General features: G+C 70.4%; 35 protein-coding genes (1 of these 35 running past the window's edge). 8 read left to right on the top strand and 27 right to left on the bottom strand.

Annotated elements, in window-relative coordinates; translation table 11 throughout:
• Positions 1-961: hypothetical protein (locus D7Y21_RS41650; protein WP_158627211.1), on the top strand; the 961-nt coding region annotated here is incomplete at its 5' end.
• 27 nt (positions 962-988) lie between these two features.
• Complete coding sequence (locus D7Y21_RS01390; protein ID WP_121710745.1) at positions 989-1,351, top strand: YciI family protein; 363 nt, start codon at positions 989-991, stop codon at positions 1,349-1,351.
• Positions 1,352-1,376: 25 nt separating this feature from the next.
• Here D7Y21_RS01390 and D7Y21_RS01385 read toward each other — a convergent pair whose 3' ends face one another.
• From D7Y21_RS01385 to D7Y21_RS01325, 13 genes are all read right to left on the bottom strand, one after another.
• Positions 1,377-3,086: a DUF4091 domain-containing protein gene (locus D7Y21_RS01385; protein WP_120567179.1), complete on the bottom strand. Its 1,710-nt coding sequence runs from the start codon at positions 3,084-3,086 to the stop codon at positions 1,377-1,379.
• A 450-nt stretch (positions 3,087-3,536) separates the two neighbouring features.
• Positions 3,537-4,496: a lysylphosphatidylglycerol synthase transmembrane domain-containing protein gene (locus D7Y21_RS01380; RefSeq protein WP_233611904.1), complete on the bottom strand. Its 960-nt coding sequence runs from the start codon at positions 4,494-4,496 to the stop codon at positions 3,537-3,539.
• A gap of 156 nt (positions 4,497-4,652) precedes the next feature.
• A complete protein-coding gene (locus D7Y21_RS01375) occupies positions 4,653-5,369 on the bottom strand; it encodes a phosphoribosyltransferase (protein ID WP_121710741.1) in 717 nt (238 codons plus the stop codon).
• Positions 5,370-5,432: 63 nt separating this feature from the next.
• Positions 5,433-5,609 (bottom strand): FmdB family zinc ribbon protein, encoded by a 177-nt coding sequence (locus D7Y21_RS01370; protein ID WP_120567182.1) that lies wholly within the window; start codon positions 5,607-5,609, stop codon positions 5,433-5,435.
• A 68-nt stretch (positions 5,610-5,677) separates the two neighbouring features.
• Positions 5,678-6,403, bottom strand: a complete 726-nt coding sequence (locus tag D7Y21_RS01365) for a TVP38/TMEM64 family protein (protein ID WP_233591963.1) — start codon at positions 6,401-6,403, stop codon at positions 5,678-5,680.
• Between the two features lie 14 nt (positions 6,404-6,417).
• Positions 6,418-7,578: an ABC transporter permease gene (locus D7Y21_RS01360; protein WP_121710739.1), complete on the bottom strand. Its 1,161-nt coding sequence runs from the start codon at positions 7,576-7,578 to the stop codon at positions 6,418-6,420.
• Positions 7,579-7,581: 3 nt separating this feature from the next.
• Positions 7,582-8,748: an FtsX-like permease family protein gene (locus D7Y21_RS01355; protein WP_120567184.1), complete on the bottom strand. Its 1,167-nt coding sequence runs from the start codon at positions 8,746-8,748 to the stop codon at positions 7,582-7,584.
• Entirely contained in the window at positions 8,745-9,443 is a 699-nt protein-coding gene (locus tag D7Y21_RS01350) for an ABC transporter ATP-binding protein (RefSeq protein ID WP_121710737.1), read from the bottom strand. Before D7Y21_RS01350 ends, D7Y21_RS01355 begins: the two co-directional genes overlap by 4 nt.
• The gene (locus tag D7Y21_RS01345) at positions 9,440-10,678 is read right to left on the bottom strand and encodes an efflux RND transporter periplasmic adaptor subunit (protein ID WP_121710735.1); all 1,239 of its coding nucleotides are present in this window, start codon (positions 10,676-10,678) and stop codon (positions 9,440-9,442) included. The genes D7Y21_RS01350 and D7Y21_RS01345 overlap by 4 nt, the downstream gene beginning before the upstream one ends.
• 98 nt (positions 10,679-10,776) lie before the next feature.
• On the bottom strand, positions 10,777-13,440 hold the full coding sequence (gene fdhF / locus D7Y21_RS01340) for a formate dehydrogenase subunit alpha (protein WP_121710733.1): 2,664 nt from the start codon (positions 13,438-13,440) through the stop codon (positions 10,777-10,779).
• Positions 13,428-14,897, bottom strand: coding sequence for an NADH-quinone oxidoreductase subunit F (locus tag D7Y21_RS01335; protein WP_121710731.1), 1,470 nt, complete (start codon positions 14,895-14,897; stop codon positions 13,428-13,430). The genes fdhF and D7Y21_RS01335 overlap by 13 nt, the downstream gene beginning before the upstream one ends.
• Before the next feature lie 405 nt (positions 14,898-15,302).
• Positions 15,303-15,773, bottom strand: a complete 471-nt coding sequence (locus D7Y21_RS01330; RefSeq protein WP_120567248.1) for an NUDIX hydrolase — start codon at positions 15,771-15,773, stop codon at positions 15,303-15,305.
• The gene (locus D7Y21_RS01325; protein WP_233611902.1) at positions 15,770-16,876 is read right to left on the bottom strand and encodes a DUF2380 domain-containing protein; all 1,107 of its coding nucleotides are present in this window, start codon (positions 16,874-16,876) and stop codon (positions 15,770-15,772) included. The genes D7Y21_RS01330 and D7Y21_RS01325 overlap by 4 nt, the downstream gene beginning before the upstream one ends.
• Before the next feature lie 661 nt (positions 16,877-17,537).
• On the opposite strand from D7Y21_RS01325, the gene D7Y21_RS01320 reads away from it, so the two are divergent.
• From D7Y21_RS01320 to D7Y21_RS01310, 3 genes are all read left to right on the top strand, one after another.
• Complete coding sequence (locus tag D7Y21_RS01320; protein ID WP_121710729.1) at positions 17,538-20,039, top strand: ATP-binding protein; 2,502 nt, start codon at positions 17,538-17,540, stop codon at positions 20,037-20,039.
• Positions 20,040-20,108: 69 nt separating this feature from the next.
• Positions 20,109-22,751, top strand: coding sequence for an ATP-binding protein (locus D7Y21_RS01315; RefSeq protein ID WP_121710727.1), 2,643 nt, complete (start codon positions 20,109-20,111; stop codon positions 22,749-22,751).
• Positions 22,748-25,528, top strand: coding sequence for a hypothetical protein (locus tag D7Y21_RS01310; protein ID WP_158627209.1), 2,781 nt, complete (start codon positions 22,748-22,750; stop codon positions 25,526-25,528). Before D7Y21_RS01315 ends, D7Y21_RS01310 begins: the two co-directional genes overlap by 4 nt.
• Before the next feature lie 3 nt (positions 25,529-25,531).
• Here the strand turns inward: D7Y21_RS01310 and D7Y21_RS01305 are convergent, their stop codons facing one another.
• Positions 25,532-26,680 carry a hypothetical protein gene (locus D7Y21_RS01305; protein WP_147469158.1) on the bottom strand — a complete coding sequence of 383 codons (1,149 nt, stop codon included), beginning with the start codon at positions 26,678-26,680 and terminating at the stop codon, positions 25,532-25,534.
• A gap of 154 nt (positions 26,681-26,834) precedes the next feature.
• Between D7Y21_RS01305 and D7Y21_RS01300 the strand changes: the two genes are divergently transcribed.
• The gene (locus D7Y21_RS01300; protein WP_121710722.1) at positions 26,835-28,868 is read left to right on the top strand and encodes a membrane dipeptidase; all 2,034 of its coding nucleotides are present in this window, start codon (positions 26,835-26,837) and stop codon (positions 28,866-28,868) included.
• A gap of 64 nt (positions 28,869-28,932) precedes the next feature.
• On the opposite strand, the gene D7Y21_RS01295 is transcribed toward D7Y21_RS01300, so the two are convergent.
• From D7Y21_RS01295 to mxcK, 10 genes are all read right to left on the bottom strand, one after another.
• Positions 28,933-30,204: a hypothetical protein gene (locus D7Y21_RS01295; protein ID WP_120567194.1), complete on the bottom strand. Its 1,272-nt coding sequence runs from the start codon at positions 30,202-30,204 to the stop codon at positions 28,933-28,935.
• Between the two features lie 55 nt (positions 30,205-30,259).
• Entirely contained in the window at positions 30,260-32,815 is a 2,556-nt protein-coding gene (gene mxcH / locus D7Y21_RS01290; protein WP_233611901.1) for a TonB-dependent siderophore myxochelin receptor MxcH, read from the bottom strand.
• Between the two features lie 79 nt (positions 32,816-32,894).
• A complete protein-coding gene (locus tag D7Y21_RS01285) occupies positions 32,895-34,175 on the bottom strand; it encodes a 3-deoxy-7-phosphoheptulonate synthase class II (protein ID WP_121710719.1) in 1,281 nt (426 codons plus the stop codon).
• Entirely contained in the window at positions 34,172-38,557 is a 4,386-nt protein-coding gene (mxcG, locus tag D7Y21_RS01280) for a myxochelin non-ribosomal peptide synthetase MxcG (RefSeq protein WP_121710717.1), read from the bottom strand. Before mxcG ends, D7Y21_RS01285 begins: the two co-directional genes overlap by 4 nt.
• A gap of 43 nt (positions 38,558-38,600) precedes the next feature.
• On the bottom strand, positions 38,601-39,506 hold the full coding sequence (locus tag D7Y21_RS01275) for an isochorismatase family protein (protein WP_121710715.1): 906 nt from the start codon (positions 39,504-39,506) through the stop codon (positions 38,601-38,603).
• A gap of 14 nt (positions 39,507-39,520) precedes the next feature.
• Positions 39,521-41,155 carry a (2,3-dihydroxybenzoyl)adenylate synthase gene (locus tag D7Y21_RS01270; protein ID WP_121710714.1) on the bottom strand — a complete coding sequence of 545 codons (1,635 nt, stop codon included), beginning with the start codon at positions 41,153-41,155 and terminating at the stop codon, positions 39,521-39,523.
• Positions 41,152-42,441: an isochorismate synthase DhbC gene (gene dhbC / locus D7Y21_RS01265; RefSeq protein ID WP_121710712.1), complete on the bottom strand. Its 1,290-nt coding sequence runs from the start codon at positions 42,439-42,441 to the stop codon at positions 41,152-41,154. Before dhbC ends, D7Y21_RS01270 begins: the two co-directional genes overlap by 4 nt.
• A gap of 62 nt (positions 42,442-42,503) precedes the next feature.
• The gene (locus D7Y21_RS01260; protein ID WP_121710710.1) at positions 42,504-43,277 is read right to left on the bottom strand and encodes a 2,3-dihydro-2,3-dihydroxybenzoate dehydrogenase; all 774 of its coding nucleotides are present in this window, start codon (positions 43,275-43,277) and stop codon (positions 42,504-42,506) included.
• A 155-nt stretch (positions 43,278-43,432) separates the two neighbouring features.
• Entirely contained in the window at positions 43,433-44,719 is a 1,287-nt protein-coding gene (gene mxcL / locus D7Y21_RS01255) for a myxochelin B biosynthesis transaminase MxcL (protein ID WP_121710708.1), read from the bottom strand.
• Between the two features lie 31 nt (positions 44,720-44,750).
• Positions 44,751-45,974, bottom strand: a complete 1,224-nt coding sequence (gene mxcK, locus D7Y21_RS01250) for a myxochelin export MFS transporter MxcK (RefSeq protein ID WP_121710707.1) — start codon at positions 45,972-45,974, stop codon at positions 44,751-44,753.
• A gap of 286 nt (positions 45,975-46,260) precedes the next feature.
• Here mxcK and D7Y21_RS01245 point away from each other — a divergent pair, with 286 nt between their 5' ends.
• On the top strand, positions 46,261-47,958 hold the full coding sequence (locus D7Y21_RS01245) for a dihydroxyacetone kinase family protein (RefSeq protein WP_121710752.1): 1,698 nt from the start codon (positions 46,261-46,263) through the stop codon (positions 47,956-47,958).
• A gap of 6 nt (positions 47,959-47,964) precedes the next feature.
• On the opposite strand, the gene D7Y21_RS01240 is transcribed toward D7Y21_RS01245, so the two are convergent.
• Entirely contained in the window at positions 47,965-48,435 is a 471-nt protein-coding gene (locus D7Y21_RS01240) for an NUDIX hydrolase (RefSeq protein WP_121710705.1), read from the bottom strand.
• The gene (locus tag D7Y21_RS01235) at positions 48,432-49,388 is read right to left on the bottom strand and encodes a DUF2380 domain-containing protein (RefSeq protein WP_233611899.1); all 957 of its coding nucleotides are present in this window, start codon (positions 49,386-49,388) and stop codon (positions 48,432-48,434) included. The genes D7Y21_RS01240 and D7Y21_RS01235 overlap by 4 nt, the downstream gene beginning before the upstream one ends.
• Before the next feature lie 749 nt (positions 49,389-50,137).
• Here D7Y21_RS01235 and D7Y21_RS01230 point away from each other — a divergent pair.
• A complete protein-coding gene (locus D7Y21_RS01230; protein ID WP_199735340.1) occupies positions 50,138-51,001 on the top strand; it encodes a hypothetical protein in 864 nt (287 codons plus the stop codon).
• A gap of 322 nt (positions 51,002-51,323) precedes the next feature.
• Here D7Y21_RS01230 and D7Y21_RS01220 read toward each other — a convergent pair whose 3' ends face one another.
• Positions 51,324-51,554 carry the final stretch of a PH domain-containing protein gene (locus tag D7Y21_RS01220; RefSeq protein ID WP_158627208.1) on the bottom strand. It continues 1,272 nt past the right edge of the window, so 231 of the gene's 1,503 nt are visible here — the last part of the coding sequence; the start codon falls outside the window, past its right edge; it ends in the stop codon at positions 51,324-51,326.

Genomic DNA, 51,554 nt, shown 5'->3' with positions numbered 1-51,554 from the left:
CGCGATGACGGACCGGCTGTATGTCTTCGACCGGCAGTGGAATCAGGTGGCGGAATTGTCACATCCGCTCTTCGGCGAGGTCCACGACATCCTGGTGGAGCCGGATGGCGTGTGGGTGACGGCGACGGCGTCGGACGCGTTGATCAAGCTCGGGTGGGACGGCCGGCTGCTGCGCTCGTGGAGCTGGCGGAAGGACGCGGGGCTGGCAGAGGCGTTGGGGCTCGCGGCCTGGGCGGGGGAGGCGGCGGAGGTGGACTACCGGGATCCGCGGCAGCTTCCGCCGCTCTACGACTTCGTCCACATCAACGGCGTGGCGCGCGCGCCGGAAGGATTGTTGCTGTCCTTCGGCTTCGTGGCGTCGGGGGCGACGCGCAGGTTCCAGAGCCTGCTGGGCCTTCCCGGACGGGTCCTCAAGGGCATGGGCATGGACACCCCGTTGGCGAAGCCCTCGCGCATGTTCGCGATGCGCTTCCTGGGCGCCCGCTATTCGTCAGCCACCTGGCTGGGCGTGCTGCTTCCGGATGACGGACCGGCGCGCATCGTGGCGCGTCAGGAAGGGGTGAAGATTCCCAACCACAACCTGACCTGGAACGAAGACGCGCTCGTCTTCAACGACACGCACTCTTCCCAGCTCGTGAGCCAGAAGCTGGATGGAAGCGGGCGGCGTCAGGCGACGATTCCCGGCACTCCGAGGGCCTTCGCGCGTGGACTGGCGCCGCTGGGAGGTCAGCGCTTCATCGTGGGCAGTCAATGTCCCACCGCGCTCTACGAGGTGGACCTCCACTCGGGGCGCAGCGAATTGCTCTGCAAGCTGGGTGACAACGTCCACGAATGCGTCTACGCCGTGCATGCGGTGCCGGACACGTTCGGGGAGCCTCCCGAGCAGCTCTGGTCCTCCGCCGCTCCACCGGTGGACGTCGCGGTGGACGCGGGTCCTCGCGCCGTGGCGGTGGGGAACTGACTGACGGCGCCCCGGAAGGAGCAGGTCATGTCGTACATGCTGGTGGTGATGCAGACCGGAGGCGGGAAGCCCCAGACGGCGGAGGAGAAGCGCGTCGCGGCGGACCGGATGGAGCGGATGCGGAGCTTCGGGGCGTCGCTCCAGGCGCGCGGCATCCTCCAGGCGGCGGACTCCCTGCGCTCGGACGCGGAGGGCATCCGGGTGGAGCGGCGTGACGGGAAGCTCAGCTTCAGCGATGGCCCGTTCACCGAGTCCAAGGAGATCATCGGCGGCTTCTTCCTCCTCGACGTGAAGACGCGCGAGGAGGCGCTGGAGCTGGCCACGCAGTGCCCCGCGGCGGAGTGGTCCACCGTCGAGGTCCGCCAGAGCGGTCCCTGCTACGACCCGTGAGCGGCGCGGCTGTGCACGCCGTCGCCTACGGCGGCGTAGCGCGGTTGCGGCACAGCTGCAGGTAGCGCCGGATGAGCTGGAGCCGCGCCCGGTCGAAGGCCTCACCGTCGTCGGGGACCGCCCAGGCGTGCGGGATGAGCTTCCGGGCCACGGCGCGCGCGTAGCCCGGGTCGCCCGCGTCACTCACCAGCTTCAGCCATTCGTAGTCCTGCATGCCCTGCCGGATGAGCTTCATGCGCAGCGAGGGCAGGGGGATTTCGGTGGTGCCGCCGATGACGGAGGGCAGCCCCGGATAGAAGAGCGTGCCGTCACCGTTGCCATTGAAGCGGAATTGCGTCGTCCACGCGGTGAAGAGCAGGCCCACCGTCTGGTAGTACAGCTCGCCGCTGGCACCGTTGATGAAGTCCAGCCACTGCATGCCGCGCGCCTTGGCCGCCGAGCGGTCCACCATGTACGAGGGCCAGCCCTGGCCGGGGATGTTCTCCGGCGGGGGCGGCTCTCCCGCGACACAGCCGTGGCTCGCGCAGCTCTGGTACAGCCACAGCTCACGGTTGGGTTGGGTGAGGAAGTCGTCGTATTTCGGGCGCTGGTCGCCCTCGTAGGGTGGCTGGGTTCCGTCGATGAAGTTCACCAGCACGGTGATGATGTCGATTTCCTCCAGCAGCCCGTGGGCCTCCAGCTCGGTGACGGTGCTGGTCAGCAGCGTGCGCAGGTTCGGGGCCGACATGCGGGTGAGCTCCGCCCGAGCCGCCACCGCCTCCCAGGTGGAGCCGTAGGGCGGCTCATCCCCCACGTAGTCGAACGAGCGCGACAGCCAGCCGCGCGCGTCCGCTTCCGTCTGGAACTCCGTCAGCGACGCACCATTGGCCGGCCCCAGGTACTGCAAGGCCGTCATGCGCGCCCCGGGCAGGCGGTTGGGGGCGGAGCCGTCGAGGAACGGCCCCCAGCGCTCGCTGAACGTGTCGTAGTCCGGCAGGTCCCACGTGGGCAGGTTCACCTCCCGGGGAAAGCCGCTCGCCAGCGTGATGCGGTGCTCCAGCGCCATCCGGTGGAAGAGCTTCAAGAGGCGCACCTGGGTGTCCACGGGGCACACCGGATCGCCCGTGAAGGCACGGCACACGTGGGGAGGCCAGAGCAGGAAGGCGCTGCGCAAAGAGGAGGTGCTCGGCAGGAGGGCATCCACCACCTGGAGGCGCACCTCCACCCGCGAAGTGAAGCCGTCACCCTTCACCGACACTGCGCCGCGGTAGGTGCCAGGACGCGCGTGGGGCGGCACGTGCACGTCCACCCAGACGGCGCGGGATTCGCCCGCGGGCACGTCGAAGGGAAAGGCCAGACGCTTCTCGCCCACCACCTCGTCCACGTCCGGCACCAGGCCATCCGGCCACCGCCCGGGCGTCGTCCCCGGAGGCGTGGGGGTCGTGATGTCCAGGAGCGCCTCCCGGTAGAGCAGCAAGTCTCCGCCGTGGATGCGCGACCGGCCCCCGCGCAGCTCCGGCAGGACGGCGCTCACGCCCCGCAGGCCCGACCGGCCTCCGTGAAGCACCACCTGGAAGGACACGAACTCGTTGCGCGCGGCGGTCAGCGACACGGAACGCTGGACGCGGGGAGGCGTCTCCGGGCGCACCTTCACCATCGCGCTTTCGCCCCAGATGGCCGGACGCGATGGATGCGCCCATGCGACCTGGCTCCCCAGCAACAGCAGACAGGCCAGTCCCAGCTTGATGGTTTGCATGGCATCAAAGGCTGGACGTTGAGAGGGATTGAGGCAATCCCGCCCTCGGGTACCAGGGCCCGGGGGCTGCCCGACACCCGGACTGCTCCCAGAGCTTCATGGCGCCCACCGGGACCCGCCTCCAGGGAGTCGAGAGCCGGCTGGACTCGCTTCCTCCATTCCTGACGTTGCAATCGATTTACACCTCAGACAGAGCCGAAGATGGATGCAACCACTCCGCCGGCAACGACGGCGAAGTTGACGGCCGCTGTCAGTGTTTCACTTGAACAGTCCACCGCCAGCGCAAGCAGTAATAGAGACATGGGTTCCTCCCTCACCGTGAAGGGTTTCGAGGCATGAGAATCTTGGCAAGCTTCGGACATCTAAACGGCGAGCAGTCCGCCTGGTCCGTGAGGCAAGGCAGCCTTCTGGAATTCGGCCTCGACCTCTGCGGACCCGGGCCGCCGGATGTCATTCGCGAAGCTCGCCCCGGGAGAGCCAGAGGCCCGGCAGCAGGGGGAGGTAGAAGCTGAAGCCGCGGAACAGCACTGTCGCGGAGAGCGCCGCTGCCAGGGGCACGCCCATGAGCGTCAGCGCCCCGGTGGAGGCCGCCTCGAAGGTGCCCAGGCCTCCGGGGATGACGCCCAGGGTCCGCGCCAGCGCGGACAGCATGAAGGCGGTGAAGACGCTGGTGGGCGCCGCGTCCACGCCAATGGCGCGCAGCAGGGCCCAGAGCGTCGCCGCGTCGAGCAGGTGGATGATGAAGTTGAAGCCTGTCGCCTCGGTCAGCACGCGGGCGCTGTGCGCCAGCTCCGGCGGCGCCTCTGAGAGGGCGTGCAGCAGCGTCCTCGCTCCCGGAATCCGCGCGAAGCCGCGGGGCGGCCGGTGACCGCCGTCCCCCCGGGACAGGCGCAGGAGGAAGACGATGAGCGCGCCGCTGAGCGCGATGAGCACCGCCGTGGCCCCCCACACCAGCGTCCGCGCTTCGCCAATCCAGTCCGCCATGCCCAGCGCGACGATCAGCGCGAGGATGAGGGCGGTGTAGTTGGTCATCGTCTCCACCACCACGCAGGCCATCACCGGCCCCCGCGCCACCCCGCGCCGCTCCAGGCCGTGGACGATGAGCGCCGCGCCGCTGATGCCGGCGGAGGGGAGGGCCTGGTCGACGAAGAGCTTCGCGAAGCTCATCGCGTAGAGGGCGCCCAGGGACACCCGGAAGCGCGTGCGCCGCAAGACCGCGCGCCACACCGCAGACTGCGAAAGGTATGTCGCCGCCTGGAGCAGCACGGCGACGAACAGCCACGCGGGGGCGGACTGCTTCAAGAGGCGCGCGAACTCGCGCTCATCGGAGGCGCGCGCCACCACCAGGATGAGCGCTGCCAGCAGGGCCAGCCCGAAGCCCCAGCCGCGCCAGCCCTGCCGGGCCGCCACTTCCGGCAACCCTCCGCCCGGCCTCATTTCGAAGGGACCGAGCCAGCCGCGCCTGGCATGGTGGGGAGCCTCCGCCAGGGTGCGAAGCGGTGTGGCGGCCTCGTCGTGGGCCCGGTCCCCGCGCCGTCCCACCCTCGCGACGGGCCTCCCCCTCGGTCATTCCGGGCCCAGGCCACGGGACGGCTCTGGATGGGCGGAGCCGGTGGGTGGCGAGGGCTGACTCCGCTCGAAGGTGCTCCGCGCCAGCGCCAGCAGCTCCACCACTTCTTCGTCCGGCACCTGGCGGAAGTCGAGGTACCACTGGCCGATCGCGAACATCGACAGGGCGGAGCACACGCACACCACGTCATCCACCTGCGGCGTCAGCTCGTTGAGCGTCAGGGTGTCCGCCACGGGGACCGCGAGGATCAGGCGCCCGGGCTTTCGCGCGCGCAGCGCCTGGAGGGCCGCCCGGACGGTGGCTCCGGTCGCGATGCCGTCATCAACGAGGATGATGCGCCTTCCCTCCACCCACGATGGCGCCGCGCCCTGGCGGAAGCACGTCACGCGTGTGTCCACCTCGGCGGTCTTCTGGTGGATGGCCCCGCGGAGGTCGTCCTCCGTGAGGTCCATCTCGTCCATCAGCTTCCGGTTGAGGAAGACGACTCCTCCCTCCGCCACCGCCCCCAGGCCCAGCTCCGGGTATTCCGGTGCGCATATCTTGCGAACCACGCAGACGTCCAAGGGGGCGCCCAGCGCCGCCGCCACCTCGTAGGCGACGGGGACGCCGCCCCGGGGCAGCCCCATGACGAGGGTGTGCTCGCCCGTGTACCCGCGCTCGAGCAGCCTGCGCGCGAGCCGCCGGCCCGCATCCACACGGTCCTGGAAGTACATGGTCTGCCCCCTTGAGCTGGAGGAAGCACGGCCGGGAGGTCTGTCACCCGGCCCGTGCGGGCCTCAGTAGGTGAGCCACTTCTTGGCGGTCACGACATGGACGGAAGAGATGCGCTTCTCCACCTCCTTCGACTCGTGGCCACGCGGACACTTCGGCATCCGCTCGTCGTGTTCCTTGATGGTCATGATCTCGGTGAAGGGCTCCTGACATTTGCGGCAGAAGTACTCGTAGACGGGCATGGCTTGCTCTCCCAACGGTGCGCGTGGCCTCCAAAACAAGATGGGGTCCGCTGTCGGCCGGTGGCAGGTCACGAGGCGTCATCCCCCCTCCGGGCCGCTGGCGACCGCGCGCCAAGGCGCTTGCGCAGCAGATGGAAGGCCCACAGGCCGGCGAGGATGCCGGCCGCGCCCAGTCCCAGCAGCACGGGGGTGCGCCGCTCCAGGAAGCTGGCGCCCAGGTAGATGGTGCCCACCGCGTAGGGGAGTTCCGCCAGGGCGAGCACGGCCAGATAGCGGCGCAGCCCATAGCGCGCGAGGCCGAGCACGTAGCCCGGGATTTCGGATGGGACGGCGAGCTGGAAGAGGAGCACCACGCCAAAGGGCGTGCGCCGCGAGATGCGCTCCTCGTAACGGTCGAGCAGGCTGGCGGAGGTGAGCCGGCGGATGACGGGCCTGCCCCATGCTCGGGCAATGCCGTAGGCGCACGCGCCGCCCAGCATCCAGCCCACCCAGAGCAGCAGCGCGCTGACCGCCTTTCCCCAGGCCTGGAGCGCCACCGGCAGCAGCAGCGCGCTGGAGAAGAAGGCCAGCATCGCGGACAGGGCGGAGAGGAGGACGAAGAGCACCGCGCCCCAGAAGGGATGCGTGGAGATGACGGGCGCGACCGCGTCGACAGCCCGGCGCAGGAGGGACTGGAACGCGTCCGAGGACGCGAGCAGCGCGAGGCCGGCGAGCAGCAGTACCAGCAGGAGCGCCCGGCCCCACATGGCAGGGAGCCCGTGGTGCGCGTCGTGCGGCTGGGGGGAGGCGTTCATGGGCTCCAGGTCCTTCAGAAGGCGCGCAGTGCGTCCAGGATGGACAGTCGCGCGGCGCGCAGCGCGGGAAGCAGCCCGCCCAGGAGCCCCATCCCCGTGCCGAACAGCAGCGCGCCCAGCAGGATGGCGGGGGTGGGGGAGAAGCCGAAGCTCACCGCCGCGAACGTCTGGAAGTTGAGCGTGCGGATGTGGATCCACCGCGTGGCCAGCGCCCCCAGCGCGCCCAGCACGCCTCCGGCCGCGCCCAGCATGGCGGACTCCACCACCACGCTGGCCAGCACACTGCGCCGCCGGAAACCCACCGCGCGCAGCATCCCCAGTTCCGCGACGCGCGTCGCCACCTGGGCGTACATGGTGATCATCGCCCCCAGCACCGCGCCCACGCTGAAGACGAAGGACACGAAGAGGCCCAGCACGCGGATGAAGGTGGCCAGCCCGCTGGCCTGGTCCGCCCAGTACGTCGGCTCCGGCCGGGCCTCCAGCGTGAAGCGCGGGTTGGCCTCCACGCGCTTCACGAAGGCATCCACCTCCGCGGGCGAGCGCAGCCGCACCACCGCGGAGCTGTAGTCCTCGCGCCCGAAGGCCGTGCCCAGGCGCATGGCGTCCGCCCACACCTCGGACTCGAAGGCCCCGCCCCGGGCGGCGAAGACGCCCACCACCGGCCAGCGCTGCCGGGCGAACCTCAGCTCCCCTCCCAGCGTGGCCTCCGGCGAGGTTCCGACGAGCGAGCGGCCCAGCACCACCTCGTTGGTGCCCGGCCGGGGTCTGCGCCCGGAGACGAGCTGGACCTCCGGCCGCGCCGCGAAGCTCTCCGCGCTGATGCCTCGCGCCGACGTGTTCATCGCCTGCGTGCGGCCGCTGGGCAGCGTCAGCAGCACCACCCGCTCCCCGGCCACCAGCGGCTGGCCGTCCGGTCCGGAAGCCACCTGGGGATCCGTGGTGAGGATGCGCACCGCGTCCCGCTCCACGCCGCTGACCAACTCGCTGGTGGCCCCCTTGCGCAGCACGACGACGTTGGACGCGTCCCCGCCAGAGGCCAGCGCGGACTCGATGCCGTTGGCCAGCATCAGCACCGCGGAGAAGACAAAGACGACGAGCCCCAGCCCCACCACCGTGAGGCCGGTGGACAGCCGGCGCGCCCACAGGCTGCGGGTGTTGTAGAAGAGCGGCACCATCGCTCAGGCCACCCTCCGCAGGCCTTCCGCCACCGGCAGCCGCACCGCGCGCAGGGCCGGCAAGACGCCCGCCAGCAGGGACACCGCCACCGCCGCGAGCGCGGAGACCCAGAGCGTATGCCAGCGCGTGAGGTGGTCCGGCATCGGGCCGAACCGCGAGGCGATGAGCTTCGCGAAGACGTTCACCAGCACCGGCGCGGCCGTCACGCCCAGCGCCGCTGAGCACAGGCCGATGACGGAGGACTCGGCCAGCACCAGCGCCACCACGGTGCGCGGGCGGAAGCCCAGGGCGCGCAGGGTGGCGATGTCCCGGGTGCGCTCGCGCACGCCCATGGCCAGCGTGTTGCCGATGACGAGCAGGATGATGAGCAGGATGACGGTGGACACCACCCGCACCGCGGTGACGATGGCCGAGGACATGGCCACGAAGCCCAGCTGGAAGGCCTTCTCGCTCTCCGTCTTCGTCGGGTAGGGGCTGTTGTCGAACAGGTGGTCGATGGCCGCCGCCACCTCGGCCGAGCGCGCCGGGTCGTCCACTCGCACCGCGTAGATGCCGACCTTGTCCTTCATGGTCTCGGTCAGCCGGTCGCTCTCGTTGAGGCAGCGGTAGCCGAACACCAGCGCGGTGGTGTCCACCCCGGGGCGCGCGCCGCGGTAGATGCCGTGCACGTTGAACGTCCAGTCGCCGGGGTAGAGCTGCCCCTTGAGCGTCACCCGGTCCCCCGCCTTCCACCCGAAGCGCCGGGCCAGCTGCTCCCCCACGAGCGCGCCACACGGGTCCCCGCGGAAGGCGGCGAGCTGCGAGGGCGGGACGACGAACTCGGGGAAGACGTCCAGGAAGGTGTGGGAGTCGATGGCGAAGTTGGCGAAGAAGTCCTTCTGCGTGTCGCCCAGCGTGCCGCCGAACCACTCCTGGTGCGTGACGGAGGTGACGCCCGGCAGCGCGGCGATGCGCGCGTAATAGGACAGCGGCAGCGGCTGGGTGAAGGACACCTTGTTGCGGACGATGAGCCGGTCCACCTGCGCGGCCCGCGCGTTGTAATAGAACATGTCGACGACGGTGCTCAGGAAGATGAAGGCCGTCACGCCCACCGCGCCCGCGAGCACGGTGAGCGTCATCCGCAGCGGGTTTCGCATCAGGTCGCGGCCCGCCAGTCCCACGTAGTTCACTGGAGCACCCCCTTGTCCAGGTGGTGCACGCGGCCCGCGCGCTCGGCGGCATGCGGGTCGTGCGTCACCATGACGAGCGTCTTGTGCAGGTCCCGGTGGAGCACGCCGAAGAGATCCAACACGGCCTCCGCCGACTTGCGGTCCAGGTCCCCCGTGGGCTCGTCCGCGATGATGAGGTCCGGGTCGGAGACGATGGCGCGGGCAATGGCCACACGCTGCTGCTCGCCGCCGGACATCTGAGGCGGGCGGTGGCCCATGCGGTGGCCCAGCCCCACCAGCTCCAGCGCGGCGGCCACGTGCCGGCGCCGCTCCCCGCGCGTCAGCGGCGTGAGCAGCAGGGGCAGCTCCACGTTCTCCGCCGCCGTGAGGACCGGGATGAGGTTGTAGAGCTGGAACACGAAGCCCACGTGGGCGGCGCGCCAGTCGCTCAGCTCCCGGTCGTTCATCCGCGCCAGGTCGCGGCCGGCCACCTCGACGAGGCCGCTGGTGGGCCGGTCCAACCCGGAGACGAGGTTGAGCAGCGTGGACTTGCCGGAGCCGGACGGGCCCATGAAGGCCTCGAAGGCGCCGGTGCCGATGGTCAGGTCCACCGCGGCCAGCACGGGCACCTCCACCGTGCCGCGCCGGTACGTCTTGGACACGCCCCTCAGGCGCACCATGGGGTCCGGAGCCGCGGGCCGCGCGTCCTGGATCATCCGCCTTTCGCCTCCACCTTCACGCGCCGGCCGTCGTGAAGGCGCTTCGGGTCCGGGGCCACCACCACCTGCGTGCCCGCGCCCGGCCCCTGCGTCAGGGACACCTCGTCCCCCACGCGCTCGCCCACGCGCACCGGCTGGCGCGTGAGCCGTCCGTCCTTCACCACCCATACGGCGGCGCCCTTCGCGTCGCGCACCACCGCGCTCGCGGGCACTCGCTGAGGCTGTCCATGCTCGGCCAGCTCCCCGGGAGGCAGTGGCTGGCGGAGGAAGGACACCTTGGCGCCCATGTCCGGCAGCGCGCCCTGGGGGACGGACTGGAAGCGCACCAGCACCGTGGCGGTGGCCTTGGAGCGGTCGATGGCGGGGCGCACCGTGGCCGCCTGGCCGGGGAAGGCGCGCCCCGGCAGGGCGTCCAGGAAGATGAGGGTGGGCTGGCCAATGCGGATGCGCGAGAGCTGCTCCTCACTGACCTCGGCCTCGACCTCCAGGGCGTGGAGGTCCACCAGCTCCACGATGCCGCCCAGGTTGGTGCCGGTGAGGGCAGCCGGAGCGAGCACCGCGCCCTCGTTCGCGAGCTTCTTCGACACGGTGCCGTCGAACGGCGCGCGCACCACGGTGTGCGAGAGCTGGAGGCGGGCCGCCTCGCTCGCACGGCGGGCGACGGCGAGCTGCGCCCGGGCCAGGTTGAGGGACTCCTGCGTGGCGAGGCCCGCGGTCTCCACGTCGAGGAGCTGGGCCCGGGGGATGACGCCCTGCCTGGCGAGGTTGCGCGTGCGCTGCGTGGTGCGCTGCGCGTTGAGGGCCTGGGCCTCGGAGGCGGCGAGCTGGGCCTCGGAGGCCCGCACCGCGGCCTCTGCCCGGTCCAGCACCACGCGGGCATCCCGGTCATCCAGCCGGGCAAGCACCTGGCCCCGCCGCACGGCCTCGCCTTCCTCCACGGCGACCTCCACGAGCTGGCCCGCGACGAGCGGCGCGATGACCGAGCGGCGCCGCGAGTCGACGTAGCCGGAGGCGGACAGCTCCGTCTGCTGCTCGCCGGGGAGCGGCTCGCGCACCTCGGCCACGCGCACGATGGGCGCGCGGCGTGCCACCGCGGCCGCCACCAGAACGAGCACCGCCACCAGGAGCCCCACGGGGATGAGCCAGCGCAGCCTGCGCCGGCGCTTCATGGGGGCGGCGGAGCGGTCGATGCGCAGGGCGCTCAACGCGGTCTGGGATTGTGCGTCGGCCATGGCACCTCCCGGCCAGGACCCCGGGCCCTCGAGGATGAGGGTAGGGAGGCGGAGGGCGGGGTGCCACGAGCAGGGCGCCGCTCGCCGCCGCGCCCCGGCTACTCCACGTGCTCCACCCGGACGGCCGTGACCTTGTAGTCGGGCGTATGGGTATACGGGTCCTGATGCGGGCCGATGACGGCGTTGATGAGGGTCTCCGCGGTGTGGAAGGTGGTGAAGAGCTCGCCGGGCCGCAGCCCTTCCGCGCGGTGCATGGGCAGCACCGCCTCGCCATGCCGGCTGCGAACGCGCACGCGCGCGCCCTCCTGGAGCCCCAGCTGCTCCGCGTCCGCCGGGGCCATGTCCAGCCAGTCGCCGGGTTGGAGCCGTGCGTTCGGCGTGCGGGACGTCATGGTCCCCGCGTTGAACGCATACAGCCGCCGGCCCGTCATCAACACGAAGGGGAAGTCCTCCGAGCGCGCCTCCGGCGACGGGGTGTAGCCAATGCGGCGCAGCGCCGCCCGCGGGCCCAGGGCAAAGCCGTGGGTGTGCAGCACCCGGGTGCCCGGGTGCGCCTCGTCGGGGCAGGGCCACTGGAGGCCGCCGTGCTCCAGGCGCGCGTACGACAGGCCGGCACCCACGGGCCACACGCGCCGCACCTCGTCCCAGATTCCTTCCGGAGAGGTGAAGGCGAAGCCTTCGGGGTGTCCCAGCGCACGAGCCGCGCGGCAGAGGATCTCCCAGTCCGGCAGGGACTCCCCCGCTGGGGGCAGCGACGCGCGCACCCGCTGCACGCGCCGCTCGCCGTTCATGAACGTGCCGTCCTTCTCGAACGAGGTGCACGCGGGCAGGAAGACGTGGCCGAAGGCCCGCGCGGTCTCGTTGAGGAATATGTCCTGCACCACCAGCAGCTCCAGCCGCTCCAGCGCCTCGCGCGTGGTGTTCGCCCCCGGGTTGGTGAGCAGCACGTCGTAGCCGAAGGCCCACAGCGCCTTGAGCCGCCCGCCGCGCGCCGCCTCCATCATCCGCATCAGGTCCAGCCCCGGCGTGGAGGGCAGGGGTGAGCCCCAGGCGGCCTCGAAGCGGGCGCGGTGCTCCTCCAGGGGGACGTAGCCGGTGAGCTGCCCCGGCTCGCAGCCCATGTGCGCCGCGCCCTGCACGTTGTTCTGCCCGCGCAGGGGGTTGACGCCCATGCCCGGCCCGCCCAGGTTGCCCGTCAGGAGCGCCAGATTCACCAGCGCCATGACGGTCTCGGTGCCCTGCACGTGCTCCGTCATGCCCAGCCCGTGCACCATCATGGACGGGCCGTGCGTGGCGTAGAGGCGCGCGGCCTTCCGGAGGTCCTCCGCGTCCACCTCGCACAGCCGCGCGGCGCGCTCGGGTGTCCAGTCGCGAATGAAGGACTGGAAGTCCTCCACGGCGTCCACGCGCTCGCGCAGGAAGTCCGGGGCGCACAGGTCCTCGGTCACGATGACCTGGGCCAGCGCGTTGAGCAGCGGCACGTCCGTGCCGGGCCGGGGCCGCAGGTGCACGTCCGCGTAGCGCGCCAGCTCCGTGCGCCGCGAGTCGATGACGATGAGCTTCGCGCCCCGGAGCACCGCCTGTTTGATGCGGGCGCCGACGACGGGGTGGCACTCGGTGGCGTTGCTGCCCGCCACCAGCAGGGTGCGCGCGTGCTCCACGTCCTCGAAGGAGTTGGTGGAGGCGCCCGTGCCCAGCATCCGCTTCAGCCCGGCGGCGCTGGGCGCGTGGCACACGCGGGCGCAGCAGTCCACGTTGTTCGTCCCCAGCACCACGCGGGCCAGCTTCTGCGCCAGGTAGTTCTCTTCGTTGGTGGCCCGCGCGGAGCCCAGCATGCCCACCGAGTCCGGGCCGTGCGCGTCCCGCAGGCGGCGCAGGCGCTCCGCGATGAAGCCCAGCGCCTCGTCCCAGGAGGCCCGCCGCCAGCCGCCCGCCTCGCGCAGCAGCGGCGCGGTGACGCGGTCCGGCGCCGTCACGAAGTCGAAGGCGTAGCGCCCCTTGGAGCACAGGTGGCCCCGGTTGGACGGGCCCTCGCGTGAGGGCCGCACGGTGACGATGCGGCCCTCACGCGTGCCCACGTCCATCTCGCAGCCCACGCCGCAGTAGGAGCAGGTGGTCCGCGTCCACGCTTCCGGCCAGCCCCGGTCCAGCAGCGTGCGGTCCTCCAGCGCGCCGGTGGGGCAGCTGTCCACGCATGCCCCGCAGGAGACGCACGAGCTCTGCTTCAGGTCCGGCCCGTCCGGGAGGATGCGCGTCGCGGCGCCCCGGTCCCACACCCGCCAGACGAACTGTCCTTGCACGTCGTCGCAGATGCGCACGCAGCGGTAGCACTGGATGCACTGGGACATGTCCACGTGGATGTACGGGTGCGAGTCGTCCAGCGACTCCGGCCGGTGCGTGCCGCGCGCCTCGTCCGCAAGACCGTACTCGCGCAGCGCGCGGTGGAAGGGCTTGTCCGGATGGCGCGTCACCGCTTCGGCCGGGTACTGGGAGGCCAGCAGTCGCAGCAGCACCCTGCGCCGCGCCTCCACCTGGGGACTGCGCGTGCGCACCACCATGCCCTCCGCCAGTGGAGTGGTGCAGGCGGCCACCGGACGCTCGCAACCCTCCACCTCCACGATGCACGTGCGGCACGCGCCCACCGGCGTCAGGCGTGTGTCGTCGCACAGCGCGGGGATGGAGATGCCCAGGGACTCCAGCGCCTCCAGCACGGTGCCGGGCGCGCACTCGCGAGGCTGCCCGTCGATGATCACGCGAAGCATGCCTCCACCTCCTCCCGGTAGTGGCGCAGCACGCTCCGGGCGAACTCCCCCAGCCCGGTGCCGTGTCCACACAGGCTGGTGAGGCGCAGCGCCTCGGCGACCTCCTCCCAGTCCGCCGCGCCGGCACGGGGGACTGTGCCGGCGTCCAGCACGCGCGCGAAGAGCCGCTCGACATGCCGTGCCCCCAGGCGGCAGGGCGTGCACCTTCCGCACGACTCGTACGCGCCGAAGGAGAAGACGTGGTGCACCAGCGCGGCGATGGGCGTGCGCGCGTCGAAGGCCACCACGCCGCCGTGCCCCACGGAAGCACCCACGGCCTGGAGCTCCTCGAAGCCGAGCGGGGTGTCCAGCAGGTGCGGAGGGAGGATGCCCGCCAGCGGCCCTCCAATGAGGACGCCCTTCAGCGGACCGGTGCGCAGCCCGCCTCCCAGCTCCTCCACCACGGTGCGCACCGGAGTGCCCAGCTCCACTTCGTAGAGCCCCGGGCGGTGGAAGAGCGAGTTGAGCGACAGCACCTTCGTGCCTCGGCTGCCCGGGATTCCCAGCGCCGCGTATGCCTCGCCGCCATGGCGTGAGATCCACGGGAGGTTGGCGAGCGTCTCCACGTTCTGCACCAGCGTGGGCTGGCCGAACAGGCCCGCCTGGGCGGGGTAGGGGGGCCGCGCGCGCACGAAGGGCCGGCGTCCCTCCAGGGCGTTGAGCAGCGCGGTCTCCTCACCACACAGGTAGCTGCCGCGGCCCACCTCGATGGAGACCTCGCAGGAGAACGCGCTGCCCAGGATGTGTGGACCCAGCACGCCCTCACGGTGGGCCTCGTGCAGGGCCACGTGCAGCACGCACGCCGCGAGCGGATACTCCTTGCGCACGTAGATGACGCCCCGGCGTGCGCCCACCGCGTACGCCGCCAGCAACAGGCCCTCCAGCACGGCGTGGGGGTCGTCTTCCATCAGGAAGCGGTCGATATAAGCCCCGGCGTCACCCTCGTCCGCGTTGGCCACGACGACCTTCTCCGCGCTGGGAGCGGCGGCCACCGCGCGCAGCTTGCGTCCGGTGGGGAAGCCCGCGCCTCCCCGGCCGCGCAGCCCGGACCGTTCCACCTGCGCGATGAGGGCCTCGGGGGGCGAGGACAGCGCCTGCTCCAGGGCCGCGTAGGCGCCCTGGCGGGTGGCCTCTGTCAGGGCGCGGGCTCCGCCGCTGGCGACGCGCCCCAGCGTGATGGCCTGGGGAGCCCTGACGTGCACTTCAGGGCGAGCATCCTCACCCGTGACGGAGGGCGCCCGGTAGCACTGGCCCAGGCAGTAGACGCGGGTGTCACCCGAAGTGGCCTGACGCCAGCGCGCGGCATCCAGGTGGCGCGCGACGAAGCAGGCGGTGCCCTGACAGGCATGCGTCCCCAGGGGGCCAGGCCCGAGGTGATAGAAGGATTCGATTTCGGGTGTGTGCTGCCCTGGCTTCATGCGCCGCCTCCTCCCGCAACGTGCGCACGCCACGTGCTTCGGACTTCGCGCCCGCGCTGCTTCCTCGGCGTGACATCCCTCCTCACTCCAGGGTGATTCGCACGGCGGTGTCCCCCGTCCATCCTCCGGGGCCATGGCAACGACACCGGACAGCGCCCCGGACGCGGGCCCGCACTACCAGCCCACCCCCCTTCCGGAGGCCCGGGCCTTCGAGTGGGCGCAGTTGCTGACCTCCACCCGTCAGGGCCTGGGGGAGCTCTTCTCCTGGCTGGAGGCCGCTTGCGAGAACAGCGCGCGGGCCGCGGGTCGCGACAACGAGCACCTCTCCACCAGCCTCCTCATCTCCGGTGACCGTGGCTCCGGGAAGACGACCTCGCTGGTTGGCTGGCGGGGCCGCCGCGGAGATCAGGCTTCCTCGTCCGGCAAGAGCGTGCGGAGAAGCTCGTCGTCGGGACCGAGCGGGCGCCAGCCAGCGGGCGGCGGATGGGCGAAAAGTTCCGCGTTGGCCTGCCTGACACGTGCCTGATGCGTGACAGGCGTGAAGCCAAACCAGGACCCGAGCACCAAGGCGACGTCCATCCGGGTTTCGTCGTCCAGCACGGGAGGCCAGCCTTGGGGAAGCCCCTCGGACAGCTCTCGGACGAACTGACTGCGCACCAACCGCGTGACCTGATGGGCCCGTTCTGCCTCCTCGACCAGCCCTCTGAACACCTGCACCCCTGCGATGTCTCCCTGGCCCAGCACCTCGGCCAACTCAACCAATGAAGCAGTGGGGCGAGACTCCGCGAACGCGGTCAATGAGCTGTAACCCAATTCGCGGACCCGCTCATACAGCCGCGCTGGCCAATTGCCACGCCAGGAAGGCCCGTCGGTCATCGCCCGCTCCAAGAGGTGAAATTCGCGGGGATGCTATAGCGCTTCATCTCTTTGGCGACGAGCTTCAGTATCGCGTCTCTCGTCAACGTCCGGCCGGCCGTAGTCTCGGCTTCGCGCAGAGAGCGCATGAGCATCTGATTCCATTCATCGGGCCACGTGCGCCCCAGCTTCCAGTTCCCCCCACCGTGAATCGCCTCGTGGTGGGCCTGCTCCAACTGGACGCAGAACTGGTCGATGTCCATGTCGCCCTTGAAGCCGCGCTGTTCAAACCACTCGCGGTGCTCTTGCGGCAGCACGTGGTGCTTCGGGCCGTCCGACATGCCCGCCCCCGCTCTGCCGGTTTCGTGCATGCCGCGCACCTCGGGGCTGTCCCCCAGCGCTTCGCGCACGCCCTTGGGCAGGTCCTGATGCGCCTGGGCCATCATGACCTGTCCGCCTTGAATCAGGACGGCCGCACTGACGGCGGGAATGGAGATGACGCCCGCCTGCACGAGCCTCCGCATCATCTCCACCCCCTCGGCGGAGACGACCATCCGCGAGCCCACCACGACTCCGCCCGAACTCATCACGAACCCCACGCCAAGCGCCGAGGGTGGCACGCGTGGCAGGGAAAGCTTCAGGGTGGAGATCATCGTGACCATTTCAACCGCCTGCATCGCCGCGATGACCTGCCCGCCAAGCTTCATGGTCGCGCGGGTTTCCCGCTGGAGCGTGTCGAACTCACGCGTCAGCTTTCCCATCAACTCGGGCATCGCGGTCGTCGCCGCCTCCACCCGGTCGGGGTCCAGTGAGGCGAGGTCCGTGAGCGCGGGCTCCATCAGTCCCTGAATGCGATGCAGGTCCGTGAAGAGCTTCTCGGCGCTGCACATGGGGCAGTTTCGGAGCACGGCGTCCGCGAGGTACAGGAAGTCCACCCAGGTGGCCAAGAGGAGGGTCCCGAACTGAGCCGCCTGGAGCTTCGGTCCCGTCATGCGCAGCAGGCCCAACTCCATGTCCGCGTCGCCAACTTGCGAGGCTGCCTTTGTCACCGCGGTGGCGCTCCCCAGCGCGCCATGAAGCCACGTCACCTGCCGTGATCCCTGGTCGAGGTAGCGCGTGAACACGCCGGTGAGGCTCCAGCCCCAGGGGTCTGGATGACGGGCCGCCAGCTTGGAGAACGCGGCTTGGACGCTGCGCAGGGAGCTCTTCACCTCGTCCGTAGCGTCGAGGACTGCCTGCCGCGTCAGTGCAACGCTCCGGGCCCCGCCCCCAACAGCGCCCTCGCTGGTGCCATTTCCCACGGCTGTCACGTCATCGCGTGGCTGCTGGCGACGCAGGAGCCGATGCTGGGGCCCGGAGACGCTGCGCGGGTGGGAGGTCCAGCCGCGCGGGGGCTCATCGCCTGGCGCCTCCCCCCACCGGGGTGAGGACGCTTCTCGCGGGGCGTAGCTCAAGCTTTGGCCATCCCCATGCGCTTGCTGCACGGAGGCGCATCCCGTGAGCAGCAGCACCATGGCTAGCAAGACGGCGTCAGCGCGCATCATCCACCCATGGCTGCCCATTGCTCGCACCTCCTGACGCACCCCGGTGCGGCGTGCAGAAACCAGCCATGACGGCCAAGCATGACAATGCAGTATGTCGTGTATTTCATGAATCGACGATGAGGCAACCCAGACCCTTCCTCTTCTAGGGGATGGCCTGTCTCCCGCCTCGCGGGATGTGATGCAGTTCCTCGAAGGCATGCCCGCCGCGCATGCCCATCTCTCAACCCGTGGGGGGAGCGTCATGAAGGTCCTGATTGGAGACACCGTCGTCCTCAAGCAGCAGGCGGGCAATCCCATTGGGATCGTGACCCGGCGCAACGGCAACACGCTCACGGTCCGGTTGCCCTGGCAGGACAACGCGCTGGAACGCGTGTCACGGTCCGACGTGGAGCCGCTGGCCGTGGGGATGGTGGATGCTCGCAAGCGGCAGGCGAAGTTCAGCAACTCGCTGAGTCTGGCGGGCCAGTCGTCGCTCGCGGAGCTGGTCAAGGCGTTTGGCTACGCCACGGACGTCAAGATGCAGCGTTCGTCGCTGGGCAACGTCGTGCGCCAACTGGAGAGGGCGGGCCTGGAAGTCAAACCGACGACCGGCAGCTGGGATCGCTACGCGCCGTTCGTCCTGGGGCTGAAGAACGCCCTGCTGGATCCATCCACGATCGACGACGAGGTGGATGAGGAGGAAGCGCCAGATCCGGGCCTGCCTTTTTCCTTCGCGCTGCCCCAGCCCTTCTGGCCCAGCGCCCTGGGCCTGTCCCAGGAACGGGAGGTCGCCTTCCTGCGCGCTCTGACTGCTCCAGAGCCCATCCTCGCGCTGCTCTACCTGCCCGACAGCCGCAACGCCGCGGACTGGTTGCAGGCCACCTGGGAGGGCGTGATGGGCTGGGCGTATCGCTCGGCTCAGCGCTTCATCCGCACGCCGAGCGGTGGCGAGCCTCCCGCACCAGAGGTCGTCCGCGGTCCCCCCACGCTGCTGCACGGCCATCTCAGGCCGACCGTCCTGGCCTCGGAGGGGCCCCGGCTGCAGGACGGTCCGCGCACGCTCAACCTCGTCGCGCTCCGGCGCGATGCGGACGCTCCCGTGGAGCATCAGCGGCTGCTCTCCACCTGGCCGGGGCCCGTCTTCGAGTTCGATGCCACGGCGATCTCCAGCGAGGGAACGCCCGTGTCGCGGCTCCTGCTGATGGTCGGCGGCAAACCCGAGAAGGCCACGGATGACGGCGTGGCGGAGCTGTCGCCGTTGAAGCTGGTGCTGTGGAGCCGCGAGGCCTGTGCTCACGGCGCCGCGCAGGCGATGAACTCCTGGGGCGAAACGCTCAAGCGCGCTCCGTTCTCCCGGTTCAAGGGCAGCAACGAAAGCGCCACGGCGCTGTCACTGAAGGCGCGCCTGGCGCAGTGGGTGGGGCTGCGCGATCCCGATGCGGAGCTCGAATTCGAACACCGCCGCGAGGAGGTCCCGGACGACGACGGCACCACGCAGGAGGTAACCCGGACCGACCTTCATGTGGAGGGCCTGGGGAGCTTCGAGGTCGAGACCCTGATGGGGAGCGGGCCGATGGAGACCTTCTATCACCGGAAGATCTTCTCGCGGCGCAAGGCGGGAGAGTCCTTCTCGCTCGTCGTGCCTGGCGAGTCCCTGCTCTGGGCGGGCCCCTTCCTGGCGGACATCGCCCACCACCTGGGGGAGGAAGGCGCGGTCCTGATCCCCGCGGCGGGGACGGCCTTCGCGCGGCTCGAAGCGCGGCCGCTGACGGAGAACGCCTCGGAGGTGAAGGATCCACAAGAGGCCCGGCGTGAGTCCACCATCGAGCCGGTGGAACGGGACGTGGACCGGCTGCCAGGGCTTGCGGACGTGGCGGGCTACACCGCCGTCAAGCAGCGCATCCAGCGCGACATCATCTGGCCGGAGCGCCGGGGCGCGCTGCTGCGCAATGTCTCGCGGGCCTCGGGCATCCTCTTCTTCGGGCCTCCGGGATGCGGCAAGTCGCTCTTGGCCCGCGCCATCGCGGGAGAGCTCGAACAGGAGGTGCGCCTGCTCTCTCCGTCGGACCTGCGGGGGCCCTACGTTGGCTGGGGAGCCCTGATGATCCGCGAACAGTTCGACTGGGTCGTGGAACAGGAGAAGCGGATGCTCGTGCTCGACGAACTGGACGCGGTGGCGCGTTCGCGGCGCAACGGGCAGATGCACAGCGACGAGAAGGCGGATGTGAACGAGCTCCTCGTCCAGCTGGATCGCGCGGGCCGGCTGCGCCGGATCATCGTGGGCACGACCAACTTCCTGGGCGCGCTCGACGAAGCGGTCATCCGCAGCGGCCGCTTCGGGCGCTACGTCCCCGTTCCGCCTCCGGACCTCGCGGAGGCGGTCGAGATCGTCTCCTACTACCTGAAGCGGCTGGGACGCGGCGGACAGAAGGTCTTCGTCCCCAGCGATGCCGAGCTGAACGACCTCCTGGCTCCGCTGTTCCTGGCGAACCGGAGGAACCAGCGCTTCTTCTCGGGCTCGGACCTGGAGGCCGCGGTCACGGAGACCTACCTGCGGTGCGCGCAACGCGACACTCCGTTGGACACCCTGGATGCGGATGCGGCTCCCGTGCACCTGACCCGGGACGAGCTGGGCTCCGCGCTGGAGGGCGGTCCCCGGTCTGTTTCGGCACACTCCATCCGCCGCTTCCTCCGGGAGACCCAGCGCCATTGCGGCGCCGGTCTCGCGGAGGTCCTGGCGCAACGCTTCGACCCGACGGAGTAGGGCGCGCGACATCCCGCCTGACTCCAGGGTGATTCGCACGGCGGTGTCCCCCGTCCATCCTCCGAGGCCATGGCAACGACACCGGACAGCGCCTCGGACGCGGGCCCGCAGTACCTGCCCACCCCCCTTCCGGAGGCCCGGGCCTTCGAGTGGGCGCAGTTGCTGACCTCCACCCGTCAGGGCCTGGGGGAGCTCTTCTCCTGGCTGGAGGCCGCTTGCGAGAACAGCGCTCGGGCCGCGGGTCGCGACAACGAGCACCTGTCCACAAGCCTCCTCATCTCCGGTGACCGTGGCTCCGGAAAGACGACCCTCCTGCTCAGCGCCGTGCAGGCCCTGATGGACAGGAAGAGCTTCGTCGGCGAGCGGGGTGACGACCCCAGGGTGGCCGCGCTGTCGCGGATGCTCGAACGGCTGGAGCGGCGCATCCTCTGGCTGGAGCCGCTCGACCTGGAGCCCGTTTCATCCAAGGCCAACCTGCTGGCCACGCTGCTGGTCCGCGTGCGCGCCGCGCTGGACGAGCAGCGGCACGTGAAGGGCGCGCGCGGTGAGTCCGCGCGATGGTCCTCCTCCATCCTGGAGGAGGGCGCGGAGGAGACGTGGGGGAAGCTGGATCACCTCATCCGCGACGCGTCGTTCATGTGGGAGGACATCCCGTCCACCACCGATGCCCGCGTGCGCGCGGAGCAGCAGATCCGCGCGTCGGAGATCTACGCCGACTTCCAGCCGCGCTTCGCGGAAGCCATGGAGGACGTGGCGCGCACCCTGGCCATGCCGCGCTTCGGCCCATCCGGTGGTGACCAGGTGCTGCTCGTGCTGCCCATCGACAACGTCGACCGAAGCATCGAGCACCTCTACAACATCGTGAAGCTCACCCGCATGGTGGCCAGCCGCCACCTCTGGTTCGTGCTGGCCGCGGGCCATCAGGAGTTCCAGCGCTTCATGGAGCGCTCCTTCCAGAAGGAGTTCATCGTCTCCGGACAGGCCGGCATTGGCGCGAACGATCAGGAGGAGACGCTCGCCATCGCCCGGCGGCAGGCCGCCACCACGCTGCGCCGGGCGCTGCCGCCCAGCTACCGCATCTCGCTGAATCCGGTGGACCCCTACGAGGCCTGGCGCTTCACCGTGGACGGAAGGGAGGAGGAGTCACTGGGCCTGCTGCTGCGGAAAATCGCGCTGCCTTGGAGTCAGCGGAGCGAGGCGCGGCTGCTGGATTCCTTCGACGACCTCTTCGACCTGAAGGGCCGGCTCCAAGCCAACGTGGCGCAATGCTACCGGGACGCCCTTGTCGCCGATGACGACCAGCAGGCCCGCGAAGCCAGCGTGCCCGAGGACGAGCCGATCCTCACCTACACCGCCAGGACCGCCCTCAGGCTACCGGCGCGGACCCTGCAGGATCTCTGGCATGCGGTCCATCGTGAAGTCCTTGGAGTCAGTCCGTCCACCCCTGGCTCCAGCCCTCGGGAGACTGGGGAGTCCGCGGTCCGGATCGCCACGGAGATGCTCCGCAACGCCATCGACGAGAGCGACCTGCCGGCCTGGGCGAGCGAGCAGCTGCTCCACCGCATCCTCCGGCATGACGACCAGGGACGCGTCCGCCTGGACCTGACCGGCAAGCCCGTCCGCCGCTTCAAGCGCACCAGCCTCCATGGCGTCCTGCGGGGGAACCCCCGCTCCCCGGGGGGGAACGGAGCGGGTGTGCACTCCCGGATGCTGAGCACGGAGGTCCACCTGCGCCGCTTCCATGAGGTGGTGCTGGTGCTGAAGGACCTGGCGGGAGCGGGCCGCGAAGCGCCGCTGCCCGCGAACGTCGCGGGCTGGTTCATGATCTTGCATGACGTGCTGATGCTGTTCGAGCGGCCCCGCGTGCTGAGCGCGAACGTGACGCCCTTCGAAATGAGCCCGGAGATGGTCGTGACCGTGCACGAGCTCTGGGCGGAGCGCGCACGCGGGAGGCCGTTCGTCCTGGTGGATTTCTGGTGGACGCCCCCTTCGTGGAACACCTTCATCGAGTTCGCCGTCCTCACCGCTCAGTGGCGCGCGTTCCTCGTGCGGCTCTCCCATGAGTTCTTCACCGACACCCACGACGCCACCCTGCGCGCCCGTCTCATCCAGGCGGCGTGGGTGGAGAACATCTGCTCCGTGGCCGGCAGGGAGTTGGGCCGGTGGGACTGGGGAGATGAAGACGACGGCGTCTCGTCCGTGCTGACGCCGGGAGTGGGGCTGGCCGCGCTCCAGCGCTATGAAACGCGGGTGCGCCACCGGGTGGAGCAACTCGTCTCCCAGGGCCAGCAGAGCAGCGCCGTGTATGACCGGGAGTGGACGGCGCAGGTCTGGCTGCGCAACACGCTCCCCCTCCTGGTGCTGCCGGAGTTCGCGCTTGCCTCCGATGCGCGGGACCTGCTGCACCCGTCGCCTGGAGTCACGGATGGGCATCCCAGCTGGGATGCCCTGGTGAAGGCCTGGCGCACCCAGGCGCCCCGGCTGACGGCCTTCCGGTGGCAGCGGGTGCACGAAGCCGTGCACCACTCCAGCACGGCCGAGTCGATCCGGCGCGCGCTCGGCGGGCCCGCGTCGGCCGCGTATCAAAACTGGAGCAATACCGTGGTGAACGCATGGTTCACCGTGGTGGACCACGAGGGGGATCCGCTGGCGGAGGTGGTACCGGGCATGACGCAGGGCCTGGACGTCTCCCACCTCGAAGAGCACCCGTGAACCGCGACGGCTCGCGCCCACCTCCCGGCAGTCTGGCCCCACGCCGCGTCCCGGAGGCGTACGTGCGCGCGGAGGTCGCCAGCTTTCCGCTGACGAGCCTCCAGGCCTTCCGCTCGGCGGTGACGGAGCTGGTGCCGTCACTGGACTCGGAAGACGGCGAACCCACCTGGGCGCTCTGGCGCGAGTGCGAGAAGGGCCTGTCGGAGCACGCCAGCGGCTGGTCGCTGGATCGGATCATCGCCGTGCGCGACGCGTTCTGGTTCCCCTCGCGAGGACACGTCAGCCACCGGCAGGCCCCACGCCAGGGTGTGTCCATGTTCCACTACCTGCGGAACCTGGCGGACACGCACCTGGAGCGGCGGCCCGGCGTCACGGTCATCTTCCAGGGCACGGGCGCGGAGGCGGTGGAGGCGCTGACGCACTACCGCTGGCTCACCTTCGCGATGCCGGAGGACCTGCTGCTGGGGGCCGTGCCGGTGGAGCCGCCTCCCACGCGCGTGGACATCGAACCGCCCCTGCTGGTGCGGCACCTGCTGGATCGCGGCGTGGCGGAGGTCCACCACCACGTCGGCGCGGGCATGGACTTCCCGCTGCTGTGGGCTTCGCTGCTGTCCGCCGTGGGCGCTCCGAGCCTGGACCCGAGCTCGCTGACGGGGCCGGGGCTGCCCTTCGAGGACGGGGAGCGGATGCTGCGCTGGCTGCTGGCGGCCGCGGTGACCCGCTGTGTCCTGGCGGAGGTCCTGCTGCGCCGTGAGACGCCTCCGCTCCTGGACTTCGTGCGCGGTCTCTCGGAGTCCCGGGCCTGGCTGCCCCAGCGGCGGCGCGTGCTCGCGCGGACGTTGGAGGCGCTCTCGCGGGGCCGGCGGGAAGTCCTTCCCGCCCTGGATGAGCTGCGTGGCCTCTATGAGGATCTGCATCCGCTGGCGGCCTACAACGTGAACGACCCCCCCGCCACGCTCGACGAGGTGTGGCGGCGGTGTGATCCGCTCGCGCTCCGGCTGCGGCTGAGCACGCCCAATGGAGGCGAGCGCTGGCTGGTGCGCTCGGGCCTGAAGCACCTGGCGGCCCTGGAGCACGCGGGCATCCAGGACGTGCACTTCGAGCGCCTCTTCTGGCAGGTCCAGCGCGTGCGGTGCGTCAGCTACCGCGCCTACGTGCAGCGGCCCCTGACCGCGGGGCTCCAGTGGTTCATCCGCTTCTATGGCCGTCCACGCGCCATGAAGGGGCCCTTGAGCGCCGTGCGCGCGGAGGTGTCCTACGCGGTGGCGGGCGGGGACCAACCCATCGCCGCGCTGGAGGTGCGCACGAGCCCCTCGGACGACCCCATCCGCATCGCGGAGGAGCTGACGTCCCTCACCCAATCATGGCGGGGCGTGCTGAGCCGGACGGGAGAGCGCGTCGCGGATGGGCGGTCGCCGGAGTTCGGCGTGGTGATGCACCTCATCAAGGACCGGGACCCGAGCCACCACTGGGCGCAGGGGCAGCCGCCCGCCCACGGCATGGGCACATACGCGGAGCCGGTGCCCGAGCGGCGGGTGCAGTTGGGCGGGCGCTATTCGGACTACTTCGCCGCGCAATCCGTGCAGGTGGAGGCCCTGGTGGACCTGCTGCGGGCGGTGCCGCTGTCGCTCTGGCTGGTGCGGGGATTGGACGTGGCGTCGGACGAGCTGAGCGTGCCCACGTGGGTGCTGGCGCCGCTGTACCGCTACATCCGGTGGGGGGCCGCGCGCGCCGCGGCGAAGCGGGAGTCGCGGCGCGCTCCGCCGCTCCGGCTGACGTCGCACGTGGGCGAGGACTACCGGCACCTCATGGAGGGCCTGCGCCGAATCTTCGAAAGCGTGCACTACCTCCTGGACCGCACGGGAGGACGGCTGGGCCACGCCACCGCGCTGGGTGTGGAGCCCGGGGCGTGGGCTGAGTCCGTGGGCGCGGTGATGATGCCGGCCGAGGACCGGCTGTGGGACCTGGTCTTCGAGTGGCGGCTGTACAGCGACTACCGGCTGCCCCCCGCGCTGTCCGCGGAGGCCCCACCCGGACGGCCGCTGCGGGTGGATAACCTCCTGCGCGAGCTGTCCGAGGCCGTCTTCGGCAGGTGCGTCGCGCCGCACGTGCTGGCCGAAGCGCACCACGTGCTGCACAACCTCTGGTGTCCGCCGCTGGCGCGCGACGAGGGAGGCGTGGGACTGGATGCCTTCAGCCGGGCCTTCCGCCGGCTCAACTGGAGCCGGGTGCTCAACGGCGCGCACGTCCGGCGCGTCCTCGTGGCCTACCGGGAGGACGAGCGCGTGTTCCAGCGAGGCCAGCAGCTGGTGGACATCCCGCTGGATGCCTCGGAGGTCGCCACGCTCCGGTCGGTGCAGGCCGCGATGCGCCGGCTCGTGGGGGCGCGAGGGACCGTGGTGGAGGTGAATCCGTCCAGCAACCTGCTCATCGGCAACCTGCTGGACCTGCGCAACCACCCCATCCTCCGGCTCAATCCTCCGTCCGCCGAGGAGGGCGCGCCGCCGCCCGTCCCCATCGCCCTGGGCGCGGACGACCCGGTCACGTTCTCCACCTTCCTGCTGCGCGAGTATTCCCTGCTGCACGAGGCGGCGCGCAGCGCGGGCTATTCCGAGCGGGAGGTGCACGAGTGGCTGTCCAACATCCGCCAGACGAGCATGGACGCGCGCTTCACCGTGCCGTGGAGGCCCGGCGCCCTGCACATGGCGGACGAGCTGCTGGACGCATTGGCCCACTTCACCCGGAGGGCCGTGAGTCGCCATGAGGCCCCGGCTTGAGCATCACCGCGCCGCCGGCGCCAGCGGGGGAGGCGGCGGAGCGCCCGCGGGGCTGGACGGAGGCAGCACCTTCTCCGACTGACCGAGGAGCCGGCGCAGCACCTTGTCCATGACGGAGCTCAGGAGCTTGTCCGCGGACCAGCCCGCGACGACCGCCAGCGCCATCATCGTGAAGAACGCCGCCTGACCGTCGCTCACGACGATGTGGAGGATGCCGGAACCATCGACGGCTCCCGCTGGCCCGTCTCGCGTCTCCACGGACAGCAGCATGCTGGATTGCTCCAGGAAGAGGAGCACCAGCGCCGCGAACGCGCCGATGACGGGCTTCACCAGCAGGTGGTAGGCGAAGAAGCGGCTTGTCGCCCCCGTGGCGACGACGAAGCGCTCCTTCGCCATCATGTTGGAGGCGATGGCCCCGGAGGCCCCAGCGAAGCCCACCAGTAGCAGCCCCCAGGGCACCAGACTCCGCGGCCAGTCCGTGACGAGCGTCCGCGACAGGATCACGAACGAGGCGCCGAAGACCGCCAGCAGCAGCAGCGTGCTCAAGACCTGGATCAAGACATTGATGGAGAGCTGCCAGAACGTCTTGTCCACCTGCTGATTGACCATGTCGAGCGCCCCGCGAAGCACGCTGCGGCAGTAGCGGGACTGCTCCGCGTCCAGGAGCGGGGGCGTGCTGGCGCCGCTCGCAGGGCCGTCCACCCGGGTGAGCCTGCGGACGCACTGGGGCAAGGGACCGATCTCCTTGTCCGTGCCGAGCCAGAGGAGGGCCCGCGAGTCCGTGACCCGGCGCGCGAACTGCTGCTGGATCTCCAGCGCCCGCGGCACCAGCATGTGCTGCGGCATCACGAGCAGCAGCAGCCCGTCCACGTCATGGATGAGCTCCCAGAAGGAGAAGGACCAGCGCCCCGTGGGCTTGTCCAGGCACCACCGGGCAGTGTCCAGCCTCTCCTGGCATTGCTTCAGGATGGCCTGGTCCTCGTCGGTGAGGTCCGTGCGGATCCGGCACAGCGCGAGGAGCGAGTCGTCGCTCTCCACCCTGTTCCAGAGCAACTGGGTGGCCGAGCCGAACCCCCGCCGCCGCCGCAGGAATCCCACGCGCTTCAGCAGTTCCGGCAACGGATGGTCTGGAAGCGTATCGGTGGCCGCCATGAAGGACACATGGCCACGGCGCCAGCAGGTGACAACCCGCCGTGCCGCGCAGCGCGTCAATGTCATGCGTCACCGAGCTTAGGCCGTGAGATTTGATTAGCTGGAACAGGTACTGATACGCCCGGTGCCCCTCCACCCCGGAAAGGTGCATCGCATGTCGCGTCGCTCCCGAATTGTCTCAAGATTTCTGTCTTCACCGCTGCTCGCGGCCACGTCGCTCGCGCTGGCCTGCGGGCCGGTCACCGACGAGCCGCCCGCTCCCGTGGAAGCGCCCGCGGAGGTGGCCCAGCCGCTCGCGGTGAGCGGCTTCGCGGAGATGCACCACCACATGTTCGCCGAGGAGGCGTTCGGCGGTGGGTGGTTCCACGGAAGCCACACCGGCACGCTGGCGAGCTGTGACGGCGGCATGCCGGAGAGCGACCACGCGCGCGTCCGCATGGACCTGCGGGACATGCTCAATCTCTGCCCCAACTCCGGCAGCGTGAACCTGGGCGGCATCCCCATCCTGTCCGACGTCTTCGGCGTGGGCGGCGCGGTGGCGTCGGAGGTCATCGGCCAGGTGGAGGGCACCGAGGGCGACACCGGCCTGCACCTGGGCCGCATGGAGACGCCCACCCAGTGGCCGCGCTGGGACACCATCGCGCACCAGCAGGCGTGGGAGGGCTGGCTGAACAAGGCCCGCCAGGGCGGCATGTCCCTGGTCATGGTGTCGCTCGTCAGCAACGAGTTCCTCTGCAAGGCGCTGCCGTACCAGAACCTCAAGCGCCCCTGTGACGAGATGATGGACGTGGACGTCCAGCTCCAGATGGCCCGCGACTTCGACGCGCGCACGGACTGGGCGGAGATTGCGCTGTCGCCCGCGCATGCCCGGCAGATCATCTCGCAGGGCAAGCTCGCGATGGTGCTCTCCATCGAGTCCAGCAAGCTCTTCGGCACCAAGGACTGGCGCGCGGAGTTGAACCGCGTCTATTCGCTGGGTGTGCGCTCGCTGCAGCCCGTGCACCAGCTGGACAACCGCTTTGGTGGCGCGGCCCCGCACAACGCCATCTTCCAGGTGGCCCAGTTCCTGGAGAACTGTCACATCGACACGGACTGCGGCCTCACCGGCAACGGTTTCACGTTGGGCTTCGACGTGGACGCCAACTGCAAGAACACCAAGGGCCTGACCGCGGACGGCAAGGCGCTGGTCCAGGAGATGATGAACAAGGGGATGCTCATCGACATGGCCCACATGTCCGAGAAGAGCGTGCAGGACGCCTATGCTCTGTCCCAGGGCCGGACGTACTACCCGCTGTACATCTCCCACGGCCACTTCCGCGAGGTGATGAACCCGGACCTGGCCGCCAACGAGAAGACGACGCCGTCGTGGGTGGTCCGCTACGTGCGCCAGACGGGCGGCATGTTCGGCCTGCGCACCGCGCACGATGAGACGCGCAACTACAACCGCACGCCGGTGGCCAACAACTGCCAGGGCTCCACGCGCTCGCTCGCGCAGGCGTACGAGTTCGGCCGCCAGGGCCTCAAGGTCAACATGGGCTTCGGCGCGGACCTGAACGGCTTCATCCAGCAGACGCGCCCGCGCTTCGGTGACTTCGGCGCGTGCTCCGCGGGCTTCCGCGCGGAGGCGGACGCACAGGAAGAGCAGCAGCGCGTCTCCGGCCCGCCGCCGCTGGGCACCGACTTCGACGTGTACGGCCTGGCCCACGTGGGCCTGCTGCCGGACGTGGTGAAGGACCTGAAGCAGCTGGGCGTCAACACCACGGGCCTGGAGGGCTCCTCGGAGAACTTCATCCGGATGTGGGAGCGCGCCAACGGCACCCGCACCGGCATGGCGGACGCGGCCAACGACATCGACACCGGCGGTGTCGACCCCTACGTCGCCAAGGCCACCCGTGAGGCGTCGTATCCGAAGCTCTGCGGCAAGGCCTACGCCCCCAGCACCAAGCTGGTGTCGGAGACGTGCCGCTTCGACCAGGAGTGCAAGTCCAACCAGTGCAGTGCGTGGGACGACTGCGGCGACATCCCGGGCGTCTGCACCTGCTCCGCGGATTCGCACTGCGCCTCGAACCAGTTCTGCGGCTGGGGCACCAACGACGGCAAGTGCGTGAACAAGCGCGCCAAGGGCTCCCTGTGCTCCTCCGGCCGCGAGTGCCAGTCCGGCAAGTGCTCGTGGCTGATGTGCACCTGAGTTCCCCGCAGTGAAACGGCCCCCGGGCGCTTCGGATCCCGGGGGCCGGATGCGGCAGGAACGACTAGCGCAGCTGAAGGAAGGAGAACGACAGGCCCTGGTGCGTCGCCACCAGGTTGCCGGTCAGGTCCGTCAGCTCGCGGTAGTTCGTGGTGCCGCTGTTGTTGGTGAACTCGCTGAACACCGTGCGGCCGTTCAGCTCGTACAGGAAGGAGCTGCCCGTGCTGGCCGGCAGCGTGTCCACCAGCGTCGCGTGGGTGCCGGCGGCCGGGTCGATCTTCCACCACTTCCAGGCCACGGCGCTCGCCAGGGTGCGCGCGACCGTGTCCGGCGCGACCGGGTAGGCGGTCTCATCCAGCACGCGCAGGTAGCCCGTGCCGTTGGGGCCCGCGAGCAGCGAACCCGTGGCGCCGCCGTTCGTCAGCGTGCCCAGCTCCTTGAAGAAGTCCTTGTCATAGGTGTTCGTCACCGGGTCGAACTTCAGGAGGCAGGGGGTGGGCACGCTGGGGTTTGTGCCGGACACGCGCTTCTCCGCGGCGCCATACGCCTCCGTCGCCAGGTAGACCTTGCCGTCCGTGCCCACGATGCCGTCGCGCACGTAGCCGCAGCGATCATCCTTCACCAACACCGCGCTGTCGTTCGCCGTGTCCACCACGATGATGCCCGCCTGCCTGGTGACGGCGGCGCCCGCGCGCCAGCCCACCGGCATCAGCACCTTGGTGCCCACGCGGATCGGATTGGAGGCGAAGGTCGTCGAGCTCCCGGCGATGGTCAGCTCCGGCAGCGAGATGCTGTTCGTCAGCGTCATGTCCTTCGGGTTCCAGATGATGACCTGCGAGTTGCGGCCGTCGAAGTAGTAGGCCTTCGTCTCGGAGGCGAACTGGAACTGGTTCTGGTACTCGCCGATGGAGGTGACGCCCTTGCCCGCGAAGGTGACCTCACCGGCCTTCTCCAGCGTGTTGCTGGCCGTCAGGTTGTAGCGGGTGACGGTGGCGCCGGCGCTGCTGGAGACGAAGATGGAGCCCGTCTTCGAGATGCCGGAGCCCAGCGCGCGGCCGTTGATCTGCGTGGCGTTGGCGGTGGACAGCGGCGTGTTCGGATCCAGCGTCTCCGTCAGGACGACGTAGCTCGTGGCGTTGCCCTCGACGCTGACCTGCGCGACGAAAGCGTACATCGGCGGCGGCGTGCCCGCGTCGGTGTCCGTGCCCGCGTCGGTCGTCGTACCCGAGTCCGGGGTGTTGTCGTCTTCGTCGTCGTTGCAGGCCGCCGCCGTGAAGGCGAGGGAGAGCGCCAGCAGCAGACGCGCGGAGGTGCGGAAGAAGGGTGAAGGCTTCAAAGGACTTCCCTTTCAAGTAGGGGTGAAGGTGCGGCGGAGAGCAGAAAGGCGATGTTCAGCGCTCCAGCGTGAACTTGGCGGCGACGAGGCGCCCGGGGCGCTGGACCCCGTAGAAGTCGTAGGTCTGGGCGTTGGTGAGGTTCTGGAAGTCCAGCGTCCAGCTCAGCCGGGTCGTCATGTCGCGGATGACGTAGGTGAGCGCCAGCGCGTGCGTGAGCTGTGAGTCGATGCCCAGCTTCTCGTCGTTGCCCAGCGCCTCCCAGGAGAGGAGGAAGTCGTCCACGTAGCGCGTGCGCCAGGTGACCAGCAGCTCGTCCTGGAACTTGAGCAGGCCGGACACCCGGACCTGCGCGCTGCCGTTGGCGGTCAGGTAGGGACGGTTGGGGATGCGCTGGTCCTTGAACTCGGCGTAGTTGCCCTCGCCGGAGGTGTTGCGCAGATCCTGATACGTGGCGTTGCCATCCAGGCTCAGGTAGCGGCCCGGTGACGTCCACCCCACGGAGCCCATTCCGCCCAGCGAGCGGGACCCGTAGACGTTCTGGTACGTGAAGGAGCTTCCCTGGCCAATCAGGATGATGAGCTGATCCGTCAGCCGGGCGAAGCCGCCCACGTTGGCGCGGAAGCTGCCGGCGCGGCCTTCCTCGGACGCGTAACCCAGCCCCAGGTTGAAGTTGTGGCTGGTCTCCGGCTGGAGCCCCAGGTTGGCGTCGATGAGGTTCCCGTCACCGAAGAGCTCATCCGGGCGCGGCAGCCGCGTGGCCCACTCGTAGGAGGCCTTGGCGCTGAGCTCGGGGGTGATGCGGAAGCGCAGGCTGTCGCCCAAGCCCAGCTCGTGCGCGGTGCGGCCCTGGTCCAGGAACTCCGCGCTGGCCAGCAGCTTCTGCGCCCGCACGTCCTGGAGGTAGTCCTTCACGAAGGCGATGTTCTGGAGCCGCCCGTCGATGGCATCGAGCTGGTACTCCAGGCCCGTCACCAGCGACGTCACGCCGCGGGACGCGGAGAGCGGATCCGGCTGGTTGTTCGCCTGGAGCCGGCGGTCTTCGCCCGTCCGCGCCACGAAGGTGGGTGACACCGCGAGCCGCAGCGTGTGCGCGCCCCCGGGCACGGGCGCCCAGGCGGCGTTGAACCGCGCGAACGCGGTGTGCTGGTTGATGTAGCGCTCCGTGCCGCCTTCGGTGATCTCCCCCGGCTGGGGCAGGGTGAGGAAGCAGCGGCCATACCAGTCGTAGGCGCACGAGCCGATGTCCAGGAACCGGTTGCGGCGGAACGTGTACCCGCCCACCGCGTCCACGCTCACGCCCGGGTCATGGTTCCGCGAGTAGCGCAGCGTGGCGCCAGCGGAGCCGTCGGCGGTGGTCACCTCGCCGTAGGCGGCCTCCATGTTGACGTCGTTCTGGATGTCGCGGCCGGCGGCGTTGAAGAAGCCGCGCACGAGCAGGCGCCGGGCCCAGGGCTTGTCCACGAAGCCCGCCTCCACGCTGGCCCCGCCCGCGCGGTAGCCGTCGTGGAAGCGCCGCACCTCCACGGGCACGGGCTTGCCCAGGTCGTTGGGCACCTCCACGTTGACGGGGTAGTCGTTGCGCGCGTCGTCGTAGAAGGCGTGCGCGCGCACCATCAGGCCGGTGGAATCCTGGTAGTGGCGGCCGCTCGCGGTGAAGCGGTGGGTGTTGAAGGAGGCCAGCTCGTAGGAGCCCGCCACGGCCGAGCCGCGCACGTCCTGGTCGGTGACGAGCTCCACGGCGCCGCCCAGCACGTCCGCGCCGAAGCGGATGGGCACCACGCCCGTGTAGACCTCCAGCTGCTGCACCAGGTTCACCGGCACGTTCGCCAGGCCCGGGCCGTAGCCCGCGAACTCCAGCGGCACGCCGTCGATGAAGAAGCGCACCTGATCATCCGACAGGCCCGCGATGGAGATGCGCGCGCTGCTGCCCAGGCCGCCCGTGCGGCGCACGTCCACGCCCTCCGTGCGCGCCAGCGCGGTGCCCAGGTCGGCGGACTCCATGCTGGCCTGCTCCAGCTCGATGACCTGCACGGCCTCCGCGGACTTGCGGCGGCGCTCGGCGCGCGTCTCGCCCACGGCGGTGACCTCGACGTCCTCCTGGTACTCGGTCGGGGCCTCGTCCTGGGACGCCGCGGCCTTGGGCTCGCTGGACAGCGCGGGTGGCGGAGTGGCCGCCACGGCCTTGGAGCGGCCGGGCAGCTGGAAGACGTAGGTGTACGTGACGCGCGCGGGCGCGGGGACGCCGTTGCGCTTCGCGGGCGTGAAGCGGAACTGGAGCGCGGCGGTGCGCGCGGCTTCATCGAAGCCGTGGCCCACGGGCTCCATCACCTCCGCCTGCGTCACCACGCCCTGCGTGTCCACGCGCAGACGCAGGCGGACGCTCGCCTCCAGCCGGGCGCGCTCCGCCTCTTCAGGGTAGGGCGCTTCCACGGCGTGGATCAGCTTCGGCAACTCGATGACGGGCTCCGCCGGAGCTGCTTCGGGCGCCGGGGGCGTGACCGCCGGAGCCTCCGCCTGCGCTGTGCCCGCGTGAGCCAGGCCACCGAAACAGATGGAAGACAGCAGGGCCACGCCCACCTGGGACCGCCACCTGCGCTTCGCCTTAATCATGATTATGAAAATGGTTCTCATTTTCAAATGCGCGACGTTTAGCCGCACGAAGTCTGAGCTGTCAAGGCACCACGGCAAATCAGGCAGCGCGGTCCTGGGGAGCCTTCACCGTGGTGTGAAGACCATCCGCGACGCGGAACGCGAGCTGGAGTGATTGATCCGCGTTGAGGCGCGGATCGCAGTGCGTGTGGTAGCGGTCGGAGAGGTCGTCCTCGGATACGTCCAGCGGGCCGCCCAGGCACTCGGTGACATCCTGGCCGGTCATCTCCAGGTGGAGTCCTCCGGGGTGCACGCCCTCGGCGGCGGCGACCTGGAGGAAGCCCATCACCTCCGCGAGGATCCGCTCCAGCGAGCGCGTCTTGTAGCCGTTGCTGGCCTTGTGCGTGTTGCCGTGCATCGGGTCGATGGACCACACGACGGGGCTGCCGTGGCGCCGGGTGGCGGCCATCAGCCGGGGCAGGCGCGCGGCGACCTGCTCCGAACCGAAGCGCCCGATGAGCGTGAGCTTGCCCGGGATGCCCTGGGGGTTGAGTGTGTCGACGAGGCGGACCAGATCGTCCGGCTCCAGCGTGGGACCGCACTTGAGCCCGATGGGGTTCTGGATGCCGCGCATGAACTCCACGTGGCCGCCGTCCAGTTGGCGGGTGCGCTCGCCAATCCAGAGCATGTGCGCGGACGTGTCGTACCAGCCGCCCGTGGTCTCATCGACGCGCGTCATCGCCTGCTCGACGTTGAGGAGCAGGGCTTCATGGCTGGTGAAGAAGTCCACCGGACGCACGGCGCCTTCGGACTCCGGCCGGTGGCCCAGGAGGCGGGTCAGGTCCGTGTAGCCCTCGCGCGCGAAGGCCCGCACCAACTGCATCGTCTCCGCGGACTGGTGGTATGCGCGCAGCAGGCGCTGGGGATCCGGCGTGCGCTCGCGCGCGTCGAAGTCCATGCCGTTGATGATGTCGCCGCGGTAGCTGGGAAGCGTGACGCCGTTGATGGTCTCCGTGGCGTTGGAGCGCGGCTTGGCGAACTGGCCGGCGATGCGGCCCACCTTCACCACCGGACAGCCGCCCGCGAACGTGAGCACGCCCGCCATCTGGAGCAGGAGCTGGAAGGTGCCGCGCACGTTCTCCGCGGAGAACTCCTTGAAGCTCTCCGCGCAGTCGCCGCCCTGGAGCAGGAAGGCCTTTCCCTCGGCCACCTGGCCCAGGGCTTCCCGCAGGCGGCGGGTCTCTTCGGTGTGCACCAGCGGCGGCAGGCGCGCCAGCTCCGCCTCCACGCGCGCGAGTGCGGACAGGTCGGGGTAGTCGTCGGGGATGTAGCGGACCGGCTTCGCCCGCCAGGAGGAGGGGGACCAGGAGGGATTCGTCACGGGAGCGCCGTCACTTTCGGGGGCAGGATTCCCTGCGCGACGCAGGAGTCGAGGTATCGGTAGAGGAGGTTCCGGTCCGTGGGAGGGCAGCGCACGCCGCTGGCCTCCAGCGCGGCCAGCAGCCGTTCACAGCGGATGGGGCCCAGGCCGAAGGCCGGGGTGGAGTCCCCGCTGCGCAAATCGAAGAACGCGAGCGTGGCGTCGTGGCCGCCGGAGCCCTTCGCGACGCGGTCGCGCCACTCCGGCACGTGACACAAGTCCAGCGGGTAGCCGTAGTCACGCACCCAGCCGAAGAGCTCCGACAGGCGCACCTCCGCGGCCGGCGTCACGTTGAACACCGCGCCCGGATGCGACGCGAGCGACAGCTGGACGATGGCGCTGGCCACGAAGTCCACCGGCGTCCAGACCTCGCCCACGTCCAAAAGCGGCAGGGCGCGGACGGGCAGTCCCGCGAGCACGATGCGCCACACCAGGTCCTGCGTGTTGATGAGCGCGGTGTCCGGAGCACCCACCACGCGGCCCAGGCGGTACACGGTCGCGGGCAGGCCGCGCTCGGAGGCCTGTTGCACCAGCCGCTCCGCGATCCACTTGCTCTGCTGGTAGCCGTCGCGAAGGCCGGGGTGCGAGGGGACGAAGGCCTCCGGCACGTCCGGGGACAGGTTCGCCTGGGGCGCCACCGCCAGCGTGGACACGTAATGGAAGGGCTTGGGGCGGACGGCGGCGGCCAGCTTGAGCAGCTCGCGCGTGCCGCGCACGTTGACGCCCTGGAGGCTGCCGTACTCGCGCACCACGCTGACGACCGCGGCGTTGTGGATGACGGCGTCGCATTCGGCGGCGAGCCCGTGGAAGCGCGTGGAGTCCAGGCCCAGCAGCGGCTGGGAGAGGTCCGCCGGAAGCGCGAGCACCCGCGCCTCCAGTCCCGTCAGGGGCAGCTTCTGGCCGGTCAGCGCCGAGCGCAGCCGCTCCATCGCCTGCGCCTCGTCCTTCGCGCGCACGGGGCAGATGATGCGCGCGTCCGTCCGGGTCAGGAGCTGGTGGAGCAGGTGCGCGCCGACGAAGCCGGTGGCGCCGGTGAGCAGGACCTGGCGGTAGCCGTTTCCTTGGCTCGGCAGCTCGCGCGCCCAGGCCTCGCCCGTCGTGGGGGGGACGATGTCCTCGCCCAGCTCCGCGTCCGCGAGCATCGCGGGCGTGAGGCCGCCTGTCTCAGCGCCGCCCGTGCTGCCGCCCTGGAGCGCCTGCGCGAGGCCGGACACGGTGGGGTGCTTGAAGACGGTGGCCACGGGCACGTCGCGGCCCACGGCGATGCCCAGGCGGTTGGCGACCTGGATGCTCTGGAGGGACTGGCCGCCCAACTCGAAGAAGTCGTCCTGGAGCGACGAGGCGGCGCGGCCCAGCACCTGCTCCCAGACCTCCAGCACCGTGCGCTCCATGGGCGTCGCGGAGGCGAGCAGCGCGGCGCTCTCGTCCGCGGGCATCGCGTTCTGGAGGGCCTTGCGGTCGATCTTCCCGGTGCTGGTGCGCGGCAGCCGCTCCGCGAAGGAGAAGGCGCCGGGCACCATGGGCGCGGGCAGCGCAGTGAGCAGGTGCTTGCGCAGCTCCGCGGGCGAAGGCTCGGGCGACGCCACCAGGTGGGCGCACAGCCGGCGAGACCCGCCCGGCAGCACCTGACCGACCACGGCGGCCTCACGGATACCGGGATACTTCAGCAACACGGTTTCGACTTCGCCCGGGTCGATGCGGTGGCCGCTGATCTTGAACTCGTCGTCCACGCGGCCCACGAACACCAGTTGGCCGTCCTCGCGCACGCGCACCTTGTCGCCGGTGCGGTAGGCGCGGGGTGTTCCCTCCACCGCGTCCAGGCGGGTGAAGCGGGCGGCGTCCAGCTCCGAGCGGCCCAGGTAGCCCCGAGCGAGCGCGCCGCCCATCAGGCACAGCTCGCCCTCCTTGCCGGGGGTGGCCAGCCGGCCCTGCGGCGTGACGACCGCCGCGACGACGCCGGGCAGTGGGCGGCCGATGGGGACCTCGTCACCGGAGGGCAGGGCATCCGGCCCGGCAATCTCAGCGACGGTGGCGACGACGGTGGCCTCGGTGGGGCCGTAGGTGTTGAGCAGGTGCACGCGGTCGCCCGCGACGTCCTTCCAACGGGCGATGCGCTCCGGCAGCGCCGCCTCGCCGCCGATGATGACGGTGCGAAGCGCGTCGGGCAGCCGGGCGGCGCCGGTGGACAGGCTGTAGGCCAGCTCGTGCCAGAAGGCGGTGGGCAGGTCGAGCAGGGTGATGCCGGCTTCCGCGCAGGCCTCCATGAGGCGAGGCACCGACTGGAGCATCTCGTCCGTGCGCAGCACCAGCCGTCCGCCCGCGCACAGCGTGACGAAGATCTCCTCCACGCTGGCGTCGAAGTGGAGCGGGGCGAACTGGAGGACGCGGTCCTCGGGACCGACGCTGTAGCGCTGCGTCGCGCCCGCGACGAAGTGGGCCAGGGCCCCGTGCGTGATCTGCACGCCGTTGGGCTGCCCCGTGGAGCCGGACGTGTAGATGACGTACGCGAGCCGCGCCTCAGCGCTCGACGCGGGCTCCGCATCGCGTGCTTCCGGCCGCTGGGCAGCGGGCACGACTCGCGGGATGGCGTGCTCCGTCGAATCCAGCGCCGAGGTGCCAGCCTGCTCCAGCCGCTGCACTACGAGGACACCCGGCGCGGTCGGATCCGTGTCGGGCGAGGGGCGCTCGGACACCACCATCACGGCGGGGCGTGCGTCCTGGAGGATGGCCGCGTTGCGCGTGGCCGGGCCGGTCGGGTCGATGGGCAGGTAGCCCGCGCCCGCGAACAGGATGCCCAGGCAGGACACGATGGCGTCGATGCCCCGGGGCACCTTCACCGCCACCGCCGTGTCGGGCCGCACGCCCGCTTCGATCAGCCGGGAGGCCAGCGCCTGCGACGCCGTCACCAGCTCGCGGTAGGTCATCCGCCAGCGGCCGTGCTCCAGCGCGACCGCATCCGGACGGACGTCGGCCTGGGCCTTCAGCAACTCCAGCACCGGGCGCACCGGAGGCACCGGCCCGCCATCCAGGACGGAGCCTGGCGCGCCAGACGCGGAACGCCGCACGGGCTGCTCGGGCTGGGCGAGCAACGACTCCAGCAGCTGGAGGAACCCGCGCTGGTGCTCCTCGAGCGCGGCCTCCGTGTAGCAGGCGGGGTTCGCGTCCAGGTCCACGCGCAGGGCCGTTCCGCCCGACCGCGCATGGAAGCCGAAGGACAGGTCCTCCACCGGACCCGCGGAGATGTTGTGCGCCGTGCCCGGCACGCCCGCGAAGTCCAGGGCGTAGTCGAAGGGCATGATGTTGACGACGGGGCCGAACAGCTTGCGCTGTCCACCCACGAGGCGCAGGTCGCGCCGCAGTTGCTCGTAGCGGTAGCGCAGGTGTGGACGCGAGGCCTTCATCTCCGCCGCCACGTCGCGGGCCAGCGCGTACAGCCCCGCGTCCGGCCGCACGGCGATGCGCAGCGGCACGATGTTCATGGCCATGCACGGCACGCGCAGCGACGCGGATCCCAGGCGGCCCATCACCGGCAGGCCCAGCACCGCCTCCGGCGCGCCCGTGCGCTGGTGCAGGTAGATGGCCGTCACCGCGAGCACCAGGTCGGACCAGCTCACGCCCGCCTGCTTCGCACCCGCCTGCAGCGCCGTCATCAGCTCCGGCCGCAGGTATTCCGAGCGCCGCAGGAAGCGCGACGACATGGGCGCCGCCTCCGCGAGCAGCGGGGGCACCGGCGCGTCCTCGAAGCGGTTCACCCAGAAGTCGCGGTCCTTCTGAATCTGGGCGCCGCAGCGGTACGCGACGTCCTCCTCCATCACGGGGCCCAGCCGATTGAACCCCGCCGGTGCGGCCTTGCCCGTCACCTCCGCCGTGTAGAGCTCCGCCACTCGACGCGCGAGCAGCGAGAAGCCATAGCCATCCATGGCGATGTGGTGGATGCGCTGGAACCAGAAGGACCGCTCCGGCCCCACGGTGAGCAGCGCCTGCGCGAACAGCGGGCCCGTGCCCAGGTCCACCGTGCGGCCCAGGTCCTTCCACATCCACTCCTGCGTGGCGGCCCAGGGGTCGGCCTCGCCGCTCAGGTCCACGTGCTGGAGCGTCCAGTCCGTCCCCGCGTCGATGCGCTGGGCCGGCCCTTCCTCGCCCGCGACGAAGCGCGAGTGCAGCGCGTCCGCGTCCGCCACCGCCTTGCGCAGGGCGGACTCGAAGCGCACGGGGTCCACGGCGCCGCGGAATTCAATGCACTCCCCGGCGTTGTAGACGGGGCTCTTCAGGTCGAGCTGTTGCCCCACCCAGATGCCGTGCTGGGCCGCGGTCAGCGGGCGGTTGTCCTGGGATGGGAGCATGACGGGGAACTCCGAGGGGGAAGGGTGCCGCCCCGAGGGCGGGTCATGAGGCGCGAGCGCCAGGGGCCATCGCGACAGGCTGCTTCGCGGCGAGCAGCGCGTACCAGTCGGTGAGCGTGGGCTTCTCCGCGAGCTCCACGAAGGACACCTCCGTGCCGCCCTGCCGCCAGCGCTCCACCAGGCTCATCAGGCGGATGGAATCCATGCCGCGCTCGAGCAGGTTGTCGTCCTCGCCAATCGCGGACGCGGACTCCATCAGCAGCTCCGCCACGTCCGCGCGAAGCTGCTCGCGGTCCACCGCCGCTGCGGCGGCCCGCACCGGCATCGCGTCCATGAGCTGCTGCGTGGTGGTGACGAACGCCACGAGCCGCGACGCGTAGTCGAGCGCCATCTGGTGCTTCTCCAGCGAGAAGTCCGCCACGGCGTCCGCGACGAGGAAGGGACGGATCTCGCTCATGGAGCCGTCGCTGGCTGTCTGGAGGCAGCCGATATGCGCGTAGATGCCGCAGATGATGAGCTGGTCGCGGCCCTGCTCGCGCATCAGGTCCATCAGGCGCGTGTTGCGGAACGCGCTGTAGCGCCACTTGGTGAGGACGGTGTCGCCTTCAGCCGGGGTGAGCACTTCGATGATCTGCTGCTTCGGGCCGGCGCGGACGCCGGGGCCCCAGAACTCCAGCTGGAGGCCGCGCTGCTCCGGCGTCTGGTCTCCCGGCTGCGCCGAGTAGACGATGGGGATGCCCAGCTTCACCGCGTGCTCGCGCAGGCGCTGGATGTTGGCCACCAGGTCCGTCACCGGGGACTGCCCCTGTGTGAAGGCGTCCACGAAGTAGCGCTGCATGTCGTGGATGAGCAGGACGCAGCGCTTGGGCTCCGGCGTCCAGGCGAGCTTGTTCCGGGGCAGCTCCGCCGCGCCGGGCATGGAATAGGGGGCAATGGCAGGCAGTGCCATGGAGGGCTCCTGTTTCAGGGAGAAGGAGTGGAGAGGGACTGGCGCAGGCTGTCGCGCAGCGCCTTCTTGCTGACCTTGCCGACGCCCGTCTGCGGGAAGGCCGCGACGAACTCGATGCGGTCGGGGATCTTGAACGACGCCAGGCCGCGCTGGCGCAGGAAGGCGTTGAGCGCGGAGGGGGCGGGGGCCTCGCCGCGAGGGATGACGACGGCGCAGGTGCGCTCGCCCAGGAACTTGTCCGGGATGGCCACCACCGCGGCGTCGCTGACGGAGGGGTGCGCGAGCAGGTGGTTCTCCACCTCCTCCGCCGCGACCTTGTCGCCGCCCCGGTTGATCTGATCCTTCGCGCGGCCCTCCACCACCAGGTAACCCTCAGGCGTCAGGCGCACCAGGTCGCCCGTGCGGTAGAAGCCGTCCGTGGTGAAGGCCTTGGTGTTGTGCGCGTCCGCCTTGTAGTAGCCGCGGATGGTGTACGGCCCGCGCGTGAGCAGGTGTCCCGTCCCGCCGGGCGCCACCGGCACGTCGTCGTCGTCCACCACGCGCAGTTCGTCCGCGTCCGACATGGGGCGGCCCTGCGTGGTGACGATGAGCGTCTCCGGGTCGTCCAGCCGCGTGTAGTTCACCAGGCCCTCGGCCATGCCGAAGACCTGCTGGAGCCCGCAGCCCAGCGTGGGGCGCACGCGCGCGGCGGCCTCGTCGCTCAGCCGGGCGCCGCCCACCTGGAGGACCTTCAGGCTGGACAGGTCGTGCTTCTTCGCCAGCGTCGAGTCCAGCCACACCATGGTCAGCGGAGGCACCAGCGCGGTGACGGTGACGCGCTCGCGCTCGATGAGCGGGAACGCCACGTCCGGGCTGGGGTTCAGCGCCATCACCGCCGTGCCGCCCGCTTGGAACGTGCCCAGCACGCCGGGCGAGGACATGGGGAAGTTGTGCGCCGCCGGCAGCGCGCACAGGTACACCGTCTCCTGGGTGAACTGGCACACGTCCACGCTGGCGCGAAGGCTGTAGATGTAGTCGTCGTGCGTGCGCGGGATGAGCTTGGGCACGCCGGTGCTGCCGCCGGACAACTGGAAGAACGCCACGTCGGACGGCGACGGGCCCTCCAGCGTCACGGGCTCCGCGGGCACGGAGCCGAGCGCGGTATGCGCACCCGCGTCACCCAGCACCAGCACGTGCTTGAGCGTGGGCGTGGCGGCCTTCACCTGCGCCGCGAGCCCCCGGTAGTCGAAGCCACCGAAGCGGTCCGGGATGACGTACGCGACGGCCTCCGTGAACTCGCAGAAGTAGCCGATCTCCGAAGAGCGGTGCGCCGGCAGCGCGAACACCGGCAGCGCGCCCATGCGGAACAGCGCGAAGACGACCTCGTAGAACTCCGGCACGTTGGGCAGCTGCACCACCACGCGGTCGCGCGAACGGATGCCCAGGGCGTGGAAGCCCGAGGCCATGCGGTCCGCGCGCGCGTCCAGCTCCGCGTACGTCCAGCGGTGCGTGCCGCCCACCAGCGCCACGCGCGAACCGAAGTCCCGGGCGCGGTCGCGCAAGAGCTGGCCGAAGGTTTCCCCCCGCCAGTAGCCGGCCTCGCGGTAGCGCCGGGCGAAGTCCTCCGGCCACGTGGGGCAGCCGGGCAGGTGCTCCCGCGCGGTGCTCACGGCTGCGCCTCGAGGCCCAGGCCCATGGCCTGGAGCATGGTGCGGAACTTGGCCTCGGTCTCCGCGAGCTCCGCCTCCGGCGTGGAGCCCACGACGATGCCCGCGCCCGCGAACAGCCGCAGGGTGCGCTCGTCGGCCTCCGCGCAGCGGATGGTGACGGCCCACTGACCGTCGCCGTTCGCGTCGCACCAGCCCACGGTGCCCGTGAAGTAGCCACGGTGGAACGGTTCGATGTTCCCGATGGCCTCGTGCGCCAGCGCCGTCGGGTGGCCGCACACCGCCGGGGTGGGGTGCATGGCCAGCGCCAGCGTCAGCGACGTGATGGACGGATTCTTCAGCTCGCCCGTGATGCGGGTGGACAGGTGCCACATCGTCTGGGTGCTCACGAGCGACGGGCCCCTGGGCACGTCCAGCGTCTTGCAGAAGGGCCGCAGCGCCTCCGCCACCGCGTCGATGACGACCGCGTGCTCGTGCAGGTCCTTGAGCGATGCCATCAGCCGCGTGGCCCGCGCCGAGTCCTCCACTGGGTCCGGGCTGCGCGCGGCGGAGCCCGCCAGCGGATTGGCCAGGACCTGCAACCCCGAGCGTGCTACCAGCAGCTCCGGGCTCGCGCCGATGAGCGTGCGCCGGCCCACGCCGGGGGCCGCGTCCGCGCGCTGCGGCAGGTCCACCGCGAAGGTGTACCCATGCGGGTTGCGCCGGGCCAGGTTGTGCAGCAGCTGCCGCAGGTCCACGGGCGCCGCCGTGTCCACGTGCAGGGAGCGCGACAGCACCACCTTGCGCAGTGGGCCCTGCTGCATGAGCTTCAGCGCCGCCGCCACGCCGTCCCTGTACGCGGAGGGCTCCGGTACGGGGCGCAGCGTGTACTGACCGGCCAGGGGAGAGCGGGCGGCAGCGGCGGCGTCGAACACCATGGGCCCCGCGCGCTGGAGGGTGTTGGGTACCACCAGGTGCGCGGCCACCTTGCCGTCGAAGGGCACCGCGCCCACCGCCACCGGGATGTCATGCGCCGCGTCCCGCGAGGCGTTGAGCACCGAGGCCACGCGCTCCGGCAGGCCGTCCAGCGAGTTCGTCCCGCCCGCGTCCGGCACCGTGGCGAACACGCCACGCGCCAGCATGGTGCGCTTGGGGGACGCGAAGAAGAACGCGCCCGCGTCGTAGTCGCGCAGCAGCCGCGCCGCCAGCGCCTCCTGCTCCGGCTCCCGCGCCACGGCCGGCGCGCCCACCACGCTGTCCACCGTCCGCGCGTCAGTCTGCCGCTCAATGATTTTGGTTTCAGGAATCATTCTCAACTCGGGGCGATATTGGGGGAGAGGACAGGGGAGAGGAGGCGAACGCCGCGGGCGTGCTACACGCCCAGTGTGGCTCCACCGTCGATACACAAATCATGCATCGTGATGTGCCGGGCCTGGTCGGACGCGAGGAACACCACGGCGTCCGCGATGTCGTCCGGCGCGGCGATGCGGCGCAGCGGGATGCCCGTGCGGTAGGTGTCCAGCGAGCCCTGGATGACACGCACGGGGCCGGACTCATCCGTCCACATGCCCCGCTGCATGGCGGTGTCGGTGGAGCCAGGAGACACGATGTTGCAGCGGATGCCGTGCTCGGCCAGCTCCAATCCCAGACATTTGGTGAACATGGTGGAGGCGGCCTTGGAGGCCGCGTAGGCCGCCATCTGCATGCGCGGCACGCCGGCCGCGTTGGAGCCCACCGTCACGATGGCCCCGGAGCGGCGGGGCACCATGTGCCGGGCCACCGCGCGCGAGACATGGAACACGCCGTGGGTGTTGACCGCGAACGTGGACATCCAGTCCGCGTCGCTCTGCGTGAGCACGGAGCCCATGCGCAGGATGCCCGCCACGTTGGCCAGCACCTGGATGGGGCCCAGCTTGCCGTCGATGTACGCGATGGCGTCCTCGATGCCGTCCTTGTCGCGCACGTCCACCGGGAACGCGGTGGCCTTCAGGCCCTGCTGGCGCAGCTCCGCCACCAGCAGCTCCAATCCCGCGGCGTTCTGGTCGAACACCGCGACGGGCATCGTGCGCGCCAGCTTGCGCGCCACCGCCGCGCCAATGCCTTGCGCCGCGCCCGTCACCACCGCGTGTCCCGTCGTCGAAGACATCCGCCGCCCGTCTGGATTGTTAGAATGAAAATGAGAACCATTCTCATCTTCAGGGCCGGGAAGTGCCATGGCCACGAATTCCTGTCAAGGTGACTGGTGCAGGGGACCGCCCGGCGTCTGGCTTCACGGGAGGTGGTAGAGCGATTGTTTCAGTCTCAGGCCGCGCTGGCCTTGGCGGCGGCGGCGGCCGTCTCGCGGAGCACCTCGCCGGCGGCGGCGATGGTGTGTTCAATCTGCTCCACGGTGTGCACGGCGCTGATGAAGTTCAGGTCGCGGCGGAGGATGACGCCCCGGCGCGCCATGCCGGCCTGGAAGGGGATCATCTTCTCGATGTGCTCGGGGATGATCTTGCTGAAGCGGAAGAAGGGCACGGCGTCGTAGCCGATGACCTCCAGGGTGGAGCCCGTCTCGCGCGCGTGGGCGTTGACGCCGTCGCGCAGGCGGCGGCCCAGGTTGGCGATGTGCTCCACGTAGTGGGTGCTCCGGTACTCCTTGATGACGGCCTCGCACACGGCCAGTGAGAGCATCTCTCCGCCGAAGGTGGTGGACACCTGTAGCTCGCTCAGGCGGGAGAGGTACTTCTCCGGGCCGGCGATGGCGGACAGGGGCATGCCCGCGGCGATGCCCTTGGACAGCGTGACGAAGTCCGCCTGGATGTTGAAGTACTGCTGCGCACCGCCCAGGGCCAGGCGGAAGCCGGTGACGACCTCGTCCAGGACGAACAGCACGCCGTGCTTCGCGCAGGTCTCCTTCACCTGGAGGAGGAACTCGCGGGTGACGGTGCGGTTGTACGGGATGGCCAGCAGCACGCAGGCCAGCTGGTCGCCGTGCTGCTCGATGTGCTCGATGAGGGCGGGCTCATCCGGGGGAGTGAAGAGGGGCAGGCGCGTGGTGAGCTTCGCGACCGTCGGGGGCACGCCCGGCGTGTCATACATGAAGTGGTCGTGCCAGCCGTTGTAGCCCACGGTGACGATGTGCTCGCGGCCGGTGAGGTGGCGCGACAGGCGCACGGCGGCGGAGGTGGCGTCCGCGCCCGTCTTGAAGAAGCGGGCCATCTCCGCGCCCGGGATCACCTCCACCAGCGCCTTCACGGAGGAGACCTCCACCGGCGTAGGCAGCGAGTGGATGATGCCTTCCGTCAGGTGCTTGCGGATGGTCTCCACGACGGCCGGGTGGTTGTGGCCCAGCATGTTGGCGCCCAGCGCCTGGATGAAGTCGATGTACTCCTGGCCGTCCGCGTCCTCCACCAGCGCGCCGTTGCCCTTGGCGAGGAACACGGGGAAGGCGCCGGGGGCGAAGTGGTCCGGTTTCTTCATCATCGTCTGCGTGACGCCGGGGACCCACTTGCGGGCCTCGGCGAGCAGCTGGTTGGAGCGCTCCAGCTTGAGCTCACCCACGATGGGGCGGGGCAGCGACGGGTGACGCGGTGCTGTCTGGGACATGGAAGGGTCCTGGTGACGGGTGGAGAGGGATTCAGGGCGCGGGCGTCGCGTCCAGCCGCACGGCGCGGCCCGCGAAGGTCCACAGCATCCCGAGCGCGAGCGCGGAGATGACCACGGCCAGCCAGCCCAGCTGCGCGAAGCCGATGAGCGTGCCGTCCGGCGCGGTGGTGAGCAGGAGGCCGCCCATCCACGCGGCGAGCCCGGAGGCGCCGTCGCTGGCGGCGATGTTGACCGCGAGGTAACGGCCCCGGATGGACGGCGGCACCTGTGACGCGACCAGCGCCATGGTGGGGATGGCGCGGCCGGAGGTGAGCGTCATGAAGAGCACGAAGACGACGGCTACCACCGGCAGCGGAGACGGAGGCAGGTGGGTGAAGAGCAGGTGCGGCGCCATGGTGGCGACGAGCAGCAGCGCCAGCGCGCGAGCAGGGCCCAGGCGATCCGCCATCCGGCCAATCCAGCGCGAGCTCACGAAGGTGGCCGCGCCGCCCGCCAGGTACACCCAAGGCAGGTCCGCGAGGGACAGGCCCACGTTGCCCACCATGAAGGCGCCCAGGTAGGGGATGAGCAGGAAGCTGGCGAACACCACCGTGAAGGTGAGGCCCCAGCCCAGGGCCAGCCGGGGCGTGAAGCCCGCGGTGGCGGAGGTGCCGGACGCCTGGGACAGGTGCCCGTCCACGCGAGGCAGGAAGCGAAGGAGGAGCAGCCACACGAAGCCCGCGAGCGCCGCGAGGACGATGAACGGCGCGCGCCAGCCTCCGAGGTTCGCGAGGCCCAGGCCCAGCGGCACGCCCGCGACGGCGGACAGCGCGTAGGCCGTCATCACGGTGCCGATGGCCTGTCCCCGGCGCTCGGCGGGCACGGTGTCGCTGACGATGGCGATGACGACGGCGCCCATCAGCCCGGCACAGCCTCCGGCCACGGTGCGAGCGATGAGCAGGCCCGTGGCCCCGGTGGCCGCGCCGCACAGGAGCGTGGCGATGATGAAGCCCGCGTAGAGCATCAGCAGCGTGCGCTTGCGCTCCAGGCGATCCAGCCAGAACACGCCCAGCACGCCCATGGCCGCGGACGCGAGCGTGTACGCGGACACCAGCGCTCCGAACCGCGTCGCCGACAGCGAGAGCCGCTGCATCAGCAGCGGGCCCAGCGGCATCAGCATCATGAAGTCGACGACGTGGGTGAACTGCACCGCCGCGAGGAGCCACAGCAGCGTGCGCTCACGCGGGGCGGGGGATGGAGCACTCAAGACAATCACCTGAATCCAGACACACGTCGGCCCTGACCCGTCCCTGCAATGCCAGGCAAGGCAAGGCTCGGCCAGGCCCCGGCGCACCGGACCGCCGTGTTTTGTTGCGGTTTGGCGAATGATAATGAGAATCATCCTCATAAATCTCCGGGAGTCAATGGGAAAGCGGTTTCTGTGACGCAAACGTCTCTCCATGGCCTTGCGGCGCGCGTCCGGCTTGACGGTCTGCAATGGGAGCGGAAGGGTGGGTGTGGAGCCCAGTCCGTCCCCGTTCGTTCCGAACAAGGAGTCGATGGTGAAGAAGCTCGTCAATGCGCCGCGCGCGGTGGTCCAGGAGATGTTGGAGGGGTTCGTGGCGCTGGCGCCGGGCCAGGCGTTGTTGGAGGGGGAGACGGTGGTGGTGTGCGTGGATGTTCCGGCGGCGCTGGGGGCGAGGAAGGTGGCGGTGTTGTCGGGAGGAGGCAGCGGCCACGAGCCGGCGCACGCGGGCTACGTGGGGACGGGGATGTTGCATGCGGCGGTGGCGGGGGACGTGTTCACGTCACCCAGCACGGACGCGGTGCTGGCTGCGATCCGCGCGGTGTCGGGGACGGCGGGGGCGCTGCTCATCGTGAAGAACTACACGGGGGACCGGCTCAACTTCGGGCTCGCGGCGGAGCTGGCGCGGGCGGAGGGGATTCCCACGGAAGTGGTGGTGGTGGCGGACGACGTGGCGCTGCGGGACACGGTGGAGCCCGAGCGGCGCCGGGGCATCGCCGGCGTGGTGCTGGTGCACAAGGTGGCGGGGGCCGCGGCCGCGGCGGGAGCGTCGCTGGCGGAGGTGGCGCGCGAGGCCGCCGAAGCGGCGGCGGCGCTGGGCAGCATGGGCGTGGCGCTGGGGCCGTGCACGGTGCCGGCGGCGGGCCGGCCGGGCTTCACGTTGGGGGAGGGCGAGGTGGAGCTGGGGCTGGGCATCCACGGCGAGCAGGGCGTGCGCCGCGTGGCGTTGCAGCCCGCGGACGCGCTGGCGGACACGATGTTGTCGACCATCGTGGAGGACCGGAAGGTGGGCCGGGGCGACCGGGTGGCGTTGATGGTGAATGGGTTGGGAGGCACGCCGCCCATGGAGCTGGCCATCGTGACGCGCAAGGCGCTGGCGTTCCTGGCGGAGCGGGGCGTGACGGTGGAGCGTGCGTGGCAGGGCACGTTCCTGTCGGCGCTGGAGATGCCGGGGTGTTCGCTGACGTTGCTGAAGGTGGATGACGCGCGGCTCGCGCGGTTGGACGCGCCTACGGGTGCGCCAGCGTGGCCGGGTCGGGGGCAGGTGGTGACGCGGCGTCAGGTGGTGCCCACACGCGCCGCGCTGCCGACGGTGAAGGGGCATCCGAAGCCGCAGCCGGCGATGGCGCAGGTGCGCGCGGCGGCGCTGGCGGTGGCGGACGCCTGGGACGCGGCGGAGGCCCAGCTGACGGAGCTGGACAGCAAGGCGGGTGATGGGGACCTGGGCTTGAGCCTGGCGCGTGGCGCGGCGGCGATCCGCGCGTTGCCGGAGGGGGCGTGGGCCACGCCGTCGGGGGCGTTGACGGAGCTGGGACAGGCGTTGCGCCGGAACATCGGAGGCAGCTCCGGGCCGTTCTATGCGACGGCGTTGCTGCGGGCGGCGCGCTTCCTGGCGAGCAAGCCGGCGGACGCGGCGGCGTGGGCGAAGGCGTTCGAAGTGGGTGTGGAAGCGGTGTCGGAGCTGGGCGGGGCGCGGCCGGGAGACCGGACGATGGTGGATGCGCTGCACCCGGCGGCGGTGACGCTCGTGCGCGCGGTCCGGGAGGGGAGGACGCTAGGTGAGGCGTGGGTGGAGGCGACGCGCGCGGCGGAGGAGGGCGCGGAGGCGACCGCGAGCATGTCGCCGCGACTGGGCCGGGCCAGCTACCTGGGTGAGCGTGCGAAGGGGGTTCCGGACGCGGGGGCCGTGGCGGTCGTGATCTGGATGAAGGCGCTGGCTGGTCGCGCGGGGTGACGCGGATCAGGCTTCGTTGTCGGGCAGGAGCGTGAGGAGGAGTTCGTCGTCGGGGCCTAGCGGGCGCCAGCCAGGAGGTGGAGGCGCTTCGAGGAGCGCATCTCGAACCCTCTTGACCCGCGCCTCATGCGTCTCCGGGGTGTAACTGCACCAACGCGCGAGTGCATGGGCGAGAGTGAAGCGGTTGTCGTCGTCCACTCTCGCCGGCCAACCATCAGGGAAATCCTCGGCCAGTTCTCGTACAAATTGGCTGCGGACCAATCTGGTGAGTCGATGGCTTCGCTCGGCCTCCGCAACCAGGCCGCTGAAGACCTGAGCTCCGGCAATGTCGTCCTTGCCCAACTCTTCAGCCAATTGCACGAGTGAGGCCATGGGGCGCGCCTCCGCGAAAGCAGTGAGCGAGTCGTATCCGCGCTCACGGACGCGCTCAAACAGGCGAGTTTTCCAGTTTCCCTGCCACGAACGCCCGTCCGTCATCGCCTTCTTCCAGGAGTGAAGGTCATCGGAATGTCGAAGCGCCGCATTTCTGCCGCGACGATCTTCAGGATCTCATCACGCGTCAACATGCGGCGTGTAGTGGTCTCGCTCTCTCTCAAGAGGCGCATGATGTGCTGATTCCATTCCTTGGGCCACAGGCGTCCCAGGCGCCAGTCGCCTCCGCCGTGAATCGCTTCGTGGTGTGACTGCTCCATCCGGACGCAGAGTTGGTCGATGTCCATCTCGCCCGTGAACCCGCGTTTCTCGAACCACTCGCGATGCTCCTGCGGCAGGACGTGGTGCCTTGGTGCACTGGACATCCCGGCTCCGGCCCTGCCGGTCTCGTGCATGGCGCGAACCTCCGGGCTGTCTCCCAGCGCATCGCGCACGCCTTTGGGCAGGTCCTGCTTCGCCTGCGACATCAGCACCTGACCCGCGTGGATGCGGACCGCCGCGCTGACGACCGGCGCGGAGATGACGCCCGCCTGCACCAGCCGGCGCATCCGCTCGACCCACTCGGCGGTGACGACGACGCGCGAGCCCATCATCACGCCTCCCGAGCCCATCACGAGCCCCACTCCGAGCGTGACAGGGGCGGCGGGTGGCGGCCTGGGCAGCGTCGCCTTCAGCGCTGAAACCAGCGTGAGCATTTCAAGGAACTGGGCCGCCGCGACGACCCGCCCGCCGCGCTCCATCGCTACGCGTGCACCTTCCTGGATGGACTGAAACTCCCGGGTGAGCTGTCCCATCAGTCCAGGCATCGCGGCTGCAGTGGCCTGCACCTTGTCGGGGTCCATTGACGCGAGCGCCGTCATGGCTGGCTCGATCCGCTTCTGCACACGGTCCAGGTCCACGAACAGCCGCTCGGCTCCGTAGAAGGGGCACTCCTGCTGGATGACCTCCGCGAGCCGCAGGAAGTCGAGCCATGTGGCCAGAAGCATCGCGCCGGACATGACGGCCTCGAGTCGCGGACCTGTCAGCCGGAGGACTCCCGCTCGCATGTCCGCGTCCTCGATCGTCTCCGATGCGTTCGCGAGCGAAGTGGCTCTCGCGGTCGCGCCTCGCAGCCATGGCACCTGGATGGAGGCGTAGTCGGTGTAACGGGTGAAGACGCCGTCGGAGCCCCCCAGGCCCTTCGTGTTCTCCGCGAGCCTGGGGAGCGCCCGGGCGACACCATCCACCGTGTCCCTCACCTCCCCAAGGGCTTCGATGAAGGCCTGATGCGTGAGGGGAGCGGACGATTGCCCGCCTCTCCGGGGCCGCGCGTCAGGGGAGCGCCGGCGCTCCGGCGAGTCATCGGGTGCGAAGGCCGCCCTCTGGCGAAACACACGTGAACCGCTGCGGCGCTCAGGCGCCTCCACGCCCGCGCATCCTGAGACAATCAAGACCGCGCACAGCGCCCAGACCCCTTCGCGCATCGGCTCCTCCTCCCCAAGCGGCGCAAACCCTTGCGACGCCTTGGCGGCCCCACCACGTTAGCGGAGGACGCCAGGTTTGGAGGCTGGATGAAAGACTCACGTAAGGATGGAATGAAGAACCCACCACCACGCGCTCCGCAGCAAGGGGGGACGTCCCGGGGAATGGGCGATGCAGGAACCCAAGCCATGGGTGGCCCGGCTGCCTCCAGCCAGGGGAGCCGGATGCCAGGCGCCATGGGCTGTACCACAAGGCCTGGGACGGAAATGCCTGGTGGCCCTCCTTGATGGATTACGAGCCCCTGGGCGGCAGATGCAAGAGCCCCCCGGAGGTCGCATCGTGGGGCCCGGACCGGCTCGACGTCTTCGTGCTGGGAATGGAGTCGGCGCTGTTCCACAAGGCCTGGGATGGTCATGCCTGGTGGCCGTCGCCCACTGACTGGGAGCCTTTGGGCGGCCTGTGCGCGAGTCCTCCTAGGGCATGCTCCTGGGGGCCAGACCGGCTCGACGTCTTCGTGCTGGGAATGGAGTCGGCGCTGTTCCACAAGGCCTGGGATGGTCATGCCTGGCGGCCGTCACCCACCGACTGGGAGCCTTTGGGTGGCCTGTGCGCGAGTCCTCCGTCGGTAGTCTCCTGGGGCCCGAATAGGATCGATGTCTTCGTGCTGGGAATGGACTCGGGGCTGTATCACAAGGCCTGGGACGGGACTTCCTGGTGGCCGTCGCCCACTGACTGGGAGCCTTTGGGCGGCCTATGCGCGAGTCCTCCGTCGGTAGTCTCCTGGGGGCCGGACCGGATCGATGTCTTCGTGCTGGGAATGGACTCGGGGCTGTACCACAAGGCCTGGGATGGTCATGCCTGGTGGCCGTCGCCCACCGACTGGGAGCCTTTGGGTGGCCTGTGCGCGAGTCCTCCGAAGGCAGTCTCCTGGGGGCCGGGTCGGATCGATGTCTTCGTACTGGGAATGGACTCGGGGCTGTACCACAAGGCCTGGGATGGTCATGCCTGGTGGCCGTCAGTCACCGGCTGGGAGCCTTTGGGCGGCACCCTCTCGACATTGCGTGAAGGCGTCATGGTGGCGCCACTGCCGTTGCCGCAGGCGGCGCGTGACATCCAGCCCACGAGCACGGGCTTTCACGGGCGCGCATGAGCTCGCTCCCCACCTCCCTCTTCCGTCGCTGGGGGCACTCCTTCGAGGAGGATGCCCCCGGCGCGGCGGTGTACAGGCCAGCGGACCATGTGTTTCCGCGGGCCCGTGGCCGCGGCGGCATCGAGTTCGGGCCTGATGGCTCATTCATCGAGTGGACCGTTGGCCGGGGTGACGCCGCGCAGCCCCTCCGCGGAAGATGGACGGACGAGGGGAATGGTCGCCTGCGGATCCTCTTCGACGGAGACGTCCATCCAGCCCAGACATTGGATGTCCTGGAGGTCAATGACTCCATCCTGCGGTTGAAGCAACGGGGGGCGTAGGCCTATCCGGGAAGCCGTACAGGCGAGCTGCGACGCGCGGGACGCCGGGCCGGGAGCACGTCGATGAGCGACTGGGCTTCCTCCCAGCCCACGCCAGGCAGGATGACGTGCGAACCCGCTACGTCGATGCGCACGTGTCCGATGCCGTAGCCGCGCTCCAGCGGCCCCTGTCTCGCGCGGACGGACTGGATGCGCGAGCGCTGCACCACCGTCGTGCGTCTGCGCCAGAAGCC

Source organism: Corallococcus sp. AB045, assembly GCF_003668895.1.
Classification (GTDB): Bacteria; Myxococcota; Myxococcia; order Myxococcales; family Myxococcaceae; genus Corallococcus; species Corallococcus coralloides.
This window is presented reverse-complemented; position numbering and strand designations above follow the sequence as displayed.

Bases quoted from the DNA above. Each gene is read 5' to 3' on its own strand.
- D7Y21_RS01390 (WP_121710745.1), top strand. From the start codon at position 989: ATGTCGTACATGCTGGTGGTGATGCAGACCGGAGGCGGGAAGCCCCAG.
- D7Y21_RS01385 (WP_120567179.1), bottom strand. From the start codon at position 3,086: ATGCAAACCATCAAGCTGGGACTGGCCTGTCTGCTGTTGCTGGGGAGC.
- D7Y21_RS01375 (WP_121710741.1), bottom strand. From the start codon at position 5,369: ATGTACTTCCAGGACCGTGTGGATGCGGGCCGGCGGCTCGCGCGCAGG.
- D7Y21_RS01370 (WP_120567182.1), bottom strand. From the start codon at position 5,609: ATGCCCGTCTACGAGTACTTCTGCCGCAAATGTCAGGAGCCCTTCACC.
- D7Y21_RS01365 (WP_233591963.1), bottom strand. From the start codon at position 6,403: ATGAACGCCTCCCCCCAGCCGCACGACGCGCACCACGGGCTCCCTGCC.
- D7Y21_RS01360 (WP_121710739.1), bottom strand. From the start codon at position 7,578: ATGGTGCCGCTCTTCTACAACACCCGCAGCCTGTGGGCGCGCCGGCTG.
- D7Y21_RS01350 (WP_121710737.1), bottom strand. From the start codon at position 9,443: ATGATCCAGGACGCGCGGCCCGCGGCTCCGGACCCCATGGTGCGCCTG.
- D7Y21_RS01345 (WP_121710735.1), bottom strand. From the start codon at position 10,678: ATGGCCGACGCACAATCCCAGACCGCGTTGAGCGCCCTGCGCATCGAC.
- fdhF (WP_121710733.1), bottom strand. From the start codon at position 13,440: ATGCTTCGCGTGATCATCGACGGGCAGCCTCGCGAGTGCGCGCCCGGC.
- D7Y21_RS01335 (WP_121710731.1), bottom strand. From the start codon at position 14,897: ATGAAGCCAGGGCAGCACACACCCGAAATCGAATCCTTCTATCACCTC.
- D7Y21_RS01330 (WP_120567248.1), bottom strand. From the start codon at position 15,773: ATGACCGACGGGCCTTCCTGGCGTGGCAATTGGCCAGCGCGGCTGTAT.
- D7Y21_RS01320 (WP_121710729.1), top strand. From the start codon at position 17,538: ATGAAGGTCCTGATTGGAGACACCGTCGTCCTCAAGCAGCAGGCGGGC.
- D7Y21_RS01315 (WP_121710727.1), top strand. From the start codon at position 20,109: ATGGCAACGACACCGGACAGCGCCTCGGACGCGGGCCCGCAGTACCTG.
- D7Y21_RS01305 (WP_147469158.1), bottom strand. From the start codon at position 26,680: ATGGCGGCCACCGATACGCTTCCAGACCATCCGTTGCCGGAACTGCTG.
- D7Y21_RS01300 (WP_121710722.1), top strand. From the start codon at position 26,835: ATGTCGCGTCGCTCCCGAATTGTCTCAAGATTTCTGTCTTCACCGCTG.
- mxcH (WP_233611901.1), bottom strand. From the start codon at position 32,815: ATGATTAAGGCGAAGCGCAGGTGGCGGTCCCAGGTGGGCGTGGCCCTG.
- mxcG (WP_121710717.1), bottom strand. From the start codon at position 38,557: ATGCTCCCATCCCAGGACAACCGCCCGCTGACCGCGGCCCAGCACGGC.
- D7Y21_RS01275 (WP_121710715.1), bottom strand. From the start codon at position 39,506: ATGGCACTGCCTGCCATTGCCCCCTATTCCATGCCCGGCGCGGCGGAG.
- dhbC (WP_121710712.1), bottom strand. From the start codon at position 42,441: ATGATTCCTGAAACCAAAATCATTGAGCGGCAGACTGACGCGCGGACG.
- D7Y21_RS01260 (WP_121710710.1), bottom strand. From the start codon at position 43,277: ATGTCTTCGACGACGGGACACGCGGTGGTGACGGGCGCGGCGCAAGGC.
- mxcL (WP_121710708.1), bottom strand. From the start codon at position 44,719: ATGTCCCAGACAGCACCGCGTCACCCGTCGCTGCCCCGCCCCATCGTG.
- D7Y21_RS01240 (WP_121710705.1), bottom strand. From the start codon at position 48,435: ATGACGGACGGGCGTTCGTGGCAGGGAAACTGGAAAACTCGCCTGTTT.
- D7Y21_RS01235 (WP_233611899.1), bottom strand. From the start codon at position 49,388: ATGTCCGGCGCGATGCTTCTGGCCACATGGCTCGACTTCCTGCGGCTC.
- D7Y21_RS01230 (WP_199735340.1), top strand. From the start codon at position 50,138: ATGGATTACGAGCCCCTGGGCGGCAGATGCAAGAGCCCCCCGGAGGTC.